The sequence below is a fragment of the Micromonospora sp. DT43 genome, from assembly GCF_049841645.1.
In the GTDB taxonomy this organism is placed as follows: Bacteria; Actinomycetota; Actinomycetes; order Mycobacteriales; family Micromonosporaceae; genus Micromonospora.
Genome location: NZ_JBNCKR010000003.1, coordinates 228,733 through 284,441 on the forward strand (window position 1 = coordinate 228,733; position 55,709 = coordinate 284,441).

At 71.5% G+C, this 55,709-nt stretch carries 52 protein-coding genes (2 of these 52 only partly in view); 24 read left to right on the forward strand and 28 right to left on the reverse strand.

Annotated features, from left to right (window positions below):
* The 5 genes from ACLQ26_RS08835 to ACLQ26_RS08855 form a co-directional block, all read left to right on the forward strand.
* Positions 1-343, forward strand: partial view of a WapI family immunity protein gene (locus tag ACLQ26_RS08835; protein ID WP_425743967.1) — the 3' portion only. 191 nt of this gene lie to the left of the window's left edge; the window shows 343 of its 534 coding nt (coding positions 192-534); the start codon falls outside the window, past its left edge; its stop codon occupies positions 341-343.
* A gap of 83 nt (positions 344-426) precedes the next feature.
* Entirely contained in the window at positions 427-1,701 is a 1,275-nt protein-coding gene (locus ACLQ26_RS08840) for an RNA polymerase sigma factor (protein WP_425743968.1), read from the forward strand.
* Positions 1,702-1,817: 116 nt separating this feature from the next.
* Positions 1,818-2,492 carry a DUF998 domain-containing protein gene (locus ACLQ26_RS08845; protein ID WP_425743969.1) on the forward strand — a complete coding sequence of 225 codons (675 nt, stop codon included), beginning with the start codon at positions 1,818-1,820 and terminating at the stop codon, positions 2,490-2,492.
* A gap of 32 nt (positions 2,493-2,524) precedes the next feature.
* Positions 2,525-2,905, forward strand: coding sequence for a YciI family protein (locus ACLQ26_RS08850; protein WP_425743970.1), 381 nt, complete (start codon positions 2,525-2,527; stop codon positions 2,903-2,905).
* A gap of 216 nt (positions 2,906-3,121) precedes the next feature.
* A complete protein-coding gene (locus ACLQ26_RS08855) occupies positions 3,122-4,252 on the forward strand; it encodes an epoxide hydrolase family protein (protein WP_425743971.1) in 1,131 nt (376 codons plus the stop codon).
* Between the two features lie 53 nt (positions 4,253-4,305).
* On the opposite strand, the gene ACLQ26_RS08860 is transcribed toward ACLQ26_RS08855, so the two are convergent.
* A complete protein-coding gene (locus ACLQ26_RS08860; protein ID WP_425743972.1) occupies positions 4,306-4,998 on the reverse strand; it encodes a hypothetical protein in 693 nt (230 codons plus the stop codon).
* A gap of 182 nt (positions 4,999-5,180) precedes the next feature.
* Here ACLQ26_RS08860 and ACLQ26_RS08865 point away from each other — a divergent pair, with 182 nt between their 5' ends.
* A complete protein-coding gene (locus ACLQ26_RS08865) occupies positions 5,181-6,347 on the forward strand; it encodes a hypothetical protein (protein ID WP_425743973.1) in 1,167 nt (388 codons plus the stop codon).
* Here the strand turns inward: ACLQ26_RS08865 and ACLQ26_RS08870 are convergent.
* Entirely contained in the window at positions 6,337-6,774 is a 438-nt protein-coding gene (locus ACLQ26_RS08870) for a VOC family protein (protein WP_425743974.1), read from the reverse strand. The genes ACLQ26_RS08865 and ACLQ26_RS08870 overlap by 11 nt on opposite strands.
* A 285-nt stretch (positions 6,775-7,059) precedes the next feature.
* Between ACLQ26_RS08870 and ACLQ26_RS08875 the strand changes: the two genes are divergently transcribed.
* From ACLQ26_RS08875 to ACLQ26_RS08890, 4 genes are all read left to right on the forward strand, one after another.
* Positions 7,060-8,172, forward strand: a complete 1,113-nt coding sequence (locus ACLQ26_RS08875; protein ID WP_425743975.1) for an RICIN domain-containing protein — start codon at positions 7,060-7,062, stop codon at positions 8,170-8,172.
* A complete protein-coding gene (locus tag ACLQ26_RS08880) occupies positions 8,169-9,422 on the forward strand; it encodes a cellulose binding domain-containing protein (protein WP_425743976.1) in 1,254 nt (417 codons plus the stop codon). Before ACLQ26_RS08875 ends, ACLQ26_RS08880 begins: the two co-directional genes overlap by 4 nt.
* Before the next feature lie 185 nt (positions 9,423-9,607).
* Positions 9,608-10,342, forward strand: coding sequence for an LPXTG cell wall anchor domain-containing protein (locus ACLQ26_RS08885; protein ID WP_425743977.1), 735 nt, complete (start codon positions 9,608-9,610; stop codon positions 10,340-10,342).
* A 381-nt stretch (positions 10,343-10,723) separates the two neighbouring features.
* On the forward strand, positions 10,724-12,823 hold the full coding sequence (locus ACLQ26_RS08890) for an MMPL family transporter (RefSeq protein WP_425743978.1): 2,100 nt from the start codon (positions 10,724-10,726) through the stop codon (positions 12,821-12,823).
* Between the two features lie 94 nt (positions 12,824-12,917).
* On the opposite strand, the gene ACLQ26_RS08895 is transcribed toward ACLQ26_RS08890, so the two are convergent.
* The 6 genes from ACLQ26_RS08895 to ACLQ26_RS08920 all read right to left on the reverse strand — a co-directional run bounded on the left by ACLQ26_RS08895 (position 12,918) and on the right by ACLQ26_RS08920 (position 20,566).
* Positions 12,918-16,004 (reverse strand): DUF3427 domain-containing protein, encoded by a 3,087-nt coding sequence (locus ACLQ26_RS08895; protein WP_425743979.1) that lies wholly within the window; start codon positions 16,002-16,004, stop codon positions 12,918-12,920.
* Positions 16,005-16,110: 106 nt separating this feature from the next.
* A complete protein-coding gene (gene darG / locus ACLQ26_RS08900; RefSeq protein WP_425743980.1) occupies positions 16,111-17,190 on the reverse strand; it encodes a type II toxin-antitoxin system antitoxin DNA ADP-ribosyl glycohydrolase DarG in 1,080 nt (359 codons plus the stop codon).
* Positions 17,187-17,837, reverse strand: a complete 651-nt coding sequence (gene darT, locus ACLQ26_RS08905; protein WP_393294033.1) for a type II toxin-antitoxin system toxin DNA ADP-ribosyl transferase DarT — start codon at positions 17,835-17,837, stop codon at positions 17,187-17,189. Before darT ends, darG begins: the two co-directional genes overlap by 4 nt.
* Positions 17,838-17,879: 42 nt before the next feature.
* The gene (locus ACLQ26_RS08910) at positions 17,880-18,434 is read right to left on the reverse strand and encodes a GNAT family N-acetyltransferase (protein ID WP_425743981.1); all 555 of its coding nucleotides are present in this window, start codon (positions 18,432-18,434) and stop codon (positions 17,880-17,882) included.
* Entirely contained in the window at positions 18,434-19,825 is a 1,392-nt protein-coding gene (locus ACLQ26_RS08915) for a helix-turn-helix domain-containing protein (protein ID WP_425743982.1), read from the reverse strand. Before ACLQ26_RS08915 ends, ACLQ26_RS08910 begins: the two co-directional genes overlap by 1 nt.
* Before the next feature lie 222 nt (positions 19,826-20,047).
* Positions 20,048-20,566 (reverse strand): flavoprotein, encoded by a 519-nt coding sequence (locus ACLQ26_RS08920; protein ID WP_425743983.1) that lies wholly within the window; start codon positions 20,564-20,566, stop codon positions 20,048-20,050.
* A gap of 220 nt (positions 20,567-20,786) precedes the next feature.
* On the opposite strand from ACLQ26_RS08920, the gene ACLQ26_RS08925 reads away from it, so the two are divergent.
* Entirely contained in the window at positions 20,787-21,053 is a 267-nt protein-coding gene (locus ACLQ26_RS08925; protein ID WP_425743984.1) for a hypothetical protein, read from the forward strand.
* Complete coding sequence (locus ACLQ26_RS08930) at positions 21,050-22,099, forward strand: FAD-binding oxidoreductase (RefSeq protein WP_425743985.1); 1,050 nt, start codon at positions 21,050-21,052, stop codon at positions 22,097-22,099. The genes ACLQ26_RS08925 and ACLQ26_RS08930 overlap by 4 nt, the downstream gene beginning before the upstream one ends.
* A gap of 14 nt (positions 22,100-22,113) precedes the next feature.
* Here the strand turns inward: ACLQ26_RS08930 and ACLQ26_RS08935 are convergent, their stop codons facing one another.
* A complete protein-coding gene (locus ACLQ26_RS08935; RefSeq protein ID WP_425743986.1) occupies positions 22,114-22,974 on the reverse strand; it encodes a cellulose binding domain-containing protein in 861 nt (286 codons plus the stop codon).
* A gap of 292 nt (positions 22,975-23,266) precedes the next feature.
* Between ACLQ26_RS08935 and ACLQ26_RS08940 the strand changes: the two genes are divergently transcribed.
* Entirely contained in the window at positions 23,267-23,761 is a 495-nt protein-coding gene (locus tag ACLQ26_RS08940) for a peptidase inhibitor family I36 protein (protein ID WP_425743987.1), read from the forward strand.
* Between the two features lie 14 nt (positions 23,762-23,775).
* On the opposite strand, the gene ACLQ26_RS08945 is transcribed toward ACLQ26_RS08940, so the two are convergent.
* Complete coding sequence (locus tag ACLQ26_RS08945; RefSeq protein WP_425743988.1) at positions 23,776-26,382, reverse strand: hypothetical protein; 2,607 nt, start codon at positions 26,380-26,382, stop codon at positions 23,776-23,778.
* A 252-nt stretch (positions 26,383-26,634) separates the two neighbouring features.
* Between ACLQ26_RS08945 and ACLQ26_RS08950 the strand changes: the two genes are divergently transcribed.
* The 3 genes from ACLQ26_RS08950 to ACLQ26_RS08960 all read left to right on the forward strand — a co-directional run bounded on the left by ACLQ26_RS08950 (position 26,635) and on the right by ACLQ26_RS08960 (position 29,708).
* Entirely contained in the window at positions 26,635-27,558 is a 924-nt protein-coding gene (locus tag ACLQ26_RS08950; RefSeq protein ID WP_425743989.1) for an S-4TM family putative pore-forming effector, read from the forward strand.
* 450 nt (positions 27,559-28,008) lie between these two features.
* Complete coding sequence (locus tag ACLQ26_RS08955) at positions 28,009-28,914, forward strand: hypothetical protein (protein ID WP_425743990.1); 906 nt, start codon at positions 28,009-28,011, stop codon at positions 28,912-28,914.
* A gap of 173 nt (positions 28,915-29,087) precedes the next feature.
* Positions 29,088-29,708: a hypothetical protein gene (locus tag ACLQ26_RS08960; RefSeq protein ID WP_425743991.1), complete on the forward strand. Its 621-nt coding sequence runs from the start codon at positions 29,088-29,090 to the stop codon at positions 29,706-29,708.
* Positions 29,709-29,754: 46 nt separating this feature from the next.
* On the opposite strand, the gene ACLQ26_RS08965 is transcribed toward ACLQ26_RS08960, so the two are convergent.
* The 5 genes from ACLQ26_RS08965 to ACLQ26_RS08985 form a co-directional block, all read right to left on the reverse strand.
* Complete coding sequence (locus ACLQ26_RS08965) at positions 29,755-30,123, reverse strand: DUF4180 domain-containing protein (RefSeq protein WP_425743992.1); 369 nt, start codon at positions 30,121-30,123, stop codon at positions 29,755-29,757.
* A complete protein-coding gene (locus tag ACLQ26_RS08970; RefSeq protein ID WP_425743993.1) occupies positions 30,116-30,565 on the reverse strand; it encodes a helix-turn-helix domain-containing protein in 450 nt (149 codons plus the stop codon). Before ACLQ26_RS08970 ends, ACLQ26_RS08965 begins: the two co-directional genes overlap by 8 nt.
* A gap of 110 nt (positions 30,566-30,675) precedes the next feature.
* On the reverse strand, positions 30,676-32,460 hold the full coding sequence (locus ACLQ26_RS08975; RefSeq protein WP_425743994.1) for an FtsX-like permease family protein: 1,785 nt from the start codon (positions 32,458-32,460) through the stop codon (positions 30,676-30,678).
* Position 32,461: 1 nt separating this feature from the next.
* A complete protein-coding gene (locus ACLQ26_RS08980) occupies positions 32,462-33,181 on the reverse strand; it encodes an ABC transporter ATP-binding protein (protein WP_425743995.1) in 720 nt (239 codons plus the stop codon).
* Entirely contained in the window at positions 33,178-33,717 is a 540-nt protein-coding gene (locus ACLQ26_RS08985) for a PadR family transcriptional regulator (RefSeq protein ID WP_393294067.1), read from the reverse strand. Before ACLQ26_RS08985 ends, ACLQ26_RS08980 begins: the two co-directional genes overlap by 4 nt.
* 102 nt (positions 33,718-33,819) lie before the next feature.
* Between ACLQ26_RS08985 and ACLQ26_RS08990 the strand changes: the two genes are divergently transcribed.
* The gene (locus tag ACLQ26_RS08990) at positions 33,820-37,248 is read left to right on the forward strand and encodes an AAA family ATPase (protein WP_425743996.1); all 3,429 of its coding nucleotides are present in this window, start codon (positions 33,820-33,822) and stop codon (positions 37,246-37,248) included.
* A gap of 22 nt (positions 37,249-37,270) precedes the next feature.
* On the opposite strand, the gene ACLQ26_RS08995 is transcribed toward ACLQ26_RS08990, so the two are convergent.
* Together ACLQ26_RS08995 and ACLQ26_RS09000 are read right to left on the reverse strand one after the other, a co-directional pair.
* A complete protein-coding gene (locus ACLQ26_RS08995) occupies positions 37,271-38,128 on the reverse strand; it encodes an ABC transporter permease (RefSeq protein WP_425743997.1) in 858 nt (285 codons plus the stop codon).
* The gene (locus tag ACLQ26_RS09000; protein ID WP_425743998.1) at positions 38,125-39,138 is read right to left on the reverse strand and encodes an ATP-binding cassette domain-containing protein; all 1,014 of its coding nucleotides are present in this window, start codon (positions 39,136-39,138) and stop codon (positions 38,125-38,127) included. Before ACLQ26_RS09000 ends, ACLQ26_RS08995 begins: the two co-directional genes overlap by 4 nt.
* Before the next feature lie 184 nt (positions 39,139-39,322).
* Between ACLQ26_RS09000 and ACLQ26_RS09005 the strand changes: the two genes are divergently transcribed.
* Positions 39,323-39,838, forward strand: a complete 516-nt coding sequence (locus ACLQ26_RS09005; protein ID WP_425743999.1) for a GNAT family N-acetyltransferase — start codon at positions 39,323-39,325, stop codon at positions 39,836-39,838.
* A gap of 24 nt (positions 39,839-39,862) precedes the next feature.
* Here the strand turns inward: ACLQ26_RS09005 and ACLQ26_RS09010 are convergent, their stop codons facing one another.
* Positions 39,863-40,849, reverse strand: coding sequence for an aldo/keto reductase (locus ACLQ26_RS09010; protein WP_425744000.1), 987 nt, complete (start codon positions 40,847-40,849; stop codon positions 39,863-39,865).
* An 85-nt stretch (positions 40,850-40,934) separates the two neighbouring features.
* Positions 40,935-41,687, reverse strand: coding sequence for an SDR family oxidoreductase (locus tag ACLQ26_RS09015; protein ID WP_425744001.1), 753 nt, complete (start codon positions 41,685-41,687; stop codon positions 40,935-40,937).
* A gap of 102 nt (positions 41,688-41,789) precedes the next feature.
* Between ACLQ26_RS09015 and ACLQ26_RS09020 the strand changes: the two genes are divergently transcribed.
* Entirely contained in the window at positions 41,790-42,632 is an 843-nt protein-coding gene (locus ACLQ26_RS09020; RefSeq protein ID WP_425744002.1) for a helix-turn-helix transcriptional regulator, read from the forward strand.
* A 67-nt stretch (positions 42,633-42,699) separates the two neighbouring features.
* On the opposite strand, the gene ACLQ26_RS09025 is transcribed toward ACLQ26_RS09020, so the two are convergent.
* Together ACLQ26_RS09025 and ACLQ26_RS09030 are read right to left on the reverse strand one after the other, a co-directional pair.
* Positions 42,700-43,551 (reverse strand): aldo/keto reductase, encoded by an 852-nt coding sequence (locus ACLQ26_RS09025; protein WP_425744003.1) that lies wholly within the window; start codon positions 43,549-43,551, stop codon positions 42,700-42,702.
* A gap of 96 nt (positions 43,552-43,647) precedes the next feature.
* Complete coding sequence (locus tag ACLQ26_RS09030; protein WP_425744004.1) at positions 43,648-44,607, reverse strand: LysR family transcriptional regulator; 960 nt, start codon at positions 44,605-44,607, stop codon at positions 43,648-43,650.
* 51 nt (positions 44,608-44,658) lie between these two features.
* Between ACLQ26_RS09030 and ACLQ26_RS09035 the strand changes: the two genes are divergently transcribed.
* Positions 44,659-45,573: a serine hydrolase gene (locus ACLQ26_RS09035; RefSeq protein ID WP_425744005.1), complete on the forward strand. Its 915-nt coding sequence runs from the start codon at positions 44,659-44,661 to the stop codon at positions 45,571-45,573.
* 154 nt (positions 45,574-45,727) lie between these two features.
* Complete coding sequence (locus ACLQ26_RS09040; RefSeq protein ID WP_425744006.1) at positions 45,728-46,705, forward strand: MBL fold metallo-hydrolase; 978 nt, start codon at positions 45,728-45,730, stop codon at positions 46,703-46,705.
* Between the two features lie 32 nt (positions 46,706-46,737).
* Here ACLQ26_RS09040 and ACLQ26_RS09045 read toward each other — a convergent pair whose 3' ends face one another.
* From ACLQ26_RS09045 to ACLQ26_RS09055, 3 genes are read right to left on the reverse strand one after another with little or no spacing between them, the layout of a single operon-like run.
* On the reverse strand, positions 46,738-47,277 hold the full coding sequence (locus ACLQ26_RS09045; RefSeq protein WP_425744007.1) for a DUF1697 domain-containing protein: 540 nt from the start codon (positions 47,275-47,277) through the stop codon (positions 46,738-46,740).
* A gap of 30 nt (positions 47,278-47,307) precedes the next feature.
* Complete coding sequence (locus tag ACLQ26_RS09050; protein ID WP_425744008.1) at positions 47,308-47,991, reverse strand: response regulator; 684 nt, start codon at positions 47,989-47,991, stop codon at positions 47,308-47,310.
* Positions 47,988-49,145 (reverse strand): sensor histidine kinase, encoded by a 1,158-nt coding sequence (locus ACLQ26_RS09055; RefSeq protein WP_425744009.1) that lies wholly within the window; start codon positions 49,143-49,145, stop codon positions 47,988-47,990. Before ACLQ26_RS09055 ends, ACLQ26_RS09050 begins: the two co-directional genes overlap by 4 nt.
* A gap of 169 nt (positions 49,146-49,314) precedes the next feature.
* On the opposite strand from ACLQ26_RS09055, the gene ACLQ26_RS09060 reads away from it, so the two are divergent.
* Together ACLQ26_RS09060 and ACLQ26_RS09065 are read left to right on the forward strand one after the other, a co-directional pair.
* Positions 49,315-50,079 (forward strand): ABC transporter ATP-binding protein, encoded by a 765-nt coding sequence (locus ACLQ26_RS09060; protein WP_425744010.1) that lies wholly within the window; start codon positions 49,315-49,317, stop codon positions 50,077-50,079.
* Entirely contained in the window at positions 50,073-52,481 is a 2,409-nt protein-coding gene (locus ACLQ26_RS09065) for an FtsX-like permease family protein (RefSeq protein WP_425744011.1), read from the forward strand. The genes ACLQ26_RS09060 and ACLQ26_RS09065 overlap by 7 nt, the downstream gene beginning before the upstream one ends.
* Here ACLQ26_RS09065 and ACLQ26_RS09070 read toward each other — a convergent pair whose 3' ends face one another.
* Genes ACLQ26_RS09070 through ACLQ26_RS09085 form a run of 4 tightly spaced genes read right to left on the reverse strand, consistent with a single transcriptional unit; the run spans position 52,482 to position 55,508 of the window.
* Entirely contained in the window at positions 52,482-53,045 is a 564-nt protein-coding gene (locus ACLQ26_RS09070; RefSeq protein WP_425744012.1) for an SOUL family heme-binding protein, read from the reverse strand. It abuts the gene before it with no gap.
* A 32-nt stretch (positions 53,046-53,077) separates the two neighbouring features.
* Positions 53,078-53,815: a YqeB family protein gene (locus ACLQ26_RS09075; protein ID WP_425744013.1), complete on the reverse strand. Its 738-nt coding sequence runs from the start codon at positions 53,813-53,815 to the stop codon at positions 53,078-53,080.
* A 2-nt stretch (positions 53,816-53,817) separates the two neighbouring features.
* Entirely contained in the window at positions 53,818-54,615 is a 798-nt protein-coding gene (locus ACLQ26_RS09080; RefSeq protein ID WP_425744014.1) for an ABC transporter permease, read from the reverse strand.
* Positions 54,612-55,508: an ABC transporter ATP-binding protein gene (locus ACLQ26_RS09085; RefSeq protein WP_425744015.1), complete on the reverse strand. Its 897-nt coding sequence runs from the start codon at positions 55,506-55,508 to the stop codon at positions 54,612-54,614. The genes ACLQ26_RS09080 and ACLQ26_RS09085 overlap by 4 nt, the downstream gene beginning before the upstream one ends.
* A 132-nt stretch (positions 55,509-55,640) precedes the next feature.
* Between ACLQ26_RS09085 and ACLQ26_RS09090 the strand changes: the two genes are divergently transcribed.
* Positions 55,641-55,709, forward strand: partial view of a sensor histidine kinase gene (locus tag ACLQ26_RS09090; protein WP_425744016.1) — the beginning only. Its footprint extends 1,185 nt past the window's final position; the window shows 69 of its 1,254 coding nt (coding positions 1-69); the start codon lies at positions 55,641-55,643; its stop codon lies off the right edge, out of view.

The window sequence follows — 55,709 nt, forward strand, 5'->3', positions numbered from 1 at the left end:
GGCCCGCGCGCTGGGCAGTTGGCTGCACGGTCAGGCGATCGCTGCCGCCGGGCCGACCCCGCCGCCGGCGATGGTCCGCTTCACCGAACCCAATCTGGCCCTGCGTACCCGGGCGATCCGTCGCCGCCGGCTGGAGCTGACCGTCGAGTTCTCCGCAGAGTCGCTGCCCCCGTGGATGCGCCGGCCGGCGACAGCCGTCTACCCGCTGCTCCTCACCGTCTCCGCGGACGCCCTCACCGTCGCCGCCGACCAGTGGGCCGGGCACTGCGAGGCGTACCCGCCGCGGACCCGGTCGCGCTTTCCGGTCGACGGGCCACTGCCGCACCGCAGGCGCGCCGGCTGACGCTGCCGCACCGCAGGCGCGCCGGCTGACGCTGCCGCGGTGTTCCTTGTCCCTACCGGACGGGCCTGCTGTGATGGGCGGTCATGGGAGACGAGCAGGTGCACCGCACCGTCGAGGCGGTGTGGCGGATCGAGGCCGGGCGGGTGATCGCCGCCCTGGCCGGCGTGGTGCGGGACGTGGGCTGGGCCGAGGAGTTGGCCCAGGACGCGTTGGTCGCCGCACTGGAACAGTGGCCGCGCGAGGGGGTACCGGCCAACCCGGGCGCCTGGCTCACCACCGTCGGCAAGCGACGGGCGATCGACGGGCTGCGCCGCCGGGCTCTGCTGGAACGACGGGTCGCCGACCTTGGGCGAGATCTCGGCGACGAGCAGTTCCTCCCCGACTTCGACGCCGCCTTCGAGGAACGGATCGACGACGACCTCCTGCGGCTGGTCTTCACCGCCTGCCATCCGGTGTTGTCGCCGCAGGCGCGGGCGGCACTGACCCTGCGGATGCTCGGCGGGTTGAAGACCGACGAGATCGCCCGTGCGTTCCTGGTGCCGGAGACCACTGTCGCGCAGCGGATCACCCGCGCCAAGAAGACCCTCGCCGATGCGAAGGTGCCGTTCGAGGTGCCAGGTGTCGAGGAGCGCGGCGAACGGCTCGGCTCCGTACTGGAGGTGATCTACCTGATCTTCAACGAGGGTTACTCGGCGACCGCAGGCGACGACTGGATGCGCCCCGCACTCTGCGCGGAGGCGCTGCGCCTGGCCCGCGTCCTGCAGGGGCTGATGCCCGCGGAACCGGAGGTGCACGGGCTCGCCGCTCTGCTGGAAATCCAGGCGTCCCGCACGGCGGCGAGGGTCGACGCCGAGGGAGAGCCGATCCTGCTCCTGGAACAGGACCGCGGACGGTGGGACCAACTGCTGATCCGCCGGGGTCTGGCCGCCCTCGACCAGGCCCGAGCAGCCGACATCCCCGCCGGTGCGTACACCCTGCAGGCGGAGATCGCCGCCTGCCACGCGCGGGCGCGTACGCCGCAGGAGACGGACTGGGCGCGGATCGCGGCCGGCTACGCGGAGCTGGCCCGGGTCGTACCGTCGCCGGTAGTGGAGCTGAACCGGGCCGTCGCGGTCTCCTTCGCCGACGGCCCGGCCGCCGGCCTGGACCTGGCCCGGGCGCTCGCCGACGAGTCGGCGCTGGCCGGCTACCACCTGCTGCCCAGCGTGCTCGGGGACCTGCTGGCGAAGCTGGGCCGCTACGACGAGGCGCGCGTCGAGTTCGACCGGGCAGCCCACCTCACCGGCAACGAACGTGAGCGCGCGCTGCTGTTCGCCCGTGCCGCCGACTGTGCCCGTGGCGTCGCGCCGGCCCGCTGAGAAATTCTTCGCCAGTCATGTCGTATCCCGTGCCCGCCGCTCGACGCGTCAGTGAAAGCCGGCTCGCACCGGCGCGCGGGACCGGCGACCGGCCGGGCGGAGACGAGGAGAAGGACATGACGACGACGGCGAACGAGACGAGCGCACGGCCCGCGGTGGCCGGCGTCGACTCCCGGCGTACGACGACGAGGGCGCTGCTGGCCGGCGGAATGCTCGCCGGGCCGCTGTTCGGGGTGGTGGCGGCCGCCCAGGTGCTCACCCGCGACGGGTTCGACCTGAGCCGGCAGCCGCTCAGCCTGCTCGCTCTCGGCGACCTGGGCTGGATCCAGATCGCCAACTTCGTGCTGACCGGGTTGCTCGCCCTGGCCGGCGCGGTCGGGCTGCGCCGGACGCTCAGCGGCGAGCCGGGCGGGACGTGGGGGCCCGCGCTGATCGCCGTGCACGGCCTCGGCCTGATGATCGGCGGGGTGCTGGTCTCCGACCCGAGCATGGGCTGGCCGGCGGGCGCACCCGAGGGCACGCCCGATTCGGTGAGCTGGCACGCCATCGGTCACGGCGTCGGCGCGGGGCTGGCCTTCGGCTCGTTGCCCATCGCCTGCCTGGTCTTCGCCCGCACCTGGTGGCGGGCCGGGCAGCGCGGTTGGGCGGCGGTCTCGCTCGGCTGCGCGCTGGCCGTCGTCGTCGTCCTGGCCTGGCCGGACCAGGACACTCTCAGCGTGCGGATGGCCCTCGCCTGCGTCCCCACCTTCGGCTGGCTCACCGCGCTCTGCGCTCGACTGATCAACCGCTGACCGTCACCCATCAATCTGGAGAGGACCGACCCATGCGCTACATGATGATGCACAAGCTCGACGAGAACCTGGCCGGAGTGTTCAACCCGCCCCCGGAGTTCGTGGCCCGGATGGAAGGTTTCATGAAGGAGGTGGCGCAGGCCGGGATCCTGGTCGCCGCCGAAGGGCTCTGCCCGACCGTCACCGACGCCACCCGGATCACCGTCAGCGGCGGCAAGACCACGGTCACCGACGGGCCGTTCACCGAGACCAAGGAACTGATCGCCGGGTTCGCGCTCGTGGACGTGCGCTCCCACGAGGAGGCGGTGGAGTGGGGACGACGGTTCGTGGACGTCTTCACCGAGACGTTCGGTGAGGTGGAGGTGGACATCCGCCGCGTCTACGAGAGCCCCGAGCCCGGTCAACAGGCCTGACCCCCGCCGCGCCGCCGTCCGGGTCGCCCCGGGCGGCGGCGCGAACCGGGGTGGGCCGTCCTGACGTTCACGCCCCGCCCCGGGTACGGTGATCGTCGTCAGCCACGAGAGGAGGTGAGCCCGGTGACCACCCGTCGTCATTCCTGGGCGCCCCTCTCCGCAGTCCCCCTCAGCTGACGTTCCGCGTCGGGGAGCGCCCTCCGTACCGGAGGATCCATGTCTGTCTCCCCGTTCCGCATCGACGTACCCGATGCGGTCCTCGACGATCTGCGGGCCCGGCTGGCCCGTACCCGCTTCACCCACCGCAGCGGCGACCGACCGTGGCAGGGCGGCACCGATCCCGACTACCTGCGGGACCTGGTGTCCTACTGGCACGACGGGTTCGACTGGCGTGCCCGCGAGGCTGCGCTCAACGCGTACCCCCAGCACCTGGCGCTCGTCGGCGGCCGGAAGCTGCACTTCGTGCACGTCCGCGCGGCCCGTCCGGCCGGCGTGCCCGCGCCGCCGCCGTTGCTCCTCACCCACGGCTGGCCCAGCAGCTTCGTCGAGATGCTGCCTCTGGTCGACCGGCTCACCAGCCCCACCGGCGGCGCGTTCGACGTGGTGGTGCCCTCGCTGCCCGGCTTCGGCTGGTCGGAGCTGCCCGACGGGCCGCTGACCCGGGCGGTGCTGGCCCGAACGTTGCACGAGCTGATGACCGACGTGCTCGGCTACCAGCGCTACGGCGCGTTCGGCGGTGACGTCGGCGGGGTGGTCACCGGCTGGCTCGGCGCTCTCCACCCGGAGCAGGTCGCCGGCATCCACATGATCCACCCACCGTTCCCGGCCAGCTTCGACGCCCAACCGCTGTCGGCGGCCGAGCAGGCGTACCTGGACGCCGAGGCCGCGTACGACGAGACCGACGGCGGCTACAGCGCCATCATGGGCACCCGCCCGGACACCCTCGCGGCGGCGCTCGTCGACTCACCGGCGGGTCTGGCCGCCTGGCTTGTCGACAAGTACCGCGACTGGAGCGACAACCACGGCGACCTGGCCAACAGCTTCGACACCGACACCCTGCTCACCATCATCACGCTCTACTGGGTGACCGGCACGATCGGCTCGTCGTTCCGGCAGTACGTCGACTTCGACCACAACACGCCACGTCCCCCGATCACCGTGCCGGCCGCGTTCACGGTGAGCCACGAACCCTCGCAGGCCAACTTCCCCCGGGAGATCGCCGAGCGGGCCTGCACCGACATCCGGCACTGGAGCGAACCGGGTCGCGGCGGGCACTTCATGCCCCTGGAGCAGCCGGACCTGCTCGCCGCCGAGCTGAGGGAGTTCTTCACCTCGCTGCGGCCGTAGTTGCCGTACTGGCGGCTGCCCCGGTTGTCACCGGAGCAGCCGCCAGGGCTGCGCTACGCGTCGAGCGACGCCTTGGCGGCGACGATGGCGTCGAACAATTCCTCGCTGTGCTCGAAGCCGTCCTCGACGGCAGCCATGTCGACCCCGCATTCGCGCTGCCGCGCCCGTAGTAGCGTCTCCTCGATTGGAGCCACCGGAAAGGCCAGCGGGTCGAGCTCGGTGGCCCTGGCCAGATCCTCAACCAGGAGCCACTTGCTGTGCTCGTCGTAGACGACCACGCCGGCGGCGATTCCCCTGGTCCACTGGTCGAACAGCGTGGCCAGGCTGGTGGCGGCGCGGACCACGTCCCACGCGTCGGGGGAGATCTCGTAGCGCCAGATCTCACCCTCGTGCTCGCCCGCGAGGACGAACGTGTAGAGGACGAAATCGAAGTGGAACAGGGGCAGTTGCTGCCGCCACGGGAACGGCGTGCCGATCGACAGCCCCAGATAGTCCAGCGCGTCGCCGCCTTCCGGCCAGGGCATCCGCCAGCCGACGTTGGGCAGCAAGTGCCGGTCGGGCCAACGCTGCGCCTGCAACCAGGTCAGCTGCTCCGCGACGTGGTCCACCCCGAAGATGCGGTGGACCACGTCCGGCGGCTGCCCAGCCGGCGACTCGGCTTGCTCGGGCCAGTCGAGGCCGGCGGCCGTCGCCGCGACGCGGTACGCGTGCACCGCGTCGCGCAACGCACGCATGTCATCGAGCATCGGGAAGGTCCTCGGCTAAGGGGCTTTGGGGGTCATGCACAGGCTAGCCCCACCCCCGCTGACCTTTCTTCAAGCGGGATGACTACGGCGACCGTCAAATCTCTCCTTTCGGGACCAAAGGGGAGCATCGATTCCCGGCGCGTTCCCTGTCACGTACATGAGCGGTTGTACCGCGTGTGACCGTGACCTCTGTGGACTGCTCCCCCTGGCGGATCTCGTGGGCGGAGCGCGAGAACGAGCGGCGGCGGCTCGCGTACCGGAGCGAAGGCGCCGCCTGGCGTCGACGCCGGGACCACCTGGTCCGGCTCCGCATCGAGGCCGCCGGGTTCCTCGGGTGTACGCAGCCCCGCACCGGCCTCCCCGTCGACCTCGGCGTCGACGAACTCGTCTTCCGGGTCGTACCCGTCGCGGAGCTCGTCGAGGCGGAGGCCCGGCACGTCGCCGGCCTGCCCACGCCCGGCGGCTGTGCCCTCGCCGAGACCTCCGACGCGGCCCTGCCGGCGGGCCTGAGGGTCGTCGACAGCGGCATGGCCGTCGTGACCAGCCACCGCGTGGCCTTCGCCGGCCGGGAGCACCGGCGCGAGTGGCGGTACGCGGACCTGCGTGGCGTCGCCCACCACCCCGACGTGCCGGTCACCCTGCTGCACGACACCAATCGACTCGGCGGGCTGCGGGTCCCGGCCAGCGCGGCCGTGAACTTCCGGTTCTACCTCACCCTCGCGGCCGCCGAGGAGCGTGCCGCCGTGACCGCGCAGGTCGACGCCCTGCTGGCCGCGCACCAGGCCACCCCGCCGGTGCCGCTGCCGCCGGCCGCGCCGCGCGACGCGCCCCTGACGGCCGTACGCCCCGATCGCCGGGCCCTCGCCGTCGCCGCCGTCGCGACCGTGGTGTTCGCGACGCTCGGCCCCGGCGCGGTCGGGTCACCGGACGTCGGCCCGGTGCGGAGGGCGGAAGCCGCCACCATCGTGCCCAGCGCGTCCACCTTCACCGGCGAACTGGTGCTGGGCCGGGGTGCGCCCGCGGCGGCCGACGACGCCCCGCTCGGACCAACCGTTCCGGCTCCTGCCGTCCGCCCGGCGGTCCCGGCCCGGGTGCCGGCGGTCCGTCCGGCGCCGCCTGCCCCGCGAGCCCGGTCGGCCGGTCCGGCCGCCTCCACCGATCCCGTCGCGTCCGGTGCCCCGGTCCCGTCTGCCGCGCCGGTCCCGGTCCCGGTCCCGCCGACCGCGCCGGCTCCTTCGGTCAGCGCGACGCCGACGCCCTACCCGACGGACCCGCCCACTGTGACTCCCTCGCCCTCGCCGTCACCCAGCGAGCCGGCCGTGACCGCCACGCCCCAGGTCAGCCCGTAGCGCCGAAGTCGGGGAGGGTGAGGGAGCCATCCGGGCCGAGTGTGAAGCCGGGGTTCCAGGCGATCTCCCAGACGTGGCCGTCCGGGTCGGCGAAGTAGCCGGCGTAGCCGCCGTAGAACGTCTCCCGCGCCGGCTGCGTGACCTCGGCGCCGGCCTTGCCCGCCGTGGCCATCACCTCGTCGACCTCCGCAGGTGAGCGGACGTTCTGAGCCAGGCTGATGCCGCCGAAGCCACCGGTGTCCGGGTTGGGGACGCCCGCGTCGGCGGCCAGCTTGTCGCGGCTCCAGAGAACGAGGGCCAGGCCGCCGGCCTGGAGGAAGACCGTCTCCTCGACCTCCTGGCCGCGCCAGCCGAGGTGCTCGTAGAAGGTCTTGGCGCGTGCCAGGTCGGAGACGCCGAGGGTGATCAGGCTGATCCGCTGCTCCATCCTCGTAACCTAACGCGCGATCACCCTGGCGCGCGGTAGGGGAAGAGGTAGACCGGATCAACCCAACGAATCTACACTCTTCTCTGTTAGCGCTCACACTCGTCCCAGTGCTGAGGCAGTAACGCCATGCCGATGTGACGATCGGCGTACGCCGGGGAAACCCCCGGCAGCCGGCGGCTGCTCGGTCCGGCCGGCCCCGCTCCCAGACGGTCGCCGGCTGCCCGTGGCGGCACCCACCGGCCGGCCCATGCCCTCGGCCAGCTCGACCAATCCAGGGAGAAAGCTATGCGAACGAGGGCACGATGGCTTGCGACGCTCGCCGCGCTCGGCGTCGTCATCGCCGGAGTGGTGACACCCACCGGGCCGGCCAACGCGGAATCCAACGGCGGGGTACGGGTGATGCCGCTCGGCGACTCCATCACCGAGGGCACCCAGGTGCCCGGCGGGTACCGCATCGGGCTCTGGCAGCGTCTCGCCACGAACCGGTACACGGTGGACTTCGTCGGATCGCAGTTCAACGGGCCGGCCAGCCTCGGTGACCACGACCACCAGGGGCACCCCGGCTGGCGCATCGACCAGATCGACGCGAACATCGTCGGCTGGCTGAACACCCAACGACCGCAGACCGTCCTGCTGCACATCGGCACCAACGACATCCTGCAGAACTACAACGTGAGTACCGCCCCGAACCGCCTCTCCACGCTGATCGACAAGATCACCAACACCGCGCCAACCGCCGAGGTGTTCGTGGCGCAGCTCATCCCGCTCTCCAACAGCGGCCAGGAGGCGGCTAACCGCACCTTCAACGCGGCGATCCCCGGCATCGTGCAGAGCAAGGTGAGCGCCGGCAAGCGGGTGCACCTGGTCGACATGCACAGCGCCCTCACCACCGCCGACCTGATCGACGGCGTCCACCCCACCGCCGGCGGCTACGACAAGATGGCCGCCCGCTGGTACAGCGCGTTGCAGTCGGTGCCCGGCAGCATCGGCAACCCGGGCAGCGGCGGCGGACAGACCGCCACGATCGTGGGTACCCGCTCCGGCAGGTGCGTCGACGTCCCCGGCGCCTCCACCACCAACAGCACCCAGGTAGCCCTGTGGGACTGCCACGGCGGCGCCAACCAGCAGTGGACCTACACGTCAAGCAAGGCGCTCACCGTCTACGGCAACAAGTGCCTCGACGCCGCCGGCAACAGCACCACGCCGGGTACCCAGGTCACCATCTACGACTGCCACGGCGGAACGAACCAGCAGTGGAACGTCAACGCCAACGGCACCATCACCGGCGTGCAGTCCGGCCTCTGCCTCGACCCGTACAACCAGGGCACCGCCAACGGCACGAAGCTCGTCCTGTGGACCTGCACCGGCCAGGCCAACCAGCAGTGGAGCCGTCGATGAAGCAGCCCACACGATGGTTGACGGCCGCGCTCGCGGTGGTCCTCGGCCTGGCGATGGCGACGACGACCCGGGACGCCGCGGCAGCGGACAGCCCGTACCAGCGGGGGCCGGATCCGACCCCGGCCAGCGTCGCCGCCACCCGCGGCCCGTTCGCCACGACCCAGGCGAGCGTGCCGGCGGGCAATGGCTTCAACGGCGGGTACGTCTACTACCCGACCGACACCAGCCAGGGCACCTGGGGCGCGGTGGCGATCGTTCCCGGCTACTCGGCCCTGTTCGCCAACGAGGAAGCCTGGATGGGCCCCTGGCTGGCGTCCTTCGGGTTCGTGGTGATCGGCATCGAGACCAACAGCCGCACCGACGGCGCCGACGCCCGCGCCACCCAGCTGCTCGCCGCACTGGACTACCTCACCCGCACCAGCCCGATCCGCAACCGGGTCGATCCCAACCGGCTCGGCGTCATGGGCCACTCGGCGGGCGGGGCCGGAACGCTCCTCGCCGCCCTGCGGCGGCCGACCCTGAAGACGGCGGTCGGCCTCGCACCCGGTACGCCCGGCAACAACCTGAACATGTCCACCACCCAGGTCCCCACCATGCTCCTGTCGGGACAGAACGACGGCACTGTCACGCCCTCCTACGTGCAGGGCATCTACAACACGCTGCCCGCAGGTGTGGAACACGCCTGGGCGGAGCTGGCCGGCAACGACCACCTCTCGTTCACCAGGTCGAACCCCACCGAGATGCGACTCCTGATCCCCTGGCTCAAGACGTTCCTGGACAACGACACCCGCTACACCCAGTTTCTCTGCCCCCTGGCGAACAGCAGTGGTGTCTCGCGGTACAACGCCACCTGCCCCCTGGTGCCACCGGACGGGCCGACGACACCGCCCACGTCCGCCCCGCCCACGTCCACCCCGCCGACCACGGGTACGCCCACCACGCCACCGCCCTCCGACGCACCCTGCACGGCGACCTACCGCACCATCAACTCGTGGTCCGGCGGCTTCCAGGGGGAGGTGACAGTGACCGCCGGCACCGCAGCCATCAACGGCTGGACCGTCCGGTGGGAGCAGAACAACGGCCAGAGCATCAGCCAAATATGGAGCGGCACGCTGAGCACCAGCGGGTCGACCGCGACGGTGCGCAACGTCTCCTACAACGGCTCGCTGGGTGCCGGAGCCACGACGACCTTCGGCTTCCTCAGCTCGGGGACGCCAGCCACCACGTCACCGACCTGCGCAAGCCCGTGACCAGCCCGTAGGTCGTGAACTCGAGGCCTGGAACGGGAGCCAACAGATGATCGTCGCGCACCTCGGCCCAGCGTCGAGGTGCGCGACGAGGCTTTACCCGACTCCTCTGATCCATGGGACACCTCGTCCCGGCGGCCGACGGTAATATCCCCATGGTTTGATCAACAACGGGGAGGAATATCCACATGCGACGGAAGTTCACGGCCAGCGCTCTCATAGCGCTGGCTTTTCTGGTGCCGGCGGCACCGGCGATGGCGCAGACCAAAGTGCCCGGCCTGAACGCGGCCTGCCAAACGGTCGAGCGCACGGTGTACAAGGATATTCGCGAGCTTGTCACCATCAACCTGGACACCGCCACGAATCAGCAGCTGCGGATATTGAGCGCCGAGATCCTGGCCGCAACCGACTCGTTGCCCGTCCTGCCGGACAGGATCCAGGAGCGGCTGAAGGGCACGCCGGATGAGCTCCGCGCGTACCTCAAGAAGGATTTGCAGACCGACTGGCTGGTTGCTCTGCGGATCTCGGTGGGCCAGACGATGACGGGCGCTGGTCCCAATGTGAAGGCGGCCGCACAGGACGTGCTCGACGAGGAAGCCGTCGATGCCTACCTGGCTTACCTGAACGACGGCCTGTACGCCGCGCGTGAGCTTGACTGCGCGTCTCAGCCGACCGCGACCCCGACGTCTGGGCCCACCGCGACGCCGACTGCCACTTCGAGCGCCTCGCCCAGCGCCACGACGACCGCCGTACCGACCCCTGCCTCCTCCACCACCCCGGCAGCGGCCGGCGGCGACGGCGGCGGGCTGCCGGTGACCGGCTCCCAAACCGCGACCGTGGCCGGAATCGGCGCAGCGCTTCTGCTCATCGGCGGCGCGGTCTACGTGATCGGACGCCGACGCCGGGCACGCTTCGTCGCATAGCCCTTTCGACGCGCCCGGCTCGACGCTTCGTCGGTCCGGGCGCGTTCCCGCGCGTGTGCTGTGCGAGGTTCACGCGGCGATCGTCCGCCCGGTGGCGTAGACGTCGGCAGGTCGACGCCCTCGTTGAACAGGTCGGCGGTGAAGAGCACCGCAGTTTGCCTGCCACGGTGTAGCTGAGGCAACACACGCAGCCCTCCGAAGCTGAAGCATCCGAAAAGGAGTGCCACGCGAAGGTAGTGTGCACAGCGGGTAGCGAAGCCCGCCTGAGTGACGGGCGGATGCCCTGGGCGCGCTCCGGGCCCAGACGTCGGTGGTGCCGAACACACGGGGGAAGCCATGTTCGAGCGGCTGGGCAGATTCGTTGTGGGCAGAGCGTGGTGGGTGATTGCCGGGTGGGTGCTCGCGGCAGCCGCCATCATCCTCACCACACCATCGTTGAGCGACATCACCTCCGCCGATCAGGAAAGCTTCCTGCCCCACTCGTACGAGTCCGTGCAGGCCACCGAACTCGGACAGAAGGCGTTTCCACAGCAGGCCACCGCGACCGCGGTCATCGTGGTCAAGCGCGCCGACGGACAGAAGCTCACGCCGGCGGACGAGGCGACGGTGGGCAAGCTCGCCCAGGCGCTCAAGGCCAAGAACATCCCGCACACGTCCGGCTACCTGACCGGTCCGCCAGCAGTGGCGCCGGACAGGTCGGTGCAAATCGTCAACGTCGGGCTCGACGCCCCCACCCCCGACGACCCGACGCTGCTCGACGCCGTCCGCGATCTGCGAGCGGACATCGGCCCGGAGTTGGCGAACAGTGGACTGACCGCGGGCGTGGCCGGCGACGTGGCGAGCTTCGTCGACAACGAGGACACCTTCAACAACGCCTTCGCCGTGGTCGGCGTCGCGACGATCATCCTGATCATCGGACTGATCCTGATCATCTTCCGCAGCCCCATCGCCGCGCTGCTGCCCGTGGTGGTCGTCGGCGTCGTCCTGAGCATCACGACGGGTCTCGTCGCCGCCGCCGGCAAGGCATTCGACCTCAGTGTCAGTCAGGACCTCCAGACGATCCTGCTGATCGTGCTGTTCGGCATCGGCACCGACTACATCCTGTTCCTGCTCTTCCGCTACCGGGAACGGCTGCGCGCAGGCGACGACAAGCGCACCGCGATGATCGTCACCGTCCAGCGGGTCGGCGAGGTCATCACCTCGGCCGCCGGAGCGGTAATCGTCGCGTTCCTCGTGCTGCTCCTCGCCTCCCTGGGCTTCTTCGGCTCGCTCGGCCCGGCGCTCGCGATCGCGGTCGGCGTCATGCTCGTCACCTCGCTCACCCTCGTCCCGGCGGTCGTCTCGCTGCTCGGCAGGTACGTCTTCTGGCCGTCGAAGGCGTGGCAGCGTACGCCCAAGGCGACCATCTCGCACCGGCTCGGCACCGTCGTCGGGCGCCGGCCGGCACTCGTCGCGGCGGCATCCGGCGTCCTCCTGGTCGCGCTTGCCGCAGGCGTACTGGGCTACAAGGCCGACTACGACTTCAGCGCCGGCTTCCCGCAGGACACCGAGTCGGCGAAGGCCGCGCAGGACCTGCAGCGCGGGTTCGCCGCCGGTGCGCTCGCCCCTACCGAGGTCTACCTGACCACCAGTAACGGGTCGCAGTTGACCGAGCAGCAGGTCAACGACTTCGCCGCGGCCGTAGCGAAAGCCCCGGGTGTGGGCCAGGCACAGCCCCCGGAGCGCAGCACCGACCCGAGTGTGGCCCGGGTCAACCTGCTGCTCAACGAGAACCCGGTCTCCAACGAGGCGATCACCCTCGTCCGCGAGGACCTGCGCGGTGCCGTGCACGCCGCGGCTCCGCCCGGCACCCGGGCGCTGGTCGGCGGGACCACCGCGATCTTCGCGGACATCAACTCGGCGAACAACCGCGACCTGTCGGTGATCCTGCCGGTCGCGGCTGGCCTGATCGCGCTCATCCTCGCGCTGCTGCTGCGCAGCCTGGTCGCGCCGATCTACCTCGTGATAGCGGTGCTGCTCAACTTCGCCGCCACGCTGGGTGCCACGGTCTACCTCTTCCAAGGGCTTCAGGGTGAGCCCGGTGTCACCTTCCAGCTGCCGATCATCCTCTACCTCTTCGTGGTGGCGATCGGGACCGACTACAACATCCTGATGATCGCCCGACTACGCGAGGAAGCGCGGGAGGGCAACGAGCCACACGAGGCTGCCGCCATCGGTGTGCAACACGCCGGCCCAACCGTCGCGGCAGCCGGACTGATCCTGGCCGGCACGTTCGCGGTGCTGCTGCTCGCGCCGATCTCCTTCCTTCAGCAGATGGGCTTCGCGGTGGCGATCGGCATCGTGCTGTCGGCATTCGTCATGTCGATGTTCTTCGTCCCGGCGCTGACCGCGCTGATCGGGCACAAGGCGTGGTGGCCGGGCCACGGGGACGAGCGGCCGGCCGGCGGGCGACACGCCCGCGCCGTCGACCAACCGAGCTAGCTTGAGTTTTAACCTGCGGCTGGGTAGTCGCACTGCGCCAGCAGGAGGCGAGTCAATTCGACACCGCTGTCCCTGACCCACTCCAGGAGCAGCACTAGGCGGCGATCGTGCGGGCGGTGGCGTACACGTCGGCGGGCAGGGCGTGGTGGAGCCGCCAGAGAATCCGCATGGGCCGGTCGCCGATGTGCGACTCGTACGTCATCGTGCCGGCGTAAAGGTATGGCGGCGCGCCCAGGTCGCGGTCGGCGATCCGGGTCTCCCGGACGAAGAGGTGCACCGTCGAGCCACCCGACGTGTAGCGCTGCCCGGTCGCCGACGCCGCCGAGGTGGTGCTCTGCGACTCCCACTGGAACAGCGTGTCGGTGATGGCCCGGTCGGCGTACATGGTGGTGGGGGAGTAGTGCGCCTCCGACTTGACCAGGGTGACGAAGAACAGGTCGGCCTGCGCGTCGGGCAGCCACTTCACTCCCTCGCGCAGCGAACCCGGGTTGGTCATCCCGAAGGCGGCGCACGCCTCGTTGCGGCTGTACCGCGCGTGCACCCGCAGCGGCACCGCGCCCGGGGCGGCGGTCGGCGTGACGCGGTGGATGCGGTCGCGCAGCACCTCGGCGACCTGCCGTAGCTCGGCACAGCGCGCCGGGTCCTTCCACAGCCGCGCCAGCCGTTCGTCGCGCGTGGCGAGGGGCGCGTTCGGCCCCCAGAGGCTGAAGTGCAGCATGTCCAGCAGTCGACCGCTCTCGGCGTACACCTGCTGGCCTGGCGCGGGCGGTCCGGCCGCGACCCGGGTCAGCAGCTCCAGCCGGTCGGTGTCGTCGGTGTGCAGCATGCGGCCGATGGCCCGGCCCAACTCCCGGTCGTCCGGGCCGGGCGCGGACGTCTCGATGCCGGCGAGTCGGCGCAGCCCGGCCCAGCCGCCGATGCTTGCCGACCGGTACACGTCCTCGATCTCCAGGCCGGTCTCGCGTAGGAACGTCGCCAGGCTGACGTCCCCGAGGTGGCGCAGCTCGGATACCAGGCCGGCCTTCGAGGTGGGCAGCGCGCTCTTCAGGTTGGCGAGCACGACCTCCTTCGCCACCCGGTCCAGCTCGACGTGGCAGCCGCTCGGCAGGCTCGGGAAGTCGTCGCGGACCGCCTCGGTGATCGCCCGTCGACTCACCCCGGTCAGGGCACGCCACCGCATGTCGAACCGGAAGTTGGCGTGCTGCCCGCCGATGAAGTCGAGCACCGTGAGGCAGGGCTTGTCGTCGTCGAGGCGCAGGCCACGACCGAGCTGTTGCAGGAAGATCGTGGCGCTCTCGGTAGGTCGCAACATCAGGATCGTGTCGACCATCGGCAGGTCGACGCCCTCGTTGAACAGGTCGACGGTGAAGAGGACCCGCAGCTTGCCGGCCTTGAAGTCCCGCAGCAGCGTTTTTTGAGTCAGACGGTCGACTGCCGAGGTGATTGCCGCCGCTGGCACGTTGTGCCGGTTGAACCAGTCCGCCATGAAGTCCGCGTGCCCGATGCTCACGCAGAACCCGAGCGCTCGCATCCGAGCGACGTCGACCTTCTCGCGGACCGCACGCAGCACCGTCCGCGCCCGTGCGTGGTCGGCAGTGTAGAGAGTGGTGAGTTCGGCCAGGTCATAACCTTGGCCGCGTTTCCAGGTGACCTGCGACAGGTCCACGTCGTCGTGCAGCCCGAAGTACTGGAACGGCGCGAGCAACTGCCGCTCCAACGCGTCCCACAGGTGCAGCTCAACGGCCGCATGGCCGTCGAACCACCGGCGCACGTCGGCGCCGTCGGCCCGGTCGGGGGTCGCCGTCAGTCCCAGGAGTACGCGGGGACGCAGCCGCTCCAACAGCCGGGCGTACGTCGGCGCTTCCGCGTGGTGGAACTCGTCGACGATCACCATGTCGTACGCCTCGGGGTCGACCTCCCGCCGGTGCAGCGACTGGATGGAGGCGAAGACGTGCTTCCAGCCGTTCGGCCGCTCGCCCGCGACAAGGGTCTCGCCGAAACTGCCATCGCCCATCACCTGCCGGAACGTCGAGAGGCTCTGCCGCAGGATCTGCTCCTGGTGGGCGACGAAGAGCAGCGAGTCTGCCCTACCCGCCTTGTGCAGGCGGCGGTAGTCGAGGGCGGCGACGACTGTCTTACCGGTGCCCGTCGCCATCACCACGAGGTTGCGCCAACGCCCGTGCACCAGCCGCTCGGCGTCCAGGTCGGCCAGGATCTCGGCCTGATACGGGTACGGGCGCACGTCCAGGTTCGAGATCTCGGTCGGAGCCTGGTCGCGGCGCTCCCCGGTGAGTGCCTGTCGCAGCCGTTCGGCATCCCGAGTCGCGTCGTACACCTCGAACGCCGGATCGTTCCAGTAGTCCTCGAACGTCGCCGTGAACGTGTCGATGACGTGCGGCTGTTCCATGTTCGAGATGCGGACGTTCCACTCCACGCCGTCCACAAGCGCGGTTTTCGACAGGTTCGACGAGCCGACGTACGCGGTGGTGGTGCCGTTGGAACGGCGGAACAGCCACGCCTTGGCGTGCAGCCTTGTGGTCCTCGTTTCGTAGGACACCTTTACCTCAGCGCCTAGCTCTTTTAGCCGGTCTAGCGCTCGCTGGTCGGTCGCGCCGAGGTAGGTCGTGGTGATGACGCGGACCTTGCCACCTCTGGCGATCAGCTCGCGGATGGCCGGCTCGACGATGCGTAGGCCGTACCACTTGATGAACGCGCAGAGCAGATCGACGCTCTCGGCCGACGCCATCTCGTGGTTGACCTCGTGGCCAATGCGGGGCTGGTGACGGCCGTTGACCAGCAGCGCGCCGGTGGAGAGGGGAGTGGTGGGGCGCTGCGGGAAGGCCGGTAGTGCGGGTGGGGCTGGCGGGGCGGCGATGGCGTGGAGCAGGTGCTTGGCGTCGGTCACCTGGTCCTGGTCTGTCGCTGCCTTGGGGCTCAGGGTGGCGATGGCTTCGGCGATCTGATTTGCCAGCTCGACCTGGTGGTGGAGCTTGTCGTCGCCGCTGGGGACGGATTGGAGGGCGCGGGCGGCCAGGGCGGCTATGTGGCGGGCGAGGGTGTGGTGGGCGTCGGCGGGGTCGAGCTTGTGGTGCTGGATCAGGGCGGGGTCGACGTGCTGGAGGTGGTTGGCCAGCTCACGGGTGATCAGGTGCTCGTACACACCCCGCTCAAGATCCGTCATTCGAGTAACCCAATCACACGAGCCAGCTACAGGTGGGGCATGGCGACCGGTCGCATAGGCAAAAGTTGGCGCGTAATTGTCGAGGGCGCCTCACCCGACTGGCGACTCACGCGACGGGCAATGCAGGCAGCAGTCTGACCGATTGCAGGCGCTCGTAGGCCAACTCGACATGCGCGGCTGTGAAAAGCCGAGCTTTGCGGCCACTCCACGAACGAACCCGCTCGGTCAGCTCGTCCAAGTCGTCGGTGGGTGGGTGCGATGCGGCGGCATAATGCACGGTTGCCAGCAGTTCCAGGCTGTACGGTGCCTCGAAACCGTCGGTTAGCTGGGCCAGTTGATCCAGTGCCTCGGTCGCTGCTGCGTTATGGGTCCGAGACCACTCCGCAACGGCATCGGCTGCGCCCGGGGTCAGCCTGATGGGCTGCAACTCCTCGACCCGTGCCGAACGGTCACCGAAACCCGTCAGGTAGTGCCCTTCCAGACGGTCCAGCACGTGGTTAAGGCTCTCGGCATACGGGCCATATCTGCCGCGGGTGAACTCCAGACGCAGCGGTTGCCCCAGCACCTGAAGGAAATAAGCGATCTTCTGAATCTCCAGGATGGTGACGCCATCGCGTGGCTCAAGTCGTTGTGCTCGGCTCAGGTAGCGGCCAATGGCCTGGATGAGTGTGACGCGACCGGGGGTCAGCGGTGGTCTTTCGGTCGCTATCGGCATGTCGGCCGGGTCGGGTGCACCCTCTGGCGGAAAGAGCAGGACCCGAACGTCGGGTGTCTCGGCGAAGGCGCCTTCGATGAGGGGCCGGACATCGTCCCAGTTGAGTCCACCGTTGCCGCAGCCCAGGGCGGGCATCGCCACAGAGGTGATCTTCCGCTCACGCACCACGCGGACGAGATCGGCCAGTCCGGCCTGAATGTCGTCCAACTTCGAGTTGGCCCGCCAGTGGCTCTTGGTAGGGAAGTTGATCACATATCGGCGGGGGCCGAGGCGCGCTGAGTCGAAAACAAACATTCGACCCAAGGTGACTTGGTCCTCGTGGCATGCGGTGCGGTAGGCGGCGTAGTTCGCTGGGTAGGCGCGCTTGAACTGAAGCGCGATGCCCTTGCCCATGACCCCGACCGTGTTGACGGTGTTGACCAGCGCGTCTGCCTCGGCGGTCAGTAGGTTGCCATGGCTGATGATGATCATTCGCGCACCTCCCCCCGTGTGTACCCGTAGTACCAGCCCGGTCTGACACCAACGTACGGCTCGATCATGCCAGCGTCGCGGAACACCTGCCTCACCTGTTCCTGTCGGTCCGTCGTCCGTACGGCGTAACCGGTGAGCAGGTCAACAGGAAACTCACGGTGGACGAGGAACTCGGCGGCTCGCCGGCGCACGCGGTCCATGTCGTCGGGGACGTCCTTCCAGATCTGAGCCTCCAGCAAGGGCCAGTCGACCAGCGCGGCCAACTCGGCCAGCTCGTTCGAGAACCTGGTCAACCCGGCCGCGCAGTTCCCGTCGCTTGCCACCCAGCGACGCTCGGCAGCGTGCACCCGCTCCACGGAACTCACCAAGTAGACGAGAGGATCGTCTCCTCCCGGATAACACCCCGGCTTGCTGCCCCGATGATCACAAGCTATTCGGTACATCATCGGCGAGCGTGGGGCGAAGTAGAACGGCACGTAGTCCGCTACGACCCCGCCGGGAGGGCACGGGACGGACCGTTCCCGCCGCCGTGCTTTGATCTCGACTGAGCCCACGTTCGTGGCGAGCTGTGGCCCTACGCTGCTGTCCGCGAATAATCGGCCGGTCTTGATAATCCTCGACAGATTGTCGACGTGGGTGAAATGCATGATCAGGGTAGGTGCTGGCCGCACGACTCGGTTCACCACAGATCAGTCCAGCTCGCTCCGATGGGTGGGTGCAAGGACCAGGACATCAAAGATCGGTGCGTTCTTCCAATTCGGCCGAAGCTCGGTCACTTTGGTCCATCCCCAGAAGTGGTATGCCGTTTGGGCGGCAGCATTGTCCGGACGGACCAATAAGGTGGTTCGTGGCTCTGGCCGGGCCGCTACCAGTTCGTTGTGCAACGTCGCCGCGATGCCTTGACGTCGCCAGGTCGGGTGTACCAGTAGCTCGCTGATCGCGAACGTTCGCTTCCCGTCCTCATCGGTGAATCCGGGCGGCACCGGCTCGTGGATGCCGTCCCACCACCGTGTCTGCGGAGGCAGTGGAAAGCCATAGACGTAGCCGACCAAGACCCCGTCGACCGCTGCGGTGACCAGCTCCCACCCAGCTCGCTGCATGTGCAGGTCGAGCTGACGCCGGTAGCGATCCTCACTGTGGAACTCGTCGCCGTCTGAGTACACCTCCATATAGAGGCCTACCAGCTGATCAAGGATCCCGTTTGCCTCGTCGGCGGTGTGATGGCGAAGCTGCAAGCCTGCCATCACGGGGTCACTGCCCGGTCGTAGGCGTCAACGAACTGGCGAGTTGCTGCGGTTGCCTGCAGTGGCGTCGCCAGTTTCGACCGCACCTGCGCGAGATTTCGGCTCACCCGCCCCGACTTCATCTGACTCACTGCCGGCAGGACGTCCAGAGCGATGCGCGCCGCCCCATTTGCATCACCCTGCTGGTACGTCGCCTCCGCAAGGTCGACTGTGTACAGGACCTGGTTGCGTCGATGGCCCGGCGACGGGTTGGCGGTGATCGCGCGGAACGATTGAGCGGCACGCTCTGGCCTGCTCAGAGCGAGGTAGGAAAGTCCCTGGATTCCGTTCAGTTCCTGCTCGTTCACGAAGTCGACAAACCCCGGATCGTCCTCGTGCGGCCCGCGCTCTAGCTCCCGCCGAGCCTTGGTCATCTCCAGGCTGAACCCACTCGCATCGCTCAGTACCGCGTACGCGTGTGCCCTCCGTAGGTGTAGCAGCGTGGTAAGTCGAGGTGTCGCCCATCCGGCAGAGACACGTATTGCCGCCTCGGCGCAATGCAGTGACTCGCCGGGTTGGCTGTCGCGGAGCAGCAGCGATAGTAGGGCTAGCGCCCGTACTTCCACCCGAGGGTCGTCGGCGATACGGGCGCGGGTGATGGCCTCATTCAGGAAGGGCCTGGCTTCCGGCCTGCGTTCGGCGTCAATGGCGAGCCACGCCGCCTGGATGCCGAGGTCGGCCAGGGCACCTTGAAGGGCGCCACCCACCTCTCGGCTGTATTTCGCCTTGGCAGCCCAGTTCGACAGCCTGGTGTGCACCTGGATGGCGACGTCGCAGAGCTGGTCTGCGCCGACCGCGGCATCAGCCTGCCGGAGATCGTTAACCAACGAGCTGGCGAGTCGTACCTGCTCCATGCCGATGTTGCCGGGTGCGTCGGCTTGGCCGGTGAGCAGGTAGGGATGACCGGCTGCGGCGAGTCCCGCGAGCGCGGCCAATACGTTGAAGCGTCGGCGGTCCGTAGCGCCACCCCCTTGGCTCGATGCCTGCTCCACGCTAACCACCACGGCAGATCGGTTGCCTTGTTCGGCCGCGTGATCGACACCATTTGCGATGTCTCCGTCACTCGCACCGGTCCAACGAGGCTGACCAGGGAGGCGGAACCAAAGGCTCTCCGCTGGCACTCGAAGGAGCTGTGCCCAATGCGACAGCCGGTCCAGGTGCACCAGTGGTGGCCCGTTCTCCACCCGGCTCAACTGCGCCTGCGTGATGCCCAACCACCCCGCCACCACGCTCTGCGGCAACGCGACCCGCCCGTGGTACGGATGACAACGGTAGGCCCTGATCACCCGTCCCAGATGCCGCTCGGCCAAGGCTTGCCGCACCGGTTCGTGCTCCCAGAAGCTCGCCGGCACCACTGGCGGCGAGCTCAGCCGGTCCCGCTCGGCAGCCTGGCAGGGCGTACACCGTCCACTGACATTGTCCCGGGCCAGCCGTCCGCCGCACCGAGGGCAGTTCGCGTGTGTCACCGGAGGCTCCGTCCGTTTCGCGTCAGCGAGCCTATCCATTGAACACGCTACGTATAGGACTGGTATACGCACGACGCATATCTTCAACGGCCGCCGATCATGGGAACCTCAGGACGGGCGAACCGCTTTCACCGCCTCGATGACTACGTCCCAGCGCTCCCGCTCGGCCGCCGGGTTCAACGCCCTGCCGTCGGCGACGACGACACCAGCGCCGCGCAGTACCGCCACGTGCCCCGCGTACGCCGGATGGGCGGCCAGCTCCGTCTTGACGTGCGGAAACGCGAGGATCGGCAAGCCCGCGCCCAGTGACTCGTTGAGGACGCCGAGCGCCAGCGTGTCATTGATGCCCAGCGCCCACTTCGTCACCGTGTTGAACGTGACAGGCACGGCCACCACCACGTCGGCCGGCGGGTGCGGCTCAGGGTCGCCGGGCATCCGCCACTCCACCCGTACGAGGTAGCCGGTCCTGTCCTGGAGCGCCGCCCGATCGAGCCACGTCGCGGCCGTCGGGCTGACGATCATGCACACCCGCCAGTCATCGGCGATCAGCAGGTCGACTAGGTCGTCGATGTGTTCCGCCGGACCAGCGGCGCAGACGACCAGATACAGCACCGGACGTTCCGTCATGCCCGCAGTCTGCCCGACTCGGCCGGCGCGTAGTCGGCCGCATACCTGCCGCGCATGCCCTCGATGATCACGATGATATGCCGTTGTGCCTGGTCAGCCGCGAGCGTGGATGCATGGCCCGGGGCGGGTGCTGGCTCCGGAGTTGTGCCGGCCCCCATCGGCGCAGCTCCGCACCCGCCCGCCCCGGCGCCCCCCGATCCGTCGACGTCTCGGAGCCGCCATGACCACCCCGCAAAACCCGGAAGGTGCCATAACCACGGCTGACATCGTCGCCCGTTGGCTGCGGCTGGTCGCGGCGGACGCGGAGCTGTCGCCGTACCTCATCGGGGTTGACCTTGATCGGCTCGCCGCGCACCTCACCGCGAGCCTGGCGCACGGGCTCGACGGCGAGGCGACCCAATGGCGCGGCCTGGGCTTGTCGGAGGCGCAGCACCGGCGGATCGTCGACTACCTGCCGGACGATCAGGCCGCCGAGGTGGGCGCGTGAGCCTCGCCGCCGCCTGGGCGGCGATCGACGAGCGGGCAGCCGCCGACTTCTGGGGCACCCTGGAAGATCGCCGTCCCGGCCTGCTGCCCAACAGCGAGGCGTCGCTGTTCTTCGCCACGCTGGGCAGTCTCGCGGCCGGCGGCGACGACCGGGCGGGTCGGGCGGCGCTGCTCCTGGTGCTCGGCCGCGCATACCGTCGCTACGACCTGCTCCCACACGCCACCACCGTCGGTGACGCGCTGCTCGCCACCGTTGCCCGTCACGGACCGCATCCACTGTGGAAGGCCGCCGCCGACCGCGCCGCGCACGCTGTCCGCCGCGCGGCCGCCCGCATCGGCGACGGCCCGGCCTGGTGGCCCGCCCAGGTGATCCACCACGAACGGCCGTCGCCGGGCATCGCCATCCTGACGGTACGTCCCTGGCGGCGCCTGCCCCACCACCCTGGCCAGGCCGTCCCCGTCTGCTCGCCGCGCCTGCCGGGCCGCTGGCGCTGGCTCTCCCCAGCCAACGCCCCACGCGCCGACGGCACCGTCGAGCTGCACGTCCGCGCGGTAGCCGCCGGCGCCGTCTCCCACCGCCTGGTCCAGCAGGTACGCCCCGGCGAACAGCTCTGGCTCGGCCCACCCGGCGACACTGGTCTGCGCCTCGACCCGCACAGCACGAACGATCTGCTGCTCGTCGCCGGTGGCACCGGCCTCGCGCCGCTGCGCGCCCTGGTCGAACAGATCGCCGCCGCACCGGCCGGCAGGCGGGTGACCCTGATCGTCGGTGTGCGCGCCTTCGTCGACCTGTACGACGCGATAGCACTCGACAAGCTGCAGTGCGCCCACGACTGGCTGACGCTCGTGCCGGCGTTCTCCGACGACCCCTGCGCGGAGCCAGCCGAGCAGGGCGAAGCCCTCACCATCGCCCTCGACCACCACCGCCCCGACCAGGACATCTACCTGTGCGGCCCGCCCGGAATGCTGGCCGGTGCCCGGTCACGGCTGCTGGCCCTCGGCATCCCCGCCACCCGCATCCACACGCCCGCGACCTTCACCCGCTGACGGCCGTCGGCGCGTCAGAACGTGTCGCCGAACTCGCGTACCCCGTCGACGTCAAGCGTGATCCCGTCGTTCTCGGCCCACTGGCCCGCGGCGGCGAGCCAGCTCGGGTCGTCGCGCTCGTCGATGTCGCTCCAACTGTGCCGGTGGTGGCGTAGCTGGATCGGCCCGGTCGACGCCCCCGGGGCGAGCGTCCCGTCGGTGAAGGTCAGCTCGACCCAACCGGGGACCGTGGTGCCCGGGATCGGATAGCCGGGCGGCGTGCCCGGCACCACGTAGAAGCCCACGGTCTGCCGGACCCGGTCGCAGCCCAGCGCGGCCCAGTCGCAATTGGTCACCAGCGAGGTGTTTCCGCCCTCGAAGCGCAGGTGGTAGCGCACCCGCACCGTCGCCAGGTCGAGCGGCGCGTCGCCGGTGTTGGTGACCTGGAGGACGTACTGGATCTGGTTGTTCGTGGGCGACCAGTCCAGGTTGCGGTAGCCGACGGTGGCGCGGCCGGCGGCGGTGCGGACGGCCGTCGCGGTCGAGCTGTCGGAGTACCCGCCGGGCGCGCGGGCGGCTACCGCGATCCGGTACGTCGTGCCGGGCGCCAGGTCGGTAAGCGTGAGGGTGGTGGCGGTGGTGGTGCCCAGAAGGCGGTACGTGTACGGGCTCAGCGGCATCTGCACCTCGTAGCTGATCGGGCCGTCGCCGGTCGGCTCGCCGGCCCAGGTGGCGGGCGCCCAGCTCAGGGTGAGCTGGTGTGGTTCGTTGGCCAGCACGATCGGGCTGCCGGGGGTGGTAAGCGCCGGGGTGTCGTCGGCTCGGGCGGGGGCGGCGACGGGCAGGCTCGCCAGCGCGGCGAGGACGACGGCGGTGGTGACGCGGCGGGCACGCATGTCCCGAATCGTATCCACCATGGACAAATATCAATGTTGTTTCCCACTGGCTGGCGGATCCCTGCTCGCAACTTCCACCAACGTGCATTGCGGCCAAATGGGAAGCCCGCAATCTTGCCCCAATAGTGCATTGTCAAAATGCCGCACCGCCTCGATCTGGCGATCAATCGCGGCTCGTCCATACGCTGGCGTGGCGGCGTACCGCAGAAATCTGCCGCGCTGGCACCGGCCGTCACACCTGGCCGGTGCTGTCGTCTGTCCGTCCCTGCGCGCCCACATCGCGAGGTGTCGAATGGCCACTCCCCGTCCTTTACGTACGATGCTCGCCGCCGTACTCAGTTGTCTTCTGATCGTCGTCCCGGCGCCCGGCCGCGCAGGCGCGGCGGCGACCGACGGTCCGGAAATAGCTGCCTATCTGGCCGCCCACCCGGGCGGGAAAGCGATAAGCGACAACGAGATCAGCTACGACGGTGGGGCTTTCGTCGTGACCCTGCGGCGGCCGATCGGCACGCTCGTCGCCGCCGACTGCCCCTCGGGCTGGTACTGCTTCTACGAGTGGCCAAACTACGGCTACCCCCGGGGCCGGCTCTCCGACTGTGGTCGGCAGAGTCTCGCCACCTGGAACTGGCAGTTCCGGGTCGAGTCGGCGCACTACAACCTCGGCAGCGGGACTGTGTCGTTCTACTACTACGACACCCGGCTCTTCGACATCGGCGCGTCCAGCCGGGTCCGCAGCGACGCGTCGCCCTTCCGGAACTGGCCGAACTACGTGCAGCGTCGCTGCTGACCCGCGCCCATCACTCAGGCGCAGCCGGGGCCGGTGGTCCGGTCGGTCCGCGCCTTGCTCAGGTTGAGCACGTAGTCGAGGATCTGGTTGTCGCGCACCGTTGTCGTCTCGTGGCTGAGCAGCTCGCCCGTGTGCGGGTCGAACTGCACCGTCTCCCGGCGACCCTGGGTGTCGTCGGCGCTGAAGGCGAGCCCGGCCCGATCGTTCCAGTCCGGGTATGCGCCCCGATCCTGCATGCCCGGCATCGCCGCCAACTCGAACAACAGCGCCGAGATCTGCCCCGGGCTCAGCAGGTGGTAGCGGAAGATGCGGCTGACCACGGTGATCATCCCGGCGGCGGTGCGCAGCTCCGCGGGCAGCTCACCCAACTGGGCGTCGAGTTGCCGGCGCAGCTCCGCCGGATCCGCCGAGGGCACGGGTGGGATCTCGGACAGGTCACCCGGGGCGTACGGCGCTGACGTGGGCTCGCCTGACGGCCTGCCGTCCGCGACCACGGTGACGGTCCGGCGGCCGGACAGGGCAGGCGTCCACCACAGTTGCTCGTCCCGGTAGTTCCGCCGATCGACTCCCGGCGCGAGGTCCGCCGGTGCCCAGATCCGCCGACAGACAACTGTGTACGACCCGTCGTGGATCGTCGCCGTCATGCCGGCTACGGCCAGCGCGAGGTCCGCGAGACGGCGGCCATTCCCGGTGTACGCCTGGGTGGCGCTGCCCGACGACGACAATGCCCCCGGCAGGGCCTCGGTCGGGGCGACCCGGGTCTCCCCGCGCCCCCGGTTCGCTGCGGTGCCGACCGCCACCAGCGAGGTCAACGACACCCCGCCGAGCAGGATCGCCAGGACTGCCCGCAGCTTCGGGGGCAGCCGGCCGATCCGGCTCGTGCCTGTCGGCGCGACCCTGGAGTCCTCGCCCATGGGTTTGCGGGGACGCGGGATCGCGTTCGTCCGGGCGGAGACGGCATGCCGAGGAGCCGGCCGGTTGACGCGCCGTTCGCCGTCGCGGAGGGTCGGCCGGCCCGGCACGCCGGCACGGATGACGCTGGCAGCGTTCCCCGTCGGCGTCGCCCCCGACAGGTTGCCGGCCGGCGCATTGCCGGCCGCTGCCTTCCCCGCTGGTGTGTTGCCGACGGGGGTCGGGGTGGCCTGGTGGTGTGGTGGCCTGTTCTCGTCGCCGGAGCGGGCCGTCGGGAGCGCCGCCGGGTGCCGGGACATCCCGTGCCAGCCGCCCGGCGTCGGTCGCTGCTGAATCGGGATCATCCCCCAGGGCCACGGGGGCGCCTCCGGGTCGGCGGAAGGTCGAACCTGGTCCGTGGGCGTCCGGTCCAGTGGCGCGCTGCGGTTCTGCTGGCTCGGCAGCGGCCCCACCGCGTCGAACCGGGCCGACCGGTCGTTGGGCGGGAACGCGAGCTGTGGGGCGGTGCCCGGCAGGGTGGGCAGGCCCGCCGCCGCAGGCGGGACGACCTCGGGACGGAACTCTCGCTGGTAGGCGAGCCCCGCGTGGGCGGCCAGTCGGAGGTACCAGGCCCTCCCCGCAGGCCCGGCATCGTCGTAGGTGCAGCAGATCAACGCCTGGCTCAGCAGGGAGAGGAGGTACTGCGCCCGCCAGATCCTCGCCCAGTTGCCCTTCTCGACGAGAGCCTGCCCGACCGTGTAGCTCGCTTTGATCACCTTGACCGTCAGTCCCGGCAGCCGGCCGGAGGCAGTGCCGGTCGGGTCGATCAGCAGGGCGCGCAGGGCGTCGGCCTGCACGGTGCGCGGGCCCTCGGCCACCTCGGGAAGGACGAAGTCCAGGAGCAGGGTGCCCAGGTCGCGGGTGAGCGGCGCGTCGACGGCGAACCGGTCCAGGTCCACCAGGCAGAACTTCCTGACCTGTACGTGGCCCGCCCGGGAGCAGGGGAAGAGGGCGTTGCGCCCGTGCAGGTCGCCGTGCGACGCCCCGCAGAGCTGGTCGAGCTGGTCGTCGTGAAACAGCGACCCGGCCGCGGCGAACCGCAGCGGGTTCGGCAGCACCACGCCGCTCGCCGGGTCGTACAGCCAGTCCGCGTCGAGGTCGCCGAGGCCGAGCGCCGTGACTGCCGCGTACACCTCGGTCTCGGCGTCGGCGTCGGTCAGCTCGCGTCGGACGAACCGGCCGACGCTGGTCCGGATGATTCGCCGCCCCTTCGGGTCCCACCCCCACACCCCGTCGAGCAGCGTGCGATAGGCGTCCCTGAGCTGGTCGTCAGCCACCTCGGCGAGCGGAACGACCTGCTCGGCCCCGTGCGCGATGTCCTGGAACATCAGGTACCGGCCGTCGCCGACCGGATATGGCGGGTACGGCTGGGGGACCAGGTGGCGTTCGGCGAAGCCCGCGTCGAGCCGGACCGCCCGAGCGTGCCGGGCGGCCTCCTCGCGCGCCTGCCTGGCCGACAGCAGCTTGACGTAGAGCTGTTCGGGATCCTGGCCGTCGCTCTGCTGGACGATCACCGGGATCAGCTGCGCGCCGCTGCGCCCCCGCAGTCGGGTGCCGTGGCACGGCGGGCGGACGGTGGCGTCACGCCCGGCCGCCCAGTCTCGCAGCGCGGCCGAAACCGTCGCATCCTGTATGTACCGTTCGAACTCGTCAACGAGGCCGTCGCCCATGTCCGCCGTTGGACCTTCCACGAAGTGGTGAAAGTGGACGCGGACGGCGGGGGTGGCACGTCCGAGTGAGGGATGCGCGGGTGGGCGCGAGGCTCAAGGTACCGCAAACTTTCGGGCGAACGCGTCAGTAATTCGCAGCCGCCCCCGCATCTACCTAAAAGTAATAAATGCTTACCTTCCGCTTTCGGGAGAGCGCAATCCGTGACATCTAGAACGGTGGATATAGGATCGTCACGGAGAAGGGAGGTGCCGATGACGGAACGCACGCAATCCCTGCTCCAGCGGCAGCGCCGACCCGAGATGATGGCGCTGCTGCACGCCATGTCGGTCTGCCACGGTCGGGCACAACGGCTCGACGCCCTCCGCATGGCGCTCTCCGTCGCCATCGGTGTGGCCGGGGCGGTAGTCGCCTTCACCGGCGTGTCAGCCCTCGGCGTCACCGCTGTTGGCGCGCTCTGGGCCGTCGTCAACGCGATCGGGCTCGGCTCCTGGTCCGCCGGCCAGATCCGCCGCGCGGCCACCCTCCAGGAGATGTTCGACGTACGGCTCTTCGAGCTGCCCTGGAACACGGTCGCGGCGGGCGAGCCCGTCGGCCCGGAGGAGGTGAGCCGACTCGACCGCGCCTACCGGGGCGACGAGCGGTACCTCCGCGACTACTACGAGGTGCCGCACCTGCCCCACCCGTACGACGTGCTCGCCTGTCAGCACCAGAACCTGGGGTGGGGCGCGCGGGTCCGGCGGCGCTACGCGTACACCGTGCTCGCCGGAGTGGCGCTCTGGACGGCTGTCGGCGTCGTCTTCGCGGTGACCGCCGACCTGACCGTGGCCGACCTGCTGACCCAGTGGTTCGTCCCGTCCCTCGGCGCACTCCTGCTGGGTGTCGAGATCTACCGGGGTCAGCGCGACGTCGCCGCCGAACGGGACCGGGCCCTCACGATCCTGCAGCGGCAGATCGCCGTCGCCGTCCGCGGGGATGACCGCGCCACCGATCCCGCCCTGCTCACCCTCGCCCGACAGATCCAGGATCTGATCTTCCACAGTCGGCAGGGGCAGGCCCGCGTGCCCGGCTGGTTCTTCCGACGGTTCCATGCCGCCGACCGGGTCGACTTCCAGGCCGCGATGGCGACCCTCGCCGAGCTGCTGGGCGCCCGCCCGCCGGCCGCCCGCACCGACTGACATCACCACTGTGGACCTCGTGGTCCGTTACGCGACGTTGGTTCAGGAGCCGCCCTGGCGTTGGATCCGTCCATCGCCGGAGACCTTGGCTCGACCCAGGTCACGTTCAGTGCCGGCTGCGCCGGTCGCGGTACGGCGGTGCCGCTGGTCGGGCGAGTGTTCCACGGTCGAACCCTGGCGGCCTCGAGCGCCGCTGCCCGGATGCCGCCGACCTCGCGCGGACTCGCCACCACTGTCGTGTTTGTTCTCCTTGTGGCTACCCATGCAGCACGCGTACCCGGTCGCCGGGCGGCTAGTCCTGAACCCGGAGGCCGACCGTCCGTTACACGACGTAGTCGGCTTGGAGATAACACCTGGTCATGCCACTACTTAGCGTCAACTCCGTCATCACCACTGGCCTCGATGCCGCTTTGTCACAGGGCAGTCGAGGTCTCAGACGGGAGAAACTCCATGCGCGCTCACCACCAGACTCGGCGGCTCGGAGCCCGAGCATCCGTACTCGTGCTCGGTCTCGCCGTTGCCGCGACCGTGCTCGCCCCGGCGAGCCCGGCTTCCGCCGCGGTTCCCGGCCTGGTGCGGATCTCCGCGACCAGCGTCACCGACTCGGCCGACTTCCACTCGACCACCGCCACCTGCCCGGTCGGCAAGGTCCTCACCGGCACGGGCTACGAACTCAACGGCGCGACAGGCGAGGCCATCCTCGACGACCTGCGCCCCAACGGCGGCCCGGCAACCGCGCCTACGGCCGTCACGGTGGGCGCCTACGAGGCCGAGGCGTACGCAGGCCTCTGGTCGGTGACCGCGTACGCGATCTGCGCCAACCCGGTGCCGGGGCTCGTGCGGGTGTCGGCGGTGAGCGTCAACGACTCGGCCGACTTCCACTCGACCACCGCCACCTGTCCCGTCGGCAAGGTCCTCACCGGCACGGGCTACGAACTCAACGGGGTCACCGGTGAGGGGGTCGTCGACGACTTCCGCCCTAACGGCGGCGTCGCCACCGCGCCCACCGCCGTCACGGTCGGCGCCTACGAGTCGGATGCCACCGCGTTGACCTGGTCGGCGACCGCGTACGCCATCTGCGCCAACCCGCTGGCGGGCCTGGTCCGGACGTCCACCGCGGGCGCCAACAACTCGCTCGACTTCCGCAGCGTCCTGGCGGGTTGCCCGGTCGGGAAGGTGCTGACCGGCGCCGGCTACGAGCTGAACGGGGTCACCGGTGAGGGGGTCGTCGACGACTTCCGCCCCAACGGCAACACGACGACCGCGCCGACGACTGTCGACTCGGGCGCGTACGAGGAGGACGCGTTCGCCGGCAACTGGTCCAACACGGCGTACGCCATCTGCGCCACCGCCTGACCGCTCGCTGTCCGGCGTGGCCGCCCCGTGCGTTTCGGGGCGGCCACGTCCGTCGGGCTCGATACCCCGATATGGCGTTCTCGGACGGTCAGGCTGGTGGGCGCGGCCATAGCGTGCAGGCGACGGAGGCGCCCGAGCGCGGCGGGCTGCTTCGCGACCTGAGGGAGGCGGTCATGCGGCAAGCACTACCGGGGGAGTGCCCGATCCCCGTCCAGGTGGACCGGTGGCGGGCAGGGCTGCCGGCCGATGCCTGGCCCGACGGCTTCCCGACAAGCGGCGACGTGTGGCGGCGGGACGTTTTCGCGGTCGCCGAGGCGTACCGGGCCGGGTCGGCGAGCGCTCGGCAACTCCTGGCGGCCGTGCTGATGTGGGGTCACGGGCCCATCGGGTACGGGCCATGGCGGGCCGCCAAGTCGCTCGGCGGCGACCCGACGGGCCAGCGCCTGGCGGCGGCCCTCGACGAGGTGTCGGCGTCGGCGTTGGACGAGGCGGTGCTGCGCACCGCGTACCGCCGGTTCCGCGACCCGGACCAGGCGCGCCTGCCCTGGCTGGGGCCGGCCTTCTTCACGAAGGTTCTCTACTTCGTCGGCTACCGCCCCGGGGCGGGCGACGTGCAGCCCCTGATCCTCGATCGTGTCGTGGCCGGTCGTCTCCCCGCCGAGGCCGGCGTCACCCGCCGCAACGGTTGGTCGTCGGAGGAGTGGCTGGCCTACCTGCGCTGGGCCGCCGAGCAGGCCCGGAGCAGGGGCGTCGAGCCCGACGAGGTGGAGTTGGCGGTCTTCCAGGGCCGGTGACGGCGTCAGGGCGTGGCGCGCAGCCGCACCATGGCCGGTGACGGCCTCAGGCCGTGGCGCGCAGTCGCTCGTCGAGGGCGTCGAGGTCGGCCACGAACCACACGTGCCCGCCCCGGTTCGACTCGTGCACCAGGGCGCGCAGCGCCGAGCTCTGGGCGAGCTGCGCCGAGATGTCGCCGACGATGGCCAACCGCAGCCGGTAGTTGACGAACTTCTGCATCACGTCGCCGGCGAAGCGGGTACCCAGCGAGAAGAAGCTCTCGTCGAACCGGTTGGCCGGCACGGCCACCACCTGGGCGCCGAGGAAGGCCGCGCCGATCAGGTCCAGCGCGTCCTGCTCGGTGGCGACCGGCGGGCCGGCCGGATCGCAGACCAGCACCTGCACTCCGGCGCGCTGCTGCATCTCGTCAGGCATCGTGGACCTCCCGGTCGAACAGGCCGTTGTCGGCGTTGAGGACGGCGTCGAGCAGGTGCAGCACCTCGGCGGTGCCGCCGGGATCACCGAGGATGATGATCTTCAGGCGGCGGCGATCGTCGTCGTGCACGGTCTGCACGCGGATCGGCCGGGCCGGGTCGTGCCCGCTGTTGACGCCGGCCAGCACGAGCGTGCCGAGTCGGTCGGCGGCAGCCCGGTCGACACCGTCGATCTGCACGATGCTCGACACCTCGGCCTGCCCGGCCACGGTGGCGACGGGCGGCCGCCCGGTGAGCGCGTCGAGATCACTTGCGGCGATCCGGTACTGCTTGCCGATCCGCACGGCGCGCAGCCGGCCGGAGCGGATGTAGCCGCGCACCGTCCGCACGTGCAGGCCGAGGCGGTCGGCAACCTGTTCGACCGAGTACATTTCTTCCGTCATCGTTCCCTATCCTATCCGCGTAGGGAAGGTTGGGGAACGATGGGGTCGATTCGTTGGCGGCATCAGCTCTAAAGGGTCAGCGACAGTGGTGACCGGGCGGTCAGCCGTGGTCAGGTCACCGCGGACCGCAGGGTGTCCGCGACTGGGCGGCGTGCCGCGGCGACAGCGGGTATCGCGGTGACCAGGGCGACCGCGAGCAGGACTCCGAACGCCGTGGAGAGCGTCCAGGCAGCGGGTGGGTACCGCTCGCCATCGAAGAACAGGTACAACCCGATGCCCAAGGGGATCCCGGCGGCCACGCCGGGTACGGCGGGGAGGAGTTGCGCCACGGCCAGGCCCACACCGGCCTGGACGGGAGTCGCGCCGAGCGCACGGGCGACCGCCAGCGGATGCCGGGTGTCGAGGACCGCGGTCCAGGTGCTCACGATGGTGTTGAGCAGTGCGAGGAAGCACGCCACTCCGGCGACGATGACCATGGCCTGGAGGGTTCGCTCGTTGCGGGGGTCGGGAAGCTCTGAATAGCCCAGGTTCAGCGGATCGTCGTCCTGCGCCAGGATCGTCAGGACGGCGGCCAGCGCGGCCGTGGTGATCAGGGTGTTCACGGTGACGAGCCGGGCACGGTGTGGCCGGCGCGCGTTGACGCGTACTCCGATCAGGAGAGCGGTGGGCAGCCGGCGCGACAGCCGGATGGCCCACCGCCGACGGCGTGGTGGGGTGGGGGCGTCGGCCAGCGCGTGGGTGGTGCTGGTGGCGGCGGCGCGGACCACAGGCCCCAGGGTCGCCGCGACGGCGATCGCGAGGGCGAACGCGGTGGCGGTGACCACCACCCGCAACGGCGGATCCAGACCGGCCGAGCCGACGAATCCGGCGCTCGGACGGAACAGCAGGGGTGCCGCCAGCCAGCCGGTTGCCAGGCCGGCTCCGGCGGCGGCGAGCGCGATCACGAGGTACTCGACGAGGTGGACGGCGGCGATCACGGCGGGCCCGGCGCCGACGGCCTTGAGCAGTCCCACCCGGCGGCGCCGGGCGATGACACGGCCCGCGACGATACCCGCGACGCCGACCACCGCGAGGCCGGTCAGCAGCCAACTGCCGACCACCAGGGCGGTCTCGGCCTGCCCGTTCTGCCGACCACTGCTGTTGGCGATGTCCTGCGCCGAGCGGAAGCTCCAACCGCGGAAGCGGGGATTGCCGCCCGAGGGGTCCACGATGTCGGCGCCGGCCGCCGGGTCGGTCAGTCTGAGGTTCAGCGTGTACGACCGCGGCTGATCCCCGGCGAGGGCGGCGATGTCACGACCGTCGACCCAGACCAGGCCGCCCTTCTCCACCAGGTTCGAGCCCGGCAGGTGCCAGTGGACCTGCGGGTACACCGGCCTGGCGGCGGTCACCGCGAAGCCTGTCACGTGCAGCGGGTGACCGCCGACCCGGACCGTGTCGCCGAGGCGCATGCCGAGGGCGTCGGCGAAGGTGCGCTCGACGACCACGCCGTCGGGGCGTACCCAGGTGCCGTCGGTGACGGCCGGGCGGTTGACGGCGGCCGGCGTACCGTCGCGGCCCTCGACGATGACCCGGACGGTCGTGTCGCGGACGGTCAGAGCCAGGAAGGCAAGGGGATACGGTCCGCTGTGCTCGCTGACGCCGGGCAGGGTGGTCAGTGGTGCGAGCGCGTCCAGGGCACGCGGACCTGTGAAACCCGTCTCGACGACCAGGTCGGGGCCGGCGGTGGCGGCCCGGGTCCGCTCGTACGGGCGGGTGACGAGCTCGTTGAGGGTGAGGCCGAGGGTCAACGTCGCGGTCGCCGCGGTGATGGCGACCAGCAGCAGCACGGTCTCGGTCCGGTGCCGACGCAGGTCCCGCATCAGCAGCCGACACACGAGCAGCAGACGACCCGCCACGTCAGTGCGTCCCGTCGTGACCGATTGCGCCGGCGAGCATGCTGTCGTCGGCGAACGCCCCGTCCCGCATGGAGATCACCCGGTCGGCGACCGCCGCGATGCGGGCGTCGTGCGTGACCACCACGACTGTCTGCCCCGCGCCGCGCAGGTCCTCGAAGAGCCGCAGCACTTCAAGGGTGGCGGCGCTGTCGAGGTTGCCGGTGGGTTCGTCGGCCAACACGATCTGCGGTTCGTTGCTCAGCGCGCGGGCGATGGCGACGCGTTGACGCTGGCCGCCGGACAGCGCCGAGGGGAGGTGCGAGGCACGATCGGCCAGCCCGACCTGGTCGAGCAGGTGCAGGGCGCGTCGACGGGCCTGACCGGGTGACCGACCGGCCAGCAGCGCGGCCACCTCGACGTTCTCCACGGCGGTGAGTTCGTCCATGAGGTGGAAGGACTGGAACACGAGGCCGATGGTGTCGCGTCGCAACCGGGCCAGGGCCCGCTCGCTCATCGTGTCGATCCGACGGTCGCCAAGCCACACCTCGCCGTCGGTGGGGCGCTGCAGCCCGCCGAGCAGGTGCAGCAGTGTGGATTTGCCGCACCCACTGGGACCCATGATCGCCACCGCCTGCCCGGTGGGCACGTCCAGGTCCACGTCGTCGACCGCGCGGACCAGCGCGCTGTCCCAGCCGTAGAACCTGCTGAGTCCGCGCGCCCGCAACGCCATCGACCCGTTCACGCCCCCGCCCTCCGTCCCGCTCGACCGCGCTCGGTCCACATGCGTTCGCACGCCTCCAGCCACTCCAGGTCGGCCCGCAGCCGCAACACGACGCCCTCCACAAGCAATCCGGCGACCGGATCCACCGACCGCTCCAAAGCCGCCCGCTGGGCGTCGCGCAGCCTGCGCAGCACCTCGCGCCGCTGGGCGTCCACCAGGGCGACCGGATCGGCCAGCCGGGCAGCTGCCGCGGCCACCAGCTTCAGGTGGAATTCCGCGAGGTCCGGCTTCGGCCAGCTCACCTCGGTCAGCCAGCCGGCCACCCGCTGCTGCCCGGCGGGGGTCAACGCGTAGACGCGGCGGTCCGGGCGGTCCGGCAGACCGTCGGCCCGCTCGGAGGTCACCAGGCCGGCCTTCGCCAACCGGGCCAGGGTCACGTAGATCTGCCCCGCGTTCATCGCCTCGCCGAGGGGACCGAGCGCGCCGCGCATCCGGCTGCGCAGTTCGTAGCCGTGCGCCGGCTCCTTGGCCAGCATGGCCAGCACCACGTCCTGCATCCGGCACGCCCCTCGACTAGATCGCTAATAGATAACCGCTAGCTATAGCGCTGTCAAATCTCGACGCTCCGCGTCGGTGGGGTCCAGTACCGTCTGGGGACCATGGACGCGCGGGGCGGCGACGCCATCATCGGGCGGGATCATCCCGCGGGTCTGCTGCGCGCCGAGCTGGATCGGGCCGCCACCAGCCACGGCGGTCTCGTCCTGGTCACCGGTGAGCCGGGCATCGGCAAGACCACCCTCGTCACGACTGTGGCCCGGGAGGCCCGCCGGCGCGGGGCGCTCGTGCTCGGCGCGGCCTGCTGGGATTCCGACAGCGCCCCCGGCTACTGGCCGTGGGTGCAGGTGCTGCGCGTCCTGCGGCGCTCCGCCGACGACTGGGCGCTCGCCCGGCCGGACGCCGAGCCCGCCCTCGCCGCCCTGCTCGGCGAGACCAGCACCGGCGACGTGCCCAACCTCGCCGCCGCCTGGCCCGCCCCGAACGACGGCCGGGACGACGGTCCGGACGCCGCTGCATGGCCCGCCCCAAACGACAGCCGGGACGTCGCCGACCAGGAGGCGTTCGCCCTGTACGACGCGGTGACCGCCGCGCTTGTCGCGGTCTCCCAGCACCGGCCGGTGGTGGTCGTCCTCGACGACCTGCACTGGGCCGACCCGGCCTCCCTGCGGCTGCTGGCGTTCGCCGCCCAGCACACCTGGTTCGAGCGGCTGTTGCTGATCGGCACGTACCGCGACGCGGAGGTCGAGGCGGGCGAGCACCCGTTGCGCCCGCTGCTGATGCCGCTGGTCGCCAAGGCCACCACGATCACCCTCACCGGCCTCACCCGCGACGAGGTGGCCGCGTTGATGGCGCGCACCGCCGGACGGGAGCCCGACGCCGACCTGGCCGACGAGGTGCACAGGCGTACCGGCGGCAACCCCTTCTTCGTCGAACAGACCGCCCGGCTGTGGCACGCCGACGGCACGACAGGCACCATCCCGCCCGGCGTACGGGAGGCGGTGCGCCGGCGGCTCGACCAGTTGCCCGCGACGGTGGTCGAGGCGCTTACCGTCGCCGCCGTGCTGGGCCGCGAGTTCCACCGGGAGGTCCTGGCGGCCAGCGCGGCGGCCCCGGCGGCGCAGCTCGACCGCCTGCTCGACCAGGCGGTGACCGCCCGGCTGGTGGTCTCCCGGGGCGGCGGCCGGTTCGCCTTCGCCCACGACCTCGTCCGGGAGACCCTCTACGACGGGCTCACCGCCGACGACAGGCAGTCCCGGCACGCCGCGGTGGTCCGAGCGGTGGACCCGCCGACGGCGCTGACCGACCGGCTGATCCCGGCCGACCTGGCCCGCCACGCCTACCTGGCCGGCCCCGCGCTCGACCGGGCCCGGGTCGTCGATTTGCTGGTCGCCGCCGGGCGGGACGCGTTCGCCCGGCTCGCCGCCGACGAGGCGGGTGTGCACTTCCGCCGGGCGCTGGAGGTCGTCGAGGATCGGGCGCAGCGCGTGCGGCTGCTCGTCGACTTCGGTGAGGTGCAATATCACCACGCCGGTCGGGACGAGGCCGTACGCCTGCTCGCCGAGGCCGCGACGCTGGCCCGCACGCTCGACGACCCGGTGCTGCTGGCCCGCGTCGCGCTCACCGTGCACCGCTCCCGTCAGGTGGACACCATCCACTCGGTCGACACCGCGGACCTGGTACGCGATGCGTACCAGCGGTTGATCGGCGAGCCGGCCGCCACCGCGTCGGTAGGCACACTGGTGGCGGATCTGATCACCGCGACGGAGACCATCGCCCGTTCCGGCCGCGACGACGAGGCGCTCACGTTCAGTCTGTGGGCCCGCCACGACACCACCTGGGGTCTGGGCACCGCAGCGGCACGAGCCGCGCTCACCTCCGAGATCCGGGACGTGGCCCGCCGCTCGGGTGACCGGGAGACCGAGCTGTGGGCCACCTCGCTGCGCTGGGTGGCGCTGCTGGAACTGGGCGACCCGCGCTTCGTCGAGGAGTTCACCGCTTTCGTCACCGCCGGCCAGCAGGATGACCTGGCCCGCCCCCGGATGGCGGCGGCCGTCGACGGCGGGATCATCGCCGCGTTCCGGGGTGACTTCGCCGAGGCTGACGAGCGGTTCACGGTCATCGCCGACCTGTCCGACCCGGGGCATGCCGAGTTCGCCTTCATGGGCCATCACCTGCGCTGGGCCCGGCTGCTGTTGCAGGGCCGGTTCGACGAGATCGACGCGCTGCTGCGCGAGTGGGCACCGACCGACTACCCGTACCGGGAGCTGCTGTCGGCGATCACGGCGGCCGAGCGCGGTGACGACGAGACGGCGGTGCGGCTGACCGCCGTCATCGAGGCCGCCGACATTCGCTACCCGCGTCCGGTGTCACCGCTGTGGCTGCGCCTGCGCGCGCAGGCCGCCGCCGCGTCCCGCGACCCGCAGCGCTGTCGTGACGCGCGGGCCGCGCTGACCCCGCACCGGGGGCGGTGGGCGGTGGCGCTCTTCGGCTGCGACATCAGCGGGCCCGTCGACCACTGGCTCGCCGTGGTCGACGCCGCCGAGGAGCGCTGGGACGACGCGATCGCCGGATTCACGGCGGCCCGCGAGGCCGCCGACCGGATGGGCTCCCGACCCTGGTCGCTCATCGCCCGCGCCGGGCTGGTGAACGCCCTGGCCGGCCGCGACCGCCCGGGTGACGCCGCGACGCTTGCCGAGCTGCGCGCCACGACCGCACGGGACGCCACCGCCCTCGGCATGCGACAGGTGCTCCTCCGGCTCGCCGCCCCGGAACCGGCCCGCCCCGAGCCGGGACAGCTCACCGGCCGTGCCCAGGACGCCGGGCCGGGCCGAGCCGTCCTCCCGGGTCGGACCGTCGAGCCAGGCCGAGTCGCGCTCCCGGGCGGGGCCGCCGGGCCCGACCGGGTCGCCCTCCCGCGCGAGGCCGCCGAGGCGGGCCAGGCCGTCGGGCGGCGTCGGGTGACGCCGCCCGACCCGCCGGTCGAGGGGTACGCGTTCCGGCGCGACGGGCCGGTCTGGCAGCTCGCGTACGCCGGAGTCGTGGCGCACCTGCCCGACGCCAAGGGTCTGCACGACCTGCACCTGCTGCTGAGCCGCCCGGGCAGTGACGTGCCGGCGGTGGAGCTGCTCGACCCGGCCGCCGGACCGGAGCTGGTGGCCGCCCGCCGGATGGGCGGCGATCCGGTCCTCGACGACGAGGCGAAGGCCCGCTACCGGCGGCACCTGACCCGCCTCGACGACGAGATCGACCGGGCCGCCGCACGCGGCGACGAGCGCAGGGCGGCCGCGTTGGACGCCGAACGCGGCGCGCTGCTCGGCGAGCTGCGCGCCGCGGCGGGGCTGGCCGGCCGGAGCCGGCGGCTGGGCGACGAGGCCGAGCGGGCCCGCAAGACGGTCACCGCGCGGATCCGGGACACGCTGCGCAAGGTCGACGAACGTCATCCGGCGCTCGGCGGTCACCTGCGCGAATCCGTCTCCACCGGCAGCACCTGCCGCTACCTGCCTCCCGAGCCGTTGCGTTGGCGGCTCTGATCCGGTGCTTCGAGGTGCACGGTCAGCGGCGGTTGTACCTGTACATGGTCAACGTGCCGAAGACGAGCACGAAGCCGACGCTCCACGCCAGCAGCCACATCGTGGCGGACGGGTCCGAGTCGCCGGCCATCACCGCGCGCACCGACGCCACCAGCTGCGTCACCGGGTTGACCTTCACGAACGCCTGGAGCCAGCCGGGCATGGTGCTCGGCTCGACGAAGACGTTGCTGAGGAACGTCAGCGGGAACAGCACCATCATGCTGACCCCCATCACCGACTTCTCGCTGCGCAGGATCAGCCCGAAGAACGTCCACACCCACGAGAACGCGAACGAGAAGACCACCAGCAGCCCGATCCCGGCAGCCACCCCGGCGACGCCGCCGTCGGGTCGGAAACCGAGCGCCAATCCGACGCCGAGGATGACCAGGGCGGCGAGGATGTAGCGCAGCACGTCGCCGAAGATCATGCCGACCAGGGCGGCCGGCCGCCAGACGGGAAGCGTCCGGAAGCGGTCGAAGATGCCCTTCTCGATGTCGGTGTTGAGGCCGATGCCGGTGTACATGGTGATCATCACGACGCTTGTCACCATGATGCCGGGCAGGAAGAACTGCAGGTAGTCGCGCGGGCTGTCGGCGAGGGCGCCACCGAACAGGTACGTGAACATCAGCACCATGATGATCGGGAACGCGGTCACGTCGAAGAGCTGCTCCGGCACGTGCTTGATCTTCAGCAGGGCCCGCCAACCGAAGGTGAGCGACGCGCCCAGCGCGCTGGGTCGGGGCGGTCGCGCGCCGGGCGCGAGGACCGTCGCCAGCGCCTCGGCGGACGGTACGTAGACCGACGGCGCCCGTTCGGTAGTGGTGGTGGTGGTGTCGCTCATCGGGCTGCCTCCAGCTCGTCGTCGCGCTCGTCGGCCGACACGGCCGGATGATCGGTCAGGGCCAGGAAGACCTCGTCCAGGCTCGGCTGGCCGAGGGAGAAGTCGTCGACGACGATGCCGGCGCGGGCCAGGTCACCGAGCGCGCGGGCGGCCTGCGCGCTGGCATCGAGGTCGGTGCCGGCCTCGCCGACCCGGGCGGTCAACGCGACCGGATCCGCGGCGAGCTGCACCGGCACGTTGAGCGCCTCGCGGAGCACCAGCTCGGCCTGCGGACGCTGACCGGGGTCCCGCAGTCGCAGGTGGACGGTGCCGGAGCCGACCGACGACTTCAGCTCGCCCGGGGTGCCCTCCGCGATCACCCGGCCGTGGTCGACCACAGCGATCCGGCCGGCGAGCTGGTCGGCCTCGTCGAGGTACTGGGTGGTCAGCAGCACTGTCGTCCCGTGCGACACCACGGCCCGGACGATCTCCCACACCTGGTTGCGGCTGCGCGGGTCGAGACCCGTCGTCGGCTCGTCGAGAAAGAGCAGGTCGGGGGTGTTGAGGATGCTCGCGGCGATGTCGATGCGCCGCCGCATCCCACCCGAGTACTTCTTCACCTGGCGGTCGCTCGCCTCGGTCAGACCGAACGCGGCGAGCAACGCCGCCGCGCGCTCGCGGGCGGCCGGCTTGCGCAGGCCGAGCAGGCGGGCGAGGAGCACCAGGTTCTCCGTACCGGTCAGGTCCTCGTCGACGGAGGCGTACTGGCCGGTGAGGCTGACCCGGCTGCGGACCTTGTCGGCCTCGGTGACCACGTCGTGCCCGAACACCCGCGCGGTGCCGCCGTCGGGGCGCAGCAGCGTCGCCAGCACCCGGACCGCCGTGGTCTTGCCCGCCCCGTTCGGGCCGAGCAGGCCGTAGACGGTCCCGGCGGGCACCCGCAGGTCCATGCCGGCCAGCGCCCGGGTCTCCCCGAACGATCGGGTGAGTCCCTCGGCCTCGATGGCCAGGCCGGTGGAGCGTCTATTCATGACTCGTACCTCTCGTCCGACGTGTGCACAGACGCGCAGCGCCGTGGTTGGTGAGATCAACGACGCCGCCCACCGCAAGGGCGCGAGGTGACGGCCGACGCCCGCTAGATCGGATCTAGCGGGTGCTGTTTCGGACCGAAATGTCGGTGGGATCGGCTTGACTGGGGTCGACGAAGGGGACGCAATGGCGCAGGTACGCATCGAGCCGTGGCACGAGGATGATCTCGATCTGCTGCGGCAGCTCAACTCGCCTGACACGCGCCGACACACCGGCGGCCCGGAGACCGACGAGCAGGTGCTCGCCCGGCATGACAGGTACGTGCACTTCGCCGAGGGCGGGCAGGGGTGCATGTTCACCGTGGTGCTGTCGGACGGCGTGCGGGCGGGCAGCGTCGGCTACTGGGCCCGCGAGTGGCGCGACCAGCAGGTGTACGAGCTGGGCTGGGCGGTGCTGCCCGCGTACCGGGGGCAGGGGCTGGCCACCGCCGCGGTGCGCGCGGCTCTCGACGTGGCGCGCGCCCGACGGGACCGTCGCCACGCGCACGCGTACCCGTCGGTCGACAACCCCGCCTCGAACGCGGTCTGCCGCAAGGCGGGCTTCACCCTGCTCGGAGAGACGAATTTCGAGTACCCGCCCGGGCACCTGATGCGTGCCAACGACTGGCAGCTCGACCTGACCGCCCCGCCGACCGACGACTGAGCCGGGCGGGGCGGCCGTCGCCGGTCACCAGGTGGTGTCGAGGCGGTGCCGCTGCTCGGCGGTCAACTCCAGCTCCACGGCGGCCAGACTCTCCTCCAACTGGGCCACCGAGGACGCTCCCACAAGCGGAATCGACGGCAGGTCACCGCCCAGCAACCAGGCGAGCACCACCTGGTTCACGGTCGCGCCGGTCTGCCCCGCCACCTCCCGCAGGGCGGCCAGCCGCCGGGGTGCGCTCGGCAGGTCGTACGCCGGGCCGAGCGGCTTGTCGGACCGGGTGAACGCCCCCTTGAGCAGCGGCGAGTACGCCACCAGGGTCAGCTCCGGCTCGGCGCGCAGGTAGCTGAGCAGGTCGCCGCCGACGCCGCCCGGCTCGCCGTCCGGGTCCAGCTCGCTGGCCAGGTCGGTGCGGTTGGGCAGGTAGCTGCGGTGGTACTGGAGCACCTCGTACCCCGGGAGGCCGGCGGCTGCGGCGAGCGCCCGGGCACGCTCCACCCGCCACGCCCGGTGGTTGCTCGCGCCCAGCAGGCCCACCGTCTGATCGGCGACCAACTCGGCGAAGCCCTCCACCGTCTCGGCGAGCGGCACCGTCCGGTCCTCGATGTGCGCGTAGAGCAGGTCCAGCCGTTCCACGCCGAGCCGGTCGCGGCTGCGTTGCGCCGACTCGCGGATCACCTTCGCCGACAGGCCCTCGGCGTTGTCCAGGTAGCTGGTGCCGGGGGCCAGCGGGCGGGCACCCAGCTTGGTGGCGATGACGATCTCGGCGCCGATGCCCCGGCTGCGCCGCCATCGCCCGAGCAGCTCCTCACTCTGCCCGCCCTGCGAGCCGTCCACCCAGAACGCGTAGTTGTCCGAGGTGTCGATGAACGTGCCGCCCGCCTCGACGTACCGGTCGAGGATCGCGTACGAGGTGGCCTCGTCGGTGGCGCTGCCGAACAGCATGGCCCCGAGGCTGAGCACGCTTACCTCGCGCCGGGTCGCCGGGTCGGTGCCGATCGTGCGGTACCGCATGGGATCTCCTTCCGTGCGCCCTGCCGGTGGGCGCCCGAGGACCACACTGGTGGCTGGAGTGCGCTCCAGGTCAAGCGCACGTCTCTCACCAGGGGAGTACGCCGTACCCGCCGCCGGCGTCCATCTGGAAGCCCCACAGCAGCCCGCTCGGCCCGTCGGCCGGCAGCGTCGCCAGGCGCACGCTCACCTCGGCGCCCTGCTCGGCGGTGCGGAAGCCGCTGTTGCCGTTCAGGTCGGTGGCGCAGTAGCCGGGGTTCGCCGCGTTCACCTTGATCGGAGTGTCGCGCAGCTCCTTGGCGTACATGGCGGTGAGCATGTTCAGCGCCGCCTTCGACGACGGGTACGGCACGGAGGTCAACTCGTTCAGCGCGCTGTCCGGGTCGGTCATCGCCGCGATCGAGCCGACCTCGCTGGAGACGTTGACGATCCGGGCGGCCGGCGCCTGGCGCAGCAGCGGCAGCAGCGCGTTGGTCACCGTCACCACCCCGAAGACGTTCGTCTCGTACAGTCGGCGCAGCGTGGCCACTGTCGTCTCGCTGGGCAGCCCTCGCGCACCGTCGGCGAGGATGATGCCGGCGTTGTTGACAAGCACGTCCAGCCGGCCGTACTCCGCCTCCACAAACTTCGCGGCGGCGGCCACCGACCCGGCGTCGGTGACGTCAAGCGGCACGAACACCGCGTCCACGCCGCCGTCGCGCAGCTCCTGCTGCGCGGCCCGGCCGCGCTCGGCGTCGCGTGCGCCCACCAGGACTGTCATCCCGAGGCCACCGAGCTGTCGTGCGGTGGCGAAGCCGATTCCCTTGTTGGCCCCGGTGATCAGGGCGACCATGTTCGTCATGCCGTCGAGCCTCACCCCGGCGGCGGCCCGTGGACAGGGGCGGGCCGAGGCTGGGACCGGCGGTACCACCCTGGCCGGCCCCGCCCGGGGCATGCTGGTGGGATGACGAGCAGCGGCCTGCGACGTGACGAACTGGCGGCGTTCCTGCGCACCCGCCGCGCCCGCCTGAGCCCCGCCGAGGTCGGCCTCCCCGACGGGATCCGTCGGCGCACCCCGGGGCTGCGTCGGCAGGAGGTCGCCCAGCTCGCCGGGATGTCGATCGACTACTACATCCGGTTGGAGCAGGGCCGTGGCCCGCACCCGTCCCGGCAGGTGCTCGCCGCGATGGCCCGGGCGCTGCTGCTGAGCCGCGACGAGCGGGAGTACCTGTTCCGGATCGCCGGGGAGAACGCGCCCTCGACCGTCGGCCCGAGCCGGGAGGTGACCTCCGGACTGCGGCACCTGCTCGACGCCATGGCGGCGTCGCCGGCGTACCTCGTCGACGCCGCGTACCACGTGCTGGCCTGGAACCGTCTGGCCACGTATTTCGTGGGGGATCTCGCGGCCGTGCCGGACGCGGAGCGCAACATGATCCGCTGGACGTTCCGGCAGCCGATGACCGACGCCCACTGGACCGACGCCGACGCACGCCGGTTCGTGCAGAGCACGGTGGCGGACCTGCGGGCCGCCTACGGCCGCTACCCGGCGGATCCGGCGATCCGCGAGCTGGTCACCGAACTGCTCGGCACCTCGCCCCGGTTCGCCCGGCTGTGGGCCGAGCACGACGTCGAGGAGCGCCGTCCCATCGTGAAGCGGGTGGCGCATCCCGAGCTGGGGCCTCTGGAGTTCGAGTGCCGTGTGCTGCTGGTGCCGGAGACCGAGCAGCGGCTGATCGTCTACGTCGCCGAGCCGGCCTCGCCGACCCAGGCGGTGTTCCGCCGGTTGGCCGAGCGCGTCGGCTCCTGACCCCGAGGGCGAGCGTGCTGCCGCTCGGTCAGCGCGCGGACCGAGCGGCAGCACCACCCATCGAGCGTCAGCGGGGGACGTAGGCGAAGGTGTCCGGGTTCGGGCCGGTCCGCCCGGCCTCACCCTTGTCCAGCCCGGTGATCCGCTCCATCGCCGCGTCGTCCAGCCCGAAGTCGAAGATCCGGGTGTTCTCCTCGATCCGCTTCGGCGTGGTCGACTTCGGGAAGATGATGTCGCCGCGCTGCACGTGCCACCGCAGCACCACCTGCGCCGGGGTGCGGCCGAGCTGCTCGGCGATGTCGACGATCGTCGGGTCGGTCAGCACCTTGCCCTGGGCGATCGGCGACCACGCCTCGGTGAGGATGTTGTGCTCGAGGCCGTAGGCGCGGACCTCGTCGTTGCAGAAGTACGGGTGCACCTCGATCTGGTTGACCGCCGGCACCACGCTCGCCTCGTCGGCCAGCCGCCGCAGGTGCGCCACCTGGAAGTTCGACACGCCGATCGAGCGGGCCCGACCGTCGCGCTGGAACTCCTCCAGCACCTTCCAGGTCGAGACGTAGTCGCCGTCGTAGAGCGTTGGCAACGGCCAGTGGATCAGGAACAGGTCGATGTAGTCCATCTTCAACGCCGACAGCGTCGAGTCGAACGCCTTGCGGGCGTCGTCCGGGCGGTGGAAGCCGTTGTTCAGCTTGCTCGTCACGTAGACGTCGCCACGGTCGAGGCCGGAGACGCGGACCGCCTCGCCGACCTCGGCCTCGTTGCCGTACATCTCGGCGGTGTCGATGTGCCGGTAGCCCGTCTCCAGCGCCGTGGTCACCGCCGCGACGGTGTCCTTCGGCTCGATCTGGAACACCCCGAAGCCGAGCTGCGGGATGGTCGTGCCGTCGTTCAGGCTGATGTCAGGAATCGTGTTCGCCATTGCGGCTCCTTCGCGTCTTCGGTATCCGTCATCCATACCCGGCGGGCGAAGGATCCACCGCCCAACACGTGGTGACGAGCGCAACGTCGGCCCGGTTCACCCGGTCGTGTCGAACAACACCGGCCAGGGCCGTTCCGCCGGCACCGAGGGCGGCGTGGTCGGTGCCGGCTCGGCGACGGCCAGCACCTCGGCGGCCAGCTGCCCGACCATCGGCGCCGCCGGGTGCGCGGCCCGTTCCGGCCAGACCGCCGAGGTGCGCTTCGCGAGCGAGGTGTCGGCGATCGGCCGCCACGCGATTCGGGGTTCCCGGCGTGCCAGCGTCGCCGGCTCCACGGCCACGCCGCCACCGGCCAGCACCAGCCCGAACAGGAACTCCGGGTTGCGTGCCGGCCGCACCCGCGCCGGGCGCCACCCGTGCCGCCGGCACACCGCGAGCAGGTGGTCGTGCCAGCCCGGGGCGGTGGCCCGGGGCGCGGCCACCAGGTCCAGGCCGGCGAGCGCCGCGAGCGGCACCTCCCGGCCACGGGCCAGCGGCGAGGTCCGCGGCAGCAACACCCCGAGGGGTACGTCCACCGGGGCGCCGAAGCGCAGCCCGTCCGCCTCGACCGGATGGTGCACGAGGCCGACATCCAGGGTCCGCTCGGTGAGCATCCGTACCTGCTCGGCGGTGGTCAGCTCGTGCAGCTCCACGTCCAGGCCCGGCGCTCGGCCGGTGAGCTGGTCCAGCAGGGCGCGCAGCGTCACCGCCGGGGTCTCCGGCGGCACACCTGCACGCAGGACGCCCAGCTCGCCCGCGCGGACCTGGCCCATGAGGTTGCGCAGCCGGCCCTCGCCGGCGAGCAACTCCTCCGCCTCGGCGAGCAGCAGGCCGCCGGCGGTGGTGAGCCGCACCTGGCGGCGGGACCTGTCGAACAGCTCGACCGCGAGCTCCCGTTCCAGCCGCTGGATCGACTGACTCAACGGCGGCTGGGCCATCCCCAGCAGTTCGGCCGCCCGCCCGAAGTGCAGCTCGTGGGCGACGACCACGAAGTGCCGCAGGTGCCGGAGCAGGTCCACGGCCGGACCCTACGCCAGCGGCGGAACACCGCCACTGGATACCGTGCCCGGGTGGATGTGGGGGAGCGGATCGAGGCGATCTTCGCGGGCGTCGGGGTGACGGCCAGCCTGCACGTCGTCGACCTGGACGCGGTGGACGCGGACGCGGTGGACGTGGGCGCCGTGGACCGGCAGGTCGGGGTGCGTGCCGACGAGCAGGTGGTGATCGCGTCGATCTTCAAGATCCTGCTGGTGCTGGAGTTCGCCCGGCAGGTCGACGCCGGCCAACTCGACCCCACCGAACGGGTGGTGGTCACCGCCGCCGACCGGCTCGGCGGGTGGGGGCTGGCCGGCTGCGCCGACGACGCCGAGGTGTCGCTGCGCGACCTGGCGTACTTCGCCATGTCGGTCACCGACAACACGGCCGCCGACCTGCTGCTGCGTCGGGTCGGCCCGGACCTGCTGCCGATGCTCGCCGCCGAGCTGGGGTTGACCCGCACCCGTGTCCTCGGCGGTCCTCGGGAGCTGGTCGAGTTGATGCTCGCCGACGTGGGCGCACGGACCGAGGCGGAGTTCGCGCGGATCTTCCCGACGCTGCCGCCGGAACGGGTCCGCGCGATGCGGGTCTTCGACCCCGCGCACACCACAAGCAGCACCGCCCGGGAGATCACCCGACTGCTCACCCTGATCTGGCGGGACGAGGCCGGGTCCGCGGCGGCCTGCGCGATGGTCCGCGCCTGGATGGCCCGGCAGATCTTCTGGACCCGGCTCGCGGCCGGCTTCCCGCCAGGCGTCCGCGTGTCCGGCAAGACGGGCACCCTGCCTGGCCTGCACCTGGAGGCCGGCGTCGCCGAATACCCCGACGGCGGCCGGTACGCGATCGCCGTCTTTGCCCGCGCCGACGAGCTGACCCCGCGCCGGATCGACGTGGACCTGGCGATGGGTAAGGCCGCCCACACGGCCGTAGAGGCGCTGCGCGGCGGCTGAGTTTTCCGCGCGCCCGAGCGCCGACAGGCAGTCGTTGAACAGGCACGATATGCCGGCACGTATCGGAGGTGGCAGCGTTCGATCTTGGACCGGGACGCGGTGGCGCTGGTTGGCTCGTGTCGACCGATCACCCGAACACGGGGAGTAGATCCGCATGTCCAACCTCGACCGCCGTCGCTTCCTGCGCGACGCCGCAGCCACCACCGCCCTGGTCTCGGCCGGTGGCCTCGCCGCCACCTCCACCACCCCGGCCCAGGCCGCGCCGCCTACCGCCGCGCCGGCACCCGCCGGCCGCCGCACCGGCGCGGTCAGCTTCCGCTGGTGGGGTACGGCCGGGTGGCGCGTCGACATCGCCGACCGGACCGTCCTGGTCGACCCGTTCCTCAGCCGCATCGACACCGGACTGTTCACCGGCGCGTTCAAGACCGACGCCCCGTTGACGGTGCGCACCGACGTGATCGATCCGCGCGTCGACCGGGCCACGACAGTCCTGGTCACGCACACCCACTGGGACCACTTCATGGACGTCCCGTACATCGCCGGGCGCACCGGCGCGCGGGTGTTCGGCACGCTCACCGCGTATCACCTGGGGTTGGCCTACGGGGTGCCGGCGACGCAGCTCAGCGCCGTGAAGGGCGGCGAGGTGCTCGACTTCGGCGACCACAGCATCGAGGTGGTCGGCTCGCTGCACAGCCGCAACGCGTCGTACTCCGTGGCCTTCCCCGGGGTGCGGGTGAGCCAGCCTGCGCGGCCCGCGACCATCGCGGACCTCCCGGAGGGCGACACGCTGGGATACCTGCTGCGGGTCGAGCGCGGCCCGTCGGTCTACTTCACCGGGGCCAGCGACGTGGCCGAGCGCAACCTCAGCGGCCTGGCGCCGGACGTGGCGATGGTGGCGATGCAGAGCGCCACCACCACCGGCGACTACCTGCCCCGGCTGCTGGCCGGTCTGGACTACCCGAAGGTCGTCGTGCCGGTGCATTGGGACAACTTCGAGACGCCGTTGCAGAACCCGCCGGTCGTGGCACCTGCCGATCGCGCCCGGCTCGACGACATGATCGCGGCGGTGCGTCGGATCTCGCCACGCAGCCGGGTGCTGGTGCCCGAGTACGAGACCGCGTACCACTTCTGACCGGATCCGGGCGGGCGCCCGCGCCCGCCCGGTCAGCCGGCGGCCAGCTCCGCCAGGGCACGCACCGACTTCCAGTTGCGGGTGGTGGCCACCACGCCGAGCTTCTTCTCCAGGTACGCGTTTGTGAACTTCGACCGGCCGTAGCCGCCGTCGGGGAAGTGCAGGAACACCTCCCGGCCGGTCACCGTGAACGACACGTTCTCGCCGCCCGGCACGGCGAGCGCGTCCACCACGGTCTTCTTCGGAGGGGTCGCCAGGAACGCCACCAGCAGGCGCGTCGGATCGTCCTCGACCTCGGCGTACGGGTTGCCGCCCACCACCGCCGCCAACTCCCTGCCGCTGCGCACCAGCACCGGCACGGTCAGCCCCAGCTCGTCGGCGAGCGCCCGCTCGATCCCGGCGGCCAGCTTCTCCGCATCGCGCACGGTGCTGCCGAACGCCACGTTGCCGCTCTGCAGGTACGTCTTCGCGTCGTCGTGGCCCAGGTCGGTGACGATCCGGCGCAGGTCGGCCATCGCGAGCCGGGTGGTGCCGACGTTGACCCCGCGCAGCAGGGCGACGTAACGGGTCATGGGCTCCTCCTGAGGGCGCGGGTGATCCGCTCAGCGTAGGTCGACCGACCGTGGTCCGCCGGGACCCACCAGGCCCGTTTCGTACGCCACGATGACCAGTTGCGCCCGATCGCGGACCGCGAGCTTGGTCAGCAACCGTCCGACGTGCGTCTTCACTGTGGCCGGGCTGAGACTGAGGTGCGTGGCCAGTTCCGCGTTGGACAGGCCCCGGGCGATCAGCGCCAGCACCTCCCGTTCCCGGTCGGTCACCCCGCCGAGCTGCCGGGGCAGCGGCCGGGCCGGCTCCGGCCGACGCGCGAACTCGTCGATCAGGCGGCGGGTCACCGTCGGCGCGAGCAGGCCCTCACCGGCGGCGACCACCCGGATCCCCGCCAGCAGGTCGGCTGGTGGGGTGTCCTTGAGCAGGAACCCGCTGGCGCCCGCGCGCAGCGCCCCGTAGACGTACTCGTCCAGGTCGAACGTGGTCAGGATGACGACCCGGGTGCCCGCCGTCGCCGGGTCGGCGCAGATCCGCCGGGTCGCCTCGATGCCGTCCATCTCCGGCATCCGGACGTCCATCAACACCACGTCCGGTCGGTGCTGACCGGCCAACGCGACGGCCTCGACGCCGGTGCCCGCCTCGCCGACAGTCGTGCAGTCCCCGGCGAGATCGACGAGCAGCCGGAAACTGCCGCGCAGCAAGGCCTGGTCGTCGGCGATCAGCACCCGGATCACGCGGCCACCCGGTAGGGCAGGCTGGCCGTCACCGCGAAGCCGCCGTCGGAGCGCGGCCCGGCCCGGAATTCGCCCCCGTGCAACGCCACCCGTTCCCGCATGCCGATCAGCCCGTGCCCCTCGCCGCCGGTCAGGACCGGCCGTCGGCCGTCGTCGGTCACCTCCACCCGTACCTCGTCGGGCGTGACGGTCACCGTGGCCCGGCAGGCGGCCGGTGCCGCGTGCTTCACCACGTTTGTCACCGCCTCCTGCACGATCCGGTACACCGCGAGGCCCACCGACTCCGGCACCGCACCGATCGACTCCTCCCGACGGACGTCGAGTCGGACGTCGACACCGCCGATCGCCGCCTGCCGGGCGAGCACCTGCAACTCGTCCAGGCCCGGCGTCGGGGCGTACGGGGTGCCCTCGCGCAGGACGCCCAGCACGCGACGGACGTCGGTGAGCGCGGTGCGGCCGGTCTCCTCGATCACCCGCAGCGCGGCCCCCGCCTCACGGGGATCGGCCTCGGCGACATGGTTGGCGACGGCCGCCTTCACCACGATGAGGCTCAGCGTGTGCGCGACCACGTCGTGCAGCTCCCGTGCCACCCGTAACCGCTCCTCGGCGGCGGCCTGCCGGACCAGGTGCTCGCCCTGCCGGGCGGCGAGGGCACGTCGCTCCCGGAGCAGCCAGCCGATCACCCAGGCCGGCGCGATCATGACGGCGGCGTAGACGACCGCGCCGGTCCGCGACCAGAGGTCGCCCGCGGTCAGCACCAGGGCGACGCTCACCAGAGCGAGACAACCGGCGGCACTGAGCAGCGAGCGGCGCGTGGTGGTCGACACGGCCACCGTGTAGAAGGACAGACCGATGGCGAGGGCCGGCGCGGCTGCGGCGAAATTGGGGATCACACCGGTGATCAGGGCGACGGTGGTGACGGCGCTGATCACGACGGCGACGGGGATCGGCCAGCGTCGGCGGGCGGCCAGCGGCAGGCCGAGGGCCATCCCGACGAGCACCGACACCCAGAGCGGCTCGTGCACGCCGCCGCGCAACGGTGACTCCAGTGCCGCGTACGGGCAGAGCAGCCCACCGACCGCCACGGCGAGTACGGCGTCCACGACGTACAGGTCCACCGGCCGCAGCCGCCGGGTCAACAGGAGAGCGGTCACCTGTCCGACCGTATCGGCCGGCGGGCCGAACCGCGTCCACCCGTGGGGGGTCATCCCCGAGGACGATCCGCCCGTGCCTGCGGGCCTCCGCCTCCTACCGAGGGCGGGCCGGAAAGTGTCCGCGCCGGCACGACGCGCCGCACCCGCCCCAACCGGCACCGTAACGGTCATGACCACATCCACGGTGACCCTGACGGGGCTGCGCGCGGTGTACGGCACCGGAACCCGGCAGGTGACGGCGCTCGACGGCGTGACCACGAGCTTCGCGAGCGGCACGTTCACGGCGGTGATGGGCCCCTCGGGCTCGGGAAAGTCCACCCTGCTGCACTGTGCGGCGGGGCTGGACAGCCCGACCGAGGGGACCGTCACGATTGACGGAACCCGCCTCGACGACCTCGGCGAGGACGAGCTGACCCGGCTGCGGCGCGACCGCGTGGGCTTCGTGTTCCAGGCGTTCAACCTGGTGTCCACGTTGACCGCCGCGCAGAACGTCGAGTTGCCGATGCGTCTGGCCGGCCGCCGCCCACCGGCTCGGGACGTCGCCGCCGCGCTCGACGCGGTGGGCCTCGCCGATCGGGCCGGGCATCGGCCGAGTGAGCTGTCCGGCGGCGAGCAGCAGCGCGTCGCCGTGGCCCGTGCGTTGATCACCCGTCCGGTGGTGGTGTTCGCCGACGAGCCGACCGGGGCACTGGACAGTGCCGCGTCCCGGCAGGTGCTCCGGCTGCTGCGCGGGCTCGTCGACGACCACGGGCAGACAGTCGTGATGGTGACCCACGATCCCGCCGCCGCCGCGTACGCCGACCGGGTCCTCCTGCTCGCCGACGGTCGTGTCGTCGACGAGTTGACCGGCGGGATCACCGCCGCCGCCGTCGCCGCACGGATCGCCGAACGGGAGACGGTCCCGACGCGGGCGACCGCGGAGCCGTCGTGGTGAGCGTCCGGCGGTCGGCCAGCGCGTTCGTGGCCGTCGCCGTCGGAGTCGCGTTGGTGTCGGCGGCCACCCTGCTGCTCGCCTCCGGACGTCCGCAGGTGCCGGACCGGTTGGCGCGGGCGGCGGTAGTGGTGCAGAGCCCCGAGGCCGGTGCGCCGGCCGACTCGTTCGTGCCGACCCGGCCCTGGTCCGCAACGGCCGCGGCGGAACTCGTCGGCCGGCTGGCCGCCCTGCCCGGTGTCGCGGCGGCGGTGCCGGACCGGACCTTCTACGCCCAGCCGCTCGTCGACGGACGGCCTTCGGCCGCCGACGCCGGGCGGAAGGACGCCCACCAGGGGCACGGCTGGTCCAGCGCCCAGCTCGGTGGGCTGCGCCGCACGGCGGGCGAGCCGCCCCGCCGGCCCGGTGAGGTGGTCGTCGACAGTGCGCTCGGGTTGCGGACGGGCGCGCCTGTCACCCTGCTGACGGCGGCGGGTCCGGAGGCGTACACAGTCAGTGGTCTGGTCGACGGGCCCGGCGTCCATGTCGCGGACGAGGTCGCCGCCGCGCTCGCGCCCGGCGTCCGGGCCATCGGGCTGGTGCTCACGGCGGACGCGGACCCCGAGCGGGTCGCCGCGGCGGCCCGTGGCGTCGTCGGCGCGGACGGGAGGGTGCTTACCGGCGACGCGCGGAGCGCGCTGGAGCCGCGCGACGACGCCCGCATCCGCTGGATCGGCATGCAGGTGCTCACCGGTACGGCTGTTCTCGCCGGCTTCGTCACGGTGTTCGTCGTCGCCTCCACCTTCGCGTTCACCGTCGCCCAACGTCGCCGTGAGCTGGGCCTGCTGCGTGCCGTCGGCGCCACCGGACGTCAGGTTCGCCGCATGGTCCACGTCGAGGCGCTCGTCGTCGGCGCTTCGGCAGGGCTCGTCGGCCTGCTGGTCGGCGCGGCGCTCGCCCCGCTGCTGGGTCGACTCCTGGTCGACGTCGGGTTCGAGCCGACGACCTTCCGGGTCCGGTACGCCCCCTGGCCGGTCGCGGTCTCGCTCGCCGCCGGGCCGGTGATCGCGCTGCTGGCCGTCTGGTCGGCGTCGCGCCGGGCAGCGCGGGTCCGCCCCCTGGAGGCGTTGCGCGAGGCCGCTGTGGAACAACGGCCGATGGGACGGCCCCGCGTCGTCACCGGGGCGTTGCTCGTCGCGGCGGGGGTCGCGCTCAGCGTCGGGACGGCGACCGCCGGCGAGGCCCGCGTCGCGGCGCAGTACGCCCTCTACGCGGTGATGGCGCTGGTGGCCGGCGCCACAGTGCTCTCCCCGGCGGTGGTCGGGCCGGTGGTGCGACTGCTGCGGTCTCCGGTGCGGCGCTCCGGCGGCGCGATCGGGATGCTGGTCCGGGGCGCTGCGCTCACCGCGACCCGTCGGACGGCGTCGACGGCCGCCCCGGTGCTGCTCACGGTCGCCTTCGCGGTGCTGGTGTCCGGAATGGTGCGAACCACCACCGCCGCGTACGCGGCAGGACGGGCGGACAACGTGAACGCCGGCTGGATCGTCGTGCCCGACCGGGCGCCGGGACTGTCGGACCGGGCCGTCGCCGCGACCGGTGGCACCGCTCTCCTGCCGACCACCGTCTTCCGCACCGACCCCGGAACCGGGCCTGCGGACCGGCCACTTACCGCGCTCGGTGTGGACCCGGCCGGCTTCGCCGCCGCGAACCGAGCGCTCACAGTCGTCGCCGGCACGCTCGACGACCTGCGCGGCGACGACACGGTGGTGGTGACCGCCGCGGCGAACCTGCGGCCGACCGAGCCGTACGTGGTGGTCTTCGCGGACGGGACGCCGGTGTCGCTGCGCGTCGTCGCCGTGGTCACCGACGACTCGCTCCCCGGCGATCTGCTCCTGCCCCGGGCCGTGGTGCGGGCGCACGACCCGTCGGCGCTCACGTCCACGGTGTACGTCCGGGACCGGATCGAGCCTCCGCTCGGCGCACGGGTCGTCGACGTCGCCACCTGGGCGGCCGAGGCCGACGCCGCCGAGGACCGTCTCGTCTGGCTCTTCACGCTGCTGCTGATCGGTGTGTCGGCCGGCTACGGCGCCATCGCCGTGGCCAACACGTTGCTGCTGGCCGCCGCCGGCCGAGCCGCCGACCTTCGGCTGATCCGGTTGGCCGGGGCGACCCGGCGGCAGGTCATCTGGCTGGTCACGGCCGAGTCCGCCCTGGTGGTGATGATCGGTGCGCTGCTCGGTGGGGCTGTCGCGTTCGTCGGTCTGCTCAGCATTCGCGCCGGCCTCGCCGAGCAGGTCGGCGCCCCCGTCGACCTGGTGGTGCCGTGGTCGGTGGTGGCCGGGGTGGTGGGGCTGTGCCTGCTGCTCGCGGCGCTGGCGAGCGCAGTGCCGACGTGGCGGTCACTGCGGCACCGCCCCGCGCGCTAGCTACTCCACGACCGGCAGCACGACCTCGTTGCGGCGCAGGAACCACGGCTTCCACGGCGGGTCGAAGCGCGCGTACCTGATCGCGCCCGTGGGTTGCAGCCCGGCGGCGGTGACCGACCGACCGAGCATGGTGGCCCGCTGGCTGAACGCCCGCTCAGTCCACCGGCCGGAGAAGCGGATCGCCGCCGCCAGGCGTGCCGGGACCTCGTGGATGCACACCCGGGCGTCCACCGGCTCGGGCAGGGTGGCAGTCGTGAAGGTGGCCGGCATGACGAACTGGATCAGGTACGCGCCGGGCCACTCGCCCTCGATCTGGACCACCGGCACGGTCATGGCGATCTTCTCCGAGTCGCTGGCCGCCGACAGCGCCGGCGCGGCCGACCCGATCGGGTGCCGGGCCCGGTTGGCGCCCCCGATGTAGGCGGCCAGCGGCCGGAACGCCTCGATCGGCGCCCGGGTGAAGGATGCCTGGATCCGCATCTCGGCCACCAGGTGGGCCGGGTAGCGGCGCAGCTCGAAGCCGGGGTGTCGGGACACCACCCGGTACGGCTGCTGCTCGGTCATCGCGCGCTCCCAGGATCTCTCTGGGACAGACGCTACCGCCCCTCCGGCTCCCGCTCTGCCGAAGTCGGTCGTCCCGCACCGGGGACGACGGCCCGCCAGTACTGGCGCTTGCCCTCGTCGCGCAGCACCACCCCGATCCGGCCCAGCTCGCGCCGCAGCTCGCGGGCGTCGTCGCGACGGTCCCGCTTGATCGCCCGCTCGCGGGCGCGCAGCAGCGCCTCCGCGCCGGTGGGCAGGCCGGGCAGGTCGGGCACCCACAGCCGGTACGCCGACCGGTGCGGGTCGCCGTCGGCCCAGACCCAGCCGTGCTCCTGGAAGGCGGCGGCGAGCCGTGCGGCCGGCAGGTCCGTCGACTCCCGGACCAGTTCCGCCCCGTCGGCGTCGAGCAGCACCAGGTGCTTGTCGGCGAGGAAGGCCACCCGGGTGTCGGCCCGCGCGACTGTCCGGTTCTCCGCGGCGCGGCGCAGCCGGGCCTGCGCCGCGTCGACGGTGACGATCAGCCGTTCGGCGGTGCCCATCCCGGCGACGACCAGGCCGGCCAGGACACCCGCGCCGATCGTGCCGGCGGTGGCCTGCGGCTCGGGCAACCGGTCCAGCCACTCGATCAGGTCGCTGAACGGCACCCAGGGCAGCCGGGCGAGCCAGCCGGTCGTCGCCGCGAGGAGCCATCCGACGCCCGCGCCGGCCAGCGGGAAGCCACCCCACATGACGACCAGTTCGACCACGCCGCCGCTGACCACGGTGCGGGGTCGGTATCCGGCCAGGTCCATGGTCAGGACACCTCGCGGCGCAGCGTCCGGAACAGGCCGGCGGCCAGCGGCAGGACCATCCAGACCAGCAGGGACACCGCTATCCGCCCCCACTGCCCGCTGGTGACGGCGTCGCTGCTGAACAACGGTTCCATGGTCTTGCTGGTGTCCAGCCACTCGGACGGGCCACGCAGGGGCTTGACCATCTCGCCGAGCACCCCCCACAGGGTGGGCAGCAGCAGGTAGCCGACGATGGCCAGCGGCGGGTTGAGCAGCAGCAGACCGAAGGCCGCGCCCATCAACACGCTGGTCACCTGGAGGATCGCCGCGTTCAGCACCAGCGACCAGTCGAACTGCCAGGTGCCCGCGCCGCCGATGGCGGACGCCACGAGCGTCCCGACGGCGGCGACGGCGAGGCTGGTCAGCACCGAGGCGAGCGCGGTGAGCGCCACGGCGACAAGCTTCGCGGCCACCACCCGCTCCCGGCGGGGCACCAGCGCGTACGTGGTGAGGGCCGTCCGCTGCGACCACTCGCTGGTGATCGACAGGATGCCGAGCACCGGCAGCAGCACCGACACCGGCAGCAGCGAGGGGACGAAGAAGTTGAGGAAGGTCTGGTCGGCCTCCTCCGCGTAGATCAGTTGCAGGGTGACGATCGCGGCGGTGAGCAGGCCGATGGTGATCAGCAGCCAGCGACCGGCCCGGGTGTCGACGAGCTTGCGCAGCTCCACGACGGTGAGCCGGAGCAGCGACGGGCGGCGTACCGCAGTGTGCTGCCGGGGCACGACGGCGTCGGCGGCGGGCGCGGTGGTGGTGGTCATCGGACGGCCTCCTTGGTGGATTCGCCGGCGGTCAGGGTGAGGAAGAGCTGTTCGAGGCCACCGCCGCCGGCGGGGCGCAGCTCGGCCAGCGCGACGCCGGCATCGGCGGCGGCCTGGCCGACCGCCTCGGCGTCGGCCTGCACGAGCAGCCCCTCCGAGCTGTCGGCCGCGCTCAGCCCGGCCAGTTCCAGTGCGCGACGCAGCGCCGCGCCGTCGCGGGCCCGGACCACAGTCCCGCCGCCCGCCAGCAGCTCGTTCTTGTCGCCCTGGGCCACGATCCGGCCGCCCCCGATCACCACCAGCCGGTCCGCGACAGCCTCCACCTCGCGCAGCAGGTGGGAGGAGAGCAGCACCGTGCCGCCCCGGTCGGCGAAGTCGCGCAGCAGGCCGCGCATCCAGAAGATCCCCTCCGGATCCAGGCCGTTGGCCGGCTCGTCGAGGATCAACACCCGGGGGTCGCCGAGCAGCGCGTGCGCCAGCCCGAGCCGCTGGCGCATGCCCAACGAGTACGCCCGTACCCGACGCTTCGCCGCCACCGCGTTCAACCCCACCAGGTCGAGCTTCGCGGCGACCTCGCGCCGGTCCAACCCCATGGTGTACGCGGACAGCGTCAACGCCTCGCGGCCGGTGCGCCCGGCGTGCTGGGCGGAGGCGTCCAGCAGCACCCCGACCTCCCGCCCCGGGTTGGGCAGCTGGCGGTACGGCTGCCCGGAGACGGTGGCGCGGCCGGCGGTCGGTGCGGTGAGTCCACAGATCATCCGCATCGTGGTGGACTTGCCGGCGCCGTTGGGTCCGAGGAAGCCGGTGACGGTGCCCGGCTCGCACTGGAACGACACGTCGTCGACGGCCGGGTGTGGCCCGTACCGCTTGGTGAGGTTCTCTACCGTGATCATGCCGATCAGCGTGCCCGTATCGCCCGGCCATCCGCTGCGGCCGCCGGTAGGTGCCGTAGCGACCTTGGTCGACGTTCGGGTCTCGACTTTGGTAGCTGGTCGTGGTGCCCGTCGGCTGCCTAGCATGGGGCCGTGACCAGCCTCGCCGTCCCGGAACACCCCTGGCTGCTGCCGGGGGAGCTGGTCGTGCCGGGCGAACGT

Bases quoted from the DNA above. Each gene is read 5' to 3' on its own strand.
- ACLQ26_RS08840 (WP_425743968.1), top strand. From the start codon at position 427: ATGGGAGACGAGCAGGTGCACCGCACCGTCGAGGCGGTGTGGCGGATC.
- ACLQ26_RS08845 (WP_425743969.1), top strand. From the start codon at position 1,818: ATGACGACGACGGCGAACGAGACGAGCGCACGGCCCGCGGTGGCCGGC.
- ACLQ26_RS08850 (WP_425743970.1), top strand. From the start codon at position 2,525: ATGCGCTACATGATGATGCACAAGCTCGACGAGAACCTGGCCGGAGTG.
- ACLQ26_RS08855 (WP_425743971.1), top strand. From the start codon at position 3,122: ATGTCTGTCTCCCCGTTCCGCATCGACGTACCCGATGCGGTCCTCGAC.
- ACLQ26_RS08860 (WP_425743972.1), bottom strand. From the start codon at position 4,998: ATGCTCGATGACATGCGTGCGTTGCGCGACGCGGTGCACGCGTACCGC.
- ACLQ26_RS08870 (WP_425743974.1), bottom strand. From the start codon at position 6,774: ATGGAGCAGCGGATCAGCCTGATCACCCTCGGCGTCTCCGACCTGGCA.
- ACLQ26_RS08875 (WP_425743975.1), top strand. From the start codon at position 7,060: ATGCGAACGAGGGCACGATGGCTTGCGACGCTCGCCGCGCTCGGCGTC.
- ACLQ26_RS08880 (WP_425743976.1), top strand. From the start codon at position 8,169: ATGAAGCAGCCCACACGATGGTTGACGGCCGCGCTCGCGGTGGTCCTC.
- ACLQ26_RS08885 (WP_425743977.1), top strand. From the start codon at position 9,608: ATGCGACGGAAGTTCACGGCCAGCGCTCTCATAGCGCTGGCTTTTCTG.
- ACLQ26_RS08895 (WP_425743979.1), bottom strand. From the start codon at position 16,004: ATGACGGATCTTGAGCGGGGTGTGTACGAGCACCTGATCACCCGTGAG.
- darG (WP_425743980.1), bottom strand. From the start codon at position 17,190: ATGATCATCATCAGCCATGGCAACCTACTGACCGCCGAGGCAGACGCG.
- darT (WP_393294033.1), bottom strand. From the start codon at position 17,837: ATGCATTTCACCCACGTCGACAATCTGTCGAGGATTATCAAGACCGGC.
- ACLQ26_RS08910 (WP_425743981.1), bottom strand. From the start codon at position 18,434: ATGGCAGGCTTGCAGCTTCGCCATCACACCGCCGACGAGGCAAACGGG.
- ACLQ26_RS08920 (WP_425743983.1), bottom strand. From the start codon at position 20,566: ATGACGGAACGTCCGGTGCTGTATCTGGTCGTCTGCGCCGCTGGTCCG.
- ACLQ26_RS08925 (WP_425743984.1), top strand. From the start codon at position 20,787: ATGACCACCCCGCAAAACCCGGAAGGTGCCATAACCACGGCTGACATC.
- ACLQ26_RS08935 (WP_425743986.1), bottom strand. From the start codon at position 22,974: ATGCGTGCCCGCCGCGTCACCACCGCCGTCGTCCTCGCCGCGCTGGCG.
- ACLQ26_RS08940 (WP_425743987.1), top strand. From the start codon at position 23,267: ATGGCCACTCCCCGTCCTTTACGTACGATGCTCGCCGCCGTACTCAGT.
- ACLQ26_RS08945 (WP_425743988.1), bottom strand. From the start codon at position 26,382: ATGGGCGACGGCCTCGTTGACGAGTTCGAACGGTACATACAGGATGCG.
- ACLQ26_RS08950 (WP_425743989.1), top strand. From the start codon at position 26,635: ATGACGGAACGCACGCAATCCCTGCTCCAGCGGCAGCGCCGACCCGAG.
- ACLQ26_RS08955 (WP_425743990.1), top strand. From the start codon at position 28,009: ATGCGCGCTCACCACCAGACTCGGCGGCTCGGAGCCCGAGCATCCGTA.
- ACLQ26_RS08960 (WP_425743991.1), top strand. From the start codon at position 29,088: ATGCGGCAAGCACTACCGGGGGAGTGCCCGATCCCCGTCCAGGTGGAC.
- ACLQ26_RS08965 (WP_425743992.1), bottom strand. From the start codon at position 30,123: ATGCCTGACGAGATGCAGCAGCGCGCCGGAGTGCAGGTGCTGGTCTGC.
- ACLQ26_RS08970 (WP_425743993.1), bottom strand. From the start codon at position 30,565: ATGACGGAAGAAATGTACTCGGTCGAACAGGTTGCCGACCGCCTCGGC.
- ACLQ26_RS08985 (WP_393294067.1), bottom strand. From the start codon at position 33,717: ATGCAGGACGTGGTGCTGGCCATGCTGGCCAAGGAGCCGGCGCACGGC.
- ACLQ26_RS08990 (WP_425743996.1), top strand. From the start codon at position 33,820: ATGGACGCGCGGGGCGGCGACGCCATCATCGGGCGGGATCATCCCGCG.
- ACLQ26_RS08995 (WP_425743997.1), bottom strand. From the start codon at position 38,128: ATGAGCGACACCACCACCACCACTACCGAACGGGCGCCGTCGGTCTAC.
- ACLQ26_RS09000 (WP_425743998.1), bottom strand. From the start codon at position 39,138: ATGAATAGACGCTCCACCGGCCTGGCCATCGAGGCCGAGGGACTCACC.
- ACLQ26_RS09005 (WP_425743999.1), top strand. From the start codon at position 39,323: ATGGCGCAGGTACGCATCGAGCCGTGGCACGAGGATGATCTCGATCTG.
- ACLQ26_RS09010 (WP_425744000.1), bottom strand. From the start codon at position 40,849: ATGCGGTACCGCACGATCGGCACCGACCCGGCGACCCGGCGCGAGGTA.
- ACLQ26_RS09015 (WP_425744001.1), bottom strand. From the start codon at position 41,687: ATGACGAACATGGTCGCCCTGATCACCGGGGCCAACAAGGGAATCGGC.
- ACLQ26_RS09020 (WP_425744002.1), top strand. From the start codon at position 41,790: ATGACGAGCAGCGGCCTGCGACGTGACGAACTGGCGGCGTTCCTGCGC.
- ACLQ26_RS09025 (WP_425744003.1), bottom strand. From the start codon at position 43,551: ATGGCGAACACGATTCCTGACATCAGCCTGAACGACGGCACGACCATC.
- ACLQ26_RS09040 (WP_425744006.1), top strand. From the start codon at position 45,728: ATGTCCAACCTCGACCGCCGTCGCTTCCTGCGCGACGCCGCAGCCACC.
- ACLQ26_RS09045 (WP_425744007.1), bottom strand. From the start codon at position 47,277: ATGACCCGTTACGTCGCCCTGCTGCGCGGGGTCAACGTCGGCACCACC.
- ACLQ26_RS09060 (WP_425744010.1), top strand. From the start codon at position 49,315: ATGACCACATCCACGGTGACCCTGACGGGGCTGCGCGCGGTGTACGGC.
- ACLQ26_RS09070 (WP_425744012.1), bottom strand. From the start codon at position 53,045: ATGACCGAGCAGCAGCCGTACCGGGTGGTGTCCCGACACCCCGGCTTC.
- ACLQ26_RS09075 (WP_425744013.1), bottom strand. From the start codon at position 53,815: ATGGACCTGGCCGGATACCGACCCCGCACCGTGGTCAGCGGCGGCGTG.
- ACLQ26_RS09080 (WP_425744014.1), bottom strand. From the start codon at position 54,615: ATGACCACCACCACCGCGCCCGCCGCCGACGCCGTCGTGCCCCGGCAG.
- ACLQ26_RS09085 (WP_425744015.1), bottom strand. From the start codon at position 55,508: ATGATCACGGTAGAGAACCTCACCAAGCGGTACGGGCCACACCCGGCC.